This window comes from Inhella proteolytica, assembly GCF_016093275.1.
Lineage (GTDB): Bacteria > Pseudomonadota > Gammaproteobacteria > Burkholderiales > Burkholderiaceae_C > Inhella > Inhella proteolytica.
The window spans coordinates 221,785-275,152 of the sequence record NZ_JAEDAK010000006.1; the positions used below are offsets into that span (position 1 = coordinate 221,785).

At 69.7% G+C, this 53,368-nt stretch carries 62 protein-coding genes (2 of these 62 running past the window's edge); 53 read left to right on the plus strand and 9 right to left on the minus strand.

Going from position 1 to position 53,368, the window contains the following annotated elements; translation table 11 throughout:
• A protein-coding gene (locus I7X39_RS10875; RefSeq protein WP_198111171.1) for a tetratricopeptide repeat protein crosses the window boundary here: on the minus strand, positions 1 to 21 show its beginning. It extends 507 nt beyond the left edge of the window; only the first 21 of its 528 coding nucleotides appear in the window; the start codon lies at positions 19 to 21; its stop codon lies beyond the left edge, outside the window.
• Positions 22 to 44: 23 nt separating this feature from the next.
• Between I7X39_RS10875 and lipB the strand changes: the two genes are divergently transcribed.
• Positions 45 to 707, plus strand: a complete 663-nt coding sequence (gene lipB, locus I7X39_RS10880) for a lipoyl(octanoyl) transferase LipB (protein ID WP_198111172.1) — start codon at positions 45 to 47, stop codon at positions 705 to 707.
• Positions 704 to 1,666: a lipoyl synthase gene (gene lipA, locus I7X39_RS10885; protein ID WP_198111173.1), complete on the plus strand. Its 963-nt coding sequence runs from the start codon at positions 704 to 706 to the stop codon at positions 1,664 to 1,666. The genes lipB and lipA overlap by 4 nt, the downstream gene beginning before the upstream one ends.
• A gap of 3 nt (positions 1,667 to 1,669) precedes the next feature.
• Here lipA and I7X39_RS10890 read toward each other — a convergent pair whose 3' ends face one another.
• The 3 genes from I7X39_RS10890 to I7X39_RS10900 form a co-directional block, all read right to left on the minus strand.
• Complete coding sequence (locus I7X39_RS10890; RefSeq protein ID WP_198111174.1) at positions 1,670 to 2,176, minus strand: TlpA family protein disulfide reductase; 507 nt, start codon at positions 2,174 to 2,176, stop codon at positions 1,670 to 1,672.
• A gap of 43 nt (positions 2,177 to 2,219) precedes the next feature.
• Entirely contained in the window at positions 2,220 to 3,350 is a 1,131-nt protein-coding gene (locus I7X39_RS10895; RefSeq protein ID WP_198111175.1) for an ATP-binding protein, read from the minus strand.
• Between the two features lie 93 nt (positions 3,351 to 3,443).
• Positions 3,444 to 4,679, minus strand: coding sequence for a CaiB/BaiF CoA transferase family protein (locus tag I7X39_RS10900; RefSeq protein ID WP_198111176.1), 1,236 nt, complete (start codon positions 4,677 to 4,679; stop codon positions 3,444 to 3,446).
• 38 nt (positions 4,680 to 4,717) lie between these two features.
• On the opposite strand from I7X39_RS10900, the gene I7X39_RS10905 reads away from it, so the two are divergent.
• The 5 genes from I7X39_RS10905 to I7X39_RS10925 are packed head-to-tail and all read left to right on the plus strand — an operon-like array spanning position 4,718 to position 9,573.
• Positions 4,718 to 5,206 (plus strand): hypothetical protein, encoded by a 489-nt coding sequence (locus I7X39_RS10905; protein ID WP_198111177.1) that lies wholly within the window; start codon positions 4,718 to 4,720, stop codon positions 5,204 to 5,206.
• A gap of 8 nt (positions 5,207 to 5,214) precedes the next feature.
• Positions 5,215 to 5,601, plus strand: coding sequence for a PTS sugar transporter subunit IIA (locus I7X39_RS10910; RefSeq protein WP_198111178.1), 387 nt, complete (start codon positions 5,215 to 5,217; stop codon positions 5,599 to 5,601).
• Positions 5,602 to 5,625: 24 nt separating this feature from the next.
• Positions 5,626 to 5,895: an HPr family phosphocarrier protein gene (locus I7X39_RS10915; protein ID WP_198111179.1), complete on the plus strand. Its 270-nt coding sequence runs from the start codon at positions 5,626 to 5,628 to the stop codon at positions 5,893 to 5,895.
• 11 nt (positions 5,896 to 5,906) lie between these two features.
• On the plus strand, positions 5,907 to 7,655 hold the full coding sequence (gene ptsP / locus I7X39_RS10920) for a phosphoenolpyruvate--protein phosphotransferase (protein WP_198111180.1): 1,749 nt from the start codon (positions 5,907 to 5,909) through the stop codon (positions 7,653 to 7,655).
• A 43-nt stretch (positions 7,656 to 7,698) separates the two neighbouring features.
• Positions 7,699 to 9,573 (plus strand): ATP-binding cassette domain-containing protein, encoded by a 1,875-nt coding sequence (locus I7X39_RS10925; RefSeq protein WP_198111181.1) that lies wholly within the window; start codon positions 7,699 to 7,701, stop codon positions 9,571 to 9,573.
• Here I7X39_RS10925 and I7X39_RS10930 read toward each other — a convergent pair.
• Positions 9,563 to 10,192 (minus strand): response regulator, encoded by a 630-nt coding sequence (locus I7X39_RS10930; protein WP_198111182.1) that lies wholly within the window; start codon positions 10,190 to 10,192, stop codon positions 9,563 to 9,565. The two genes, I7X39_RS10925 and I7X39_RS10930, sit on opposite strands and share 11 nt — an antisense overlap.
• 91 nt (positions 10,193 to 10,283) lie before the next feature.
• Positions 10,284 to 11,675 (minus strand): aminotransferase-like domain-containing protein, encoded by a 1,392-nt coding sequence (locus tag I7X39_RS10935; protein WP_198111183.1) that lies wholly within the window; start codon positions 11,673 to 11,675, stop codon positions 10,284 to 10,286.
• A 114-nt stretch (positions 11,676 to 11,789) separates the two neighbouring features.
• On the opposite strand from I7X39_RS10935, the gene I7X39_RS10940 reads away from it, so the two are divergent.
• From I7X39_RS10940 to I7X39_RS11130, 39 genes are all read left to right on the plus strand, one after another.
• On the plus strand, positions 11,790 to 12,401 hold the full coding sequence (locus tag I7X39_RS10940; RefSeq protein WP_198111184.1) for a LysE family translocator: 612 nt from the start codon (positions 11,790 to 11,792) through the stop codon (positions 12,399 to 12,401).
• The gene (locus I7X39_RS10945) at positions 12,398 to 13,186 is read left to right on the plus strand and encodes an aspartate/glutamate racemase family protein (RefSeq protein ID WP_198111185.1); all 789 of its coding nucleotides are present in this window, start codon (positions 12,398 to 12,400) and stop codon (positions 13,184 to 13,186) included. Before I7X39_RS10940 ends, I7X39_RS10945 begins: the two co-directional genes overlap by 4 nt.
• On the plus strand, positions 13,183 to 14,397 hold the full coding sequence (locus tag I7X39_RS10950) for an aminotransferase-like domain-containing protein (RefSeq protein ID WP_198111186.1): 1,215 nt from the start codon (positions 13,183 to 13,185) through the stop codon (positions 14,395 to 14,397). Before I7X39_RS10945 ends, I7X39_RS10950 begins: the two co-directional genes overlap by 4 nt.
• Positions 14,397 to 14,855 (plus strand): GNAT family N-acetyltransferase, encoded by a 459-nt coding sequence (locus I7X39_RS10955; RefSeq protein ID WP_198111187.1) that lies wholly within the window; start codon positions 14,397 to 14,399, stop codon positions 14,853 to 14,855. The genes I7X39_RS10950 and I7X39_RS10955 overlap by 1 nt, the downstream gene beginning before the upstream one ends.
• On the plus strand, positions 14,852 to 15,709 hold the full coding sequence (locus I7X39_RS10960) for a PhzF family protein (RefSeq protein ID WP_198111188.1): 858 nt from the start codon (positions 14,852 to 14,854) through the stop codon (positions 15,707 to 15,709). Before I7X39_RS10955 ends, I7X39_RS10960 begins: the two co-directional genes overlap by 4 nt.
• Entirely contained in the window at positions 15,706 to 16,416 is a 711-nt protein-coding gene (locus I7X39_RS10965; RefSeq protein WP_198111189.1) for an alanyl-tRNA editing protein, read from the plus strand. The genes I7X39_RS10960 and I7X39_RS10965 overlap by 4 nt, the downstream gene beginning before the upstream one ends.
• Positions 16,400 to 16,906: an RNA 2',3'-cyclic phosphodiesterase gene (gene thpR / locus I7X39_RS10970; protein WP_198111190.1), complete on the plus strand. Its 507-nt coding sequence runs from the start codon at positions 16,400 to 16,402 to the stop codon at positions 16,904 to 16,906. Before I7X39_RS10965 ends, thpR begins: the two co-directional genes overlap by 17 nt.
• 18 nt (positions 16,907 to 16,924) lie before the next feature.
• Positions 16,925 to 17,440, plus strand: coding sequence for a GNAT family N-acetyltransferase (locus I7X39_RS10975; RefSeq protein WP_198111191.1), 516 nt, complete (start codon positions 16,925 to 16,927; stop codon positions 17,438 to 17,440).
• 21 nt (positions 17,441 to 17,461) lie between these two features.
• A complete protein-coding gene (locus I7X39_RS10980) occupies positions 17,462 to 18,361 on the plus strand; it encodes an SMP-30/gluconolactonase/LRE family protein (RefSeq protein WP_198111192.1) in 900 nt (299 codons plus the stop codon).
• Positions 18,362 to 18,503: 142 nt separating this feature from the next.
• Positions 18,504 to 18,977: an ATP synthase subunit I gene (locus tag I7X39_RS10985; protein WP_198111193.1), complete on the plus strand. Its 474-nt coding sequence runs from the start codon at positions 18,504 to 18,506 to the stop codon at positions 18,975 to 18,977.
• Between the two features lie 18 nt (positions 18,978 to 18,995).
• Positions 18,996 to 19,865, plus strand: a complete 870-nt coding sequence (atpB, locus tag I7X39_RS10990; protein WP_198111194.1) for a F0F1 ATP synthase subunit A — start codon at positions 18,996 to 18,998, stop codon at positions 19,863 to 19,865.
• A gap of 53 nt (positions 19,866 to 19,918) precedes the next feature.
• The gene (gene atpE, locus I7X39_RS10995) at positions 19,919 to 20,167 is read left to right on the plus strand and encodes a F0F1 ATP synthase subunit C (RefSeq protein ID WP_138855267.1); all 249 of its coding nucleotides are present in this window, start codon (positions 19,919 to 19,921) and stop codon (positions 20,165 to 20,167) included.
• 36 nt (positions 20,168 to 20,203) lie between these two features.
• Positions 20,204 to 20,674, plus strand: coding sequence for a F0F1 ATP synthase subunit B (locus I7X39_RS11000; RefSeq protein WP_198111195.1), 471 nt, complete (start codon positions 20,204 to 20,206; stop codon positions 20,672 to 20,674).
• A gap of 2 nt (positions 20,675 to 20,676) precedes the next feature.
• Positions 20,677 to 21,210, plus strand: a complete 534-nt coding sequence (locus I7X39_RS11005) for a F0F1 ATP synthase subunit delta (RefSeq protein WP_198111196.1) — start codon at positions 20,677 to 20,679, stop codon at positions 21,208 to 21,210.
• 52 nt (positions 21,211 to 21,262) lie between these two features.
• Complete coding sequence (atpA, locus tag I7X39_RS11010; RefSeq protein WP_198111197.1) at positions 21,263 to 22,816, plus strand: F0F1 ATP synthase subunit alpha; 1,554 nt, start codon at positions 21,263 to 21,265, stop codon at positions 22,814 to 22,816.
• Positions 22,817 to 22,869: 53 nt separating this feature from the next.
• Positions 22,870 to 23,748 carry a F0F1 ATP synthase subunit gamma gene (atpG, locus tag I7X39_RS11015; RefSeq protein WP_198111198.1) on the plus strand — a complete coding sequence of 293 codons (879 nt, stop codon included), beginning with the start codon at positions 22,870 to 22,872 and terminating at the stop codon, positions 23,746 to 23,748.
• A 32-nt stretch (positions 23,749 to 23,780) separates the two neighbouring features.
• Complete coding sequence (atpD, locus tag I7X39_RS11020; protein ID WP_198111199.1) at positions 23,781 to 25,187, plus strand: F0F1 ATP synthase subunit beta; 1,407 nt, start codon at positions 23,781 to 23,783, stop codon at positions 25,185 to 25,187.
• Positions 25,188 to 25,316: 129 nt separating this feature from the next.
• Positions 25,317 to 25,739, plus strand: coding sequence for a F0F1 ATP synthase subunit epsilon (locus tag I7X39_RS11025; protein WP_198111200.1), 423 nt, complete (start codon positions 25,317 to 25,319; stop codon positions 25,737 to 25,739).
• 94 nt (positions 25,740 to 25,833) lie between these two features.
• Positions 25,834 to 26,571 carry a beta-ketoacyl synthase chain length factor gene (locus I7X39_RS11030; protein ID WP_198111201.1) on the plus strand — a complete coding sequence of 246 codons (738 nt, stop codon included), beginning with the start codon at positions 25,834 to 25,836 and terminating at the stop codon, positions 26,569 to 26,571.
• Entirely contained in the window at positions 26,565 to 27,335 is a 771-nt protein-coding gene (locus I7X39_RS11035) for a lysophospholipid acyltransferase family protein (RefSeq protein WP_310739909.1), read from the plus strand. The genes I7X39_RS11030 and I7X39_RS11035 overlap by 7 nt, the downstream gene beginning before the upstream one ends.
• Positions 27,332 to 27,595 (plus strand): phosphopantetheine-binding protein, encoded by a 264-nt coding sequence (locus I7X39_RS11040; RefSeq protein ID WP_198111203.1) that lies wholly within the window; start codon positions 27,332 to 27,334, stop codon positions 27,593 to 27,595. Before I7X39_RS11035 ends, I7X39_RS11040 begins: the two co-directional genes overlap by 4 nt.
• 30 nt (positions 27,596 to 27,625) lie before the next feature.
• Entirely contained in the window at positions 27,626 to 27,910 is a 285-nt protein-coding gene (locus tag I7X39_RS11045; RefSeq protein ID WP_198111204.1) for an acyl carrier protein, read from the plus strand.
• A 4-nt stretch (positions 27,911 to 27,914) separates the two neighbouring features.
• Complete coding sequence (locus I7X39_RS11050; protein ID WP_198111205.1) at positions 27,915 to 28,460, plus strand: COG4648 family protein; 546 nt, start codon at positions 27,915 to 27,917, stop codon at positions 28,458 to 28,460.
• Positions 28,461 to 28,463: 3 nt separating this feature from the next.
• The gene (locus I7X39_RS11055; RefSeq protein WP_198111206.1) at positions 28,464 to 30,173 is read left to right on the plus strand and encodes an ApeI family dehydratase; all 1,710 of its coding nucleotides are present in this window, start codon (positions 28,464 to 28,466) and stop codon (positions 30,171 to 30,173) included.
• The gene (locus I7X39_RS11060) at positions 30,170 to 30,898 is read left to right on the plus strand and encodes a glycosyltransferase family 2 protein (protein WP_198111207.1); all 729 of its coding nucleotides are present in this window, start codon (positions 30,170 to 30,172) and stop codon (positions 30,896 to 30,898) included. The genes I7X39_RS11055 and I7X39_RS11060 overlap by 4 nt, the downstream gene beginning before the upstream one ends.
• Positions 30,880 to 31,851, plus strand: a complete 972-nt coding sequence (locus tag I7X39_RS11065; RefSeq protein ID WP_198111208.1) for a lysophospholipid acyltransferase family protein — start codon at positions 30,880 to 30,882, stop codon at positions 31,849 to 31,851. Before I7X39_RS11060 ends, I7X39_RS11065 begins: the two co-directional genes overlap by 19 nt.
• Positions 31,832 to 33,379 carry an HAL/PAL/TAL family ammonia-lyase gene (locus tag I7X39_RS11070; RefSeq protein ID WP_198111209.1) on the plus strand — a complete coding sequence of 516 codons (1,548 nt, stop codon included), beginning with the start codon at positions 31,832 to 31,834 and terminating at the stop codon, positions 33,377 to 33,379. The genes I7X39_RS11065 and I7X39_RS11070 overlap by 20 nt, the downstream gene beginning before the upstream one ends.
• Positions 33,366 to 33,806, plus strand: a complete 441-nt coding sequence (locus I7X39_RS11075) for an acyl-CoA thioesterase (protein WP_198111210.1) — start codon at positions 33,366 to 33,368, stop codon at positions 33,804 to 33,806. The genes I7X39_RS11070 and I7X39_RS11075 overlap by 14 nt, the downstream gene beginning before the upstream one ends.
• Positions 33,803 to 34,387, plus strand: a complete 585-nt coding sequence (locus tag I7X39_RS11080; RefSeq protein ID WP_198111211.1) for a LolA family protein — start codon at positions 33,803 to 33,805, stop codon at positions 34,385 to 34,387. Before I7X39_RS11075 ends, I7X39_RS11080 begins: the two co-directional genes overlap by 4 nt.
• Positions 34,380 to 36,671, plus strand: coding sequence for an MMPL family transporter (locus I7X39_RS11085; RefSeq protein ID WP_198111212.1), 2,292 nt, complete (start codon positions 34,380 to 34,382; stop codon positions 36,669 to 36,671). Before I7X39_RS11080 ends, I7X39_RS11085 begins: the two co-directional genes overlap by 8 nt.
• The gene (locus tag I7X39_RS11090) at positions 36,661 to 37,893 is read left to right on the plus strand and encodes an NAD(P)/FAD-dependent oxidoreductase (RefSeq protein ID WP_198111213.1); all 1,233 of its coding nucleotides are present in this window, start codon (positions 36,661 to 36,663) and stop codon (positions 37,891 to 37,893) included. Before I7X39_RS11085 ends, I7X39_RS11090 begins: the two co-directional genes overlap by 11 nt.
• The gene (locus tag I7X39_RS11095) at positions 37,881 to 38,444 is read left to right on the plus strand and encodes a DUF3261 domain-containing protein (RefSeq protein ID WP_198111214.1); all 564 of its coding nucleotides are present in this window, start codon (positions 37,881 to 37,883) and stop codon (positions 38,442 to 38,444) included. Before I7X39_RS11090 ends, I7X39_RS11095 begins: the two co-directional genes overlap by 13 nt.
• Positions 38,444 to 39,613: a beta-ketoacyl-ACP synthase gene (locus I7X39_RS11100; protein ID WP_198111215.1), complete on the plus strand. Its 1,170-nt coding sequence runs from the start codon at positions 38,444 to 38,446 to the stop codon at positions 39,611 to 39,613. Before I7X39_RS11095 ends, I7X39_RS11100 begins: the two co-directional genes overlap by 1 nt.
• Positions 39,606 to 40,058 (plus strand): hotdog family protein, encoded by a 453-nt coding sequence (locus I7X39_RS11105; RefSeq protein WP_198111216.1) that lies wholly within the window; start codon positions 39,606 to 39,608, stop codon positions 40,056 to 40,058. The genes I7X39_RS11100 and I7X39_RS11105 overlap by 8 nt, the downstream gene beginning before the upstream one ends.
• A 324-nt stretch (positions 40,059 to 40,382) precedes the next feature.
• Positions 40,383 to 41,117 (plus strand): 3-oxoacyl-ACP reductase FabG, encoded by a 735-nt coding sequence (gene fabG / locus I7X39_RS11110; protein ID WP_198111217.1) that lies wholly within the window; start codon positions 40,383 to 40,385, stop codon positions 41,115 to 41,117.
• Positions 41,114 to 42,352: a beta-ketoacyl-ACP synthase gene (locus tag I7X39_RS11115; protein WP_198111218.1), complete on the plus strand. Its 1,239-nt coding sequence runs from the start codon at positions 41,114 to 41,116 to the stop codon at positions 42,350 to 42,352. The genes fabG and I7X39_RS11115 overlap by 4 nt, the downstream gene beginning before the upstream one ends.
• A 68-nt stretch (positions 42,353 to 42,420) precedes the next feature.
• A complete protein-coding gene (locus I7X39_RS11120; RefSeq protein WP_198111219.1) occupies positions 42,421 to 42,870 on the plus strand; it encodes an excinuclease ATPase subunit in 450 nt (149 codons plus the stop codon).
• A gap of 1 nt (position 42,871) precedes the next feature.
• Positions 42,872 to 43,549 carry a 4'-phosphopantetheinyl transferase family protein gene (locus tag I7X39_RS11125; RefSeq protein WP_198111220.1) on the plus strand — a complete coding sequence of 226 codons (678 nt, stop codon included), beginning with the start codon at positions 42,872 to 42,874 and terminating at the stop codon, positions 43,547 to 43,549.
• Positions 43,546 to 44,385, plus strand: coding sequence for a D-hexose-6-phosphate mutarotase (locus I7X39_RS11130; protein ID WP_198111221.1), 840 nt, complete (start codon positions 43,546 to 43,548; stop codon positions 44,383 to 44,385). Before I7X39_RS11125 ends, I7X39_RS11130 begins: the two co-directional genes overlap by 4 nt.
• Here the strand turns inward: I7X39_RS11130 and I7X39_RS11135 are convergent.
• The 3 genes from I7X39_RS11135 to I7X39_RS11145 form a co-directional block, all read right to left on the minus strand.
• Positions 44,372 to 44,917, minus strand: coding sequence for a DUF3617 domain-containing protein (locus I7X39_RS11135; RefSeq protein WP_198111222.1), 546 nt, complete (start codon positions 44,915 to 44,917; stop codon positions 44,372 to 44,374). The two genes, I7X39_RS11130 and I7X39_RS11135, sit on opposite strands and share 14 nt — an antisense overlap.
• Positions 44,918 to 45,053: 136 nt before the next feature.
• Positions 45,054 to 45,350: a PsiF family protein gene (locus I7X39_RS11140; protein WP_198111223.1), complete on the minus strand. Its 297-nt coding sequence runs from the start codon at positions 45,348 to 45,350 to the stop codon at positions 45,054 to 45,056.
• Positions 45,351 to 45,418: 68 nt separating this feature from the next.
• Entirely contained in the window at positions 45,419 to 46,831 is a 1,413-nt protein-coding gene (locus tag I7X39_RS11145; protein WP_198111224.1) for a protein kinase domain-containing protein, read from the minus strand.
• Positions 46,832 to 46,914: 83 nt separating this feature from the next.
• Between I7X39_RS11145 and argS the strand changes: the two genes are divergently transcribed.
• From argS to I7X39_RS11180, 7 genes are all read left to right on the plus strand, one after another.
• Entirely contained in the window at positions 46,915 to 48,639 is a 1,725-nt protein-coding gene (gene argS, locus I7X39_RS11150; RefSeq protein ID WP_198111225.1) for an arginine--tRNA ligase, read from the plus strand.
• Entirely contained in the window at positions 48,636 to 49,274 is a 639-nt protein-coding gene (locus I7X39_RS11155) for an SPOR domain-containing protein (protein WP_198111226.1), read from the plus strand. The genes argS and I7X39_RS11155 overlap by 4 nt, the downstream gene beginning before the upstream one ends.
• Before the next feature lie 18 nt (positions 49,275 to 49,292).
• Positions 49,293 to 49,967 carry a thiol:disulfide interchange protein DsbA/DsbL gene (locus I7X39_RS11160; RefSeq protein ID WP_198111227.1) on the plus strand — a complete coding sequence of 225 codons (675 nt, stop codon included), beginning with the start codon at positions 49,293 to 49,295 and terminating at the stop codon, positions 49,965 to 49,967.
• A gap of 2 nt (positions 49,968 to 49,969) precedes the next feature.
• Positions 49,970 to 50,650, plus strand: a complete 681-nt coding sequence (locus I7X39_RS11165) for a thiol:disulfide interchange protein DsbA/DsbL (protein ID WP_198111228.1) — start codon at positions 49,970 to 49,972, stop codon at positions 50,648 to 50,650.
• Positions 50,651 to 50,747: 97 nt separating this feature from the next.
• The gene (lptA, locus tag I7X39_RS11170; RefSeq protein ID WP_198111229.1) at positions 50,748 to 51,365 is read left to right on the plus strand and encodes a lipopolysaccharide transport periplasmic protein LptA; all 618 of its coding nucleotides are present in this window, start codon (positions 50,748 to 50,750) and stop codon (positions 51,363 to 51,365) included.
• Positions 51,362 to 52,114, plus strand: a complete 753-nt coding sequence (gene lptB / locus I7X39_RS11175) for an LPS export ABC transporter ATP-binding protein (RefSeq protein WP_198111230.1) — start codon at positions 51,362 to 51,364, stop codon at positions 52,112 to 52,114. The genes lptA and lptB overlap by 4 nt, the downstream gene beginning before the upstream one ends.
• On the plus strand, positions 52,114 to 53,368 hold the 5' portion of the coding sequence (locus I7X39_RS11180; protein WP_198111231.1) for an RNA polymerase factor sigma-54. 239 nt of this gene lie beyond the right edge of the window; the window shows 1,255 of its 1,494 coding nt (coding positions 1-1,255); its start codon is at positions 52,114 to 52,116; its stop codon lies off the right edge, out of view. The genes lptB and I7X39_RS11180 overlap by 1 nt, the downstream gene beginning before the upstream one ends.

The following is a 53,368-nucleotide window of genomic DNA, read 5'->3' on the forward strand; positions in this document are numbered from 1 at the left end:
GCACAGCAGAAGGGCGCGCATGGGCCGACGCTAGCATCCCGCGCATGATTCTCAAGACCCTGGGCCGGGTGGACTGGCAAGACACGGCCGCCGCCATGCAGGCCTTCACCGCCGCGCGCGGGCCCGACACCGCTGACGAACTGTGGCTGTGCGAGCACCCGCCCGTCTTCACGCTCGGTCTGGCCGCCAAGCCCGAGCACCTGCTGGCGCCGGGTGACATCCCGGTGGTGCAGAGCAACCGCGGTGGCCAGGTGACGTATCACGGCCCTGGGCAGATCGTGGCCTACCCGTTGGTGGACCTGAGCCGACTGGGCATCTACGTCAAGGAATACGTGTTCCGCCTGGAGGCGGCGCTGATCCAGACCCTGGAGCGCTTTGGACTGACCGGCCTGCGGGTGCCCAGCGCACCGGGCATCTATGTGCGCCTGGCCGACCCACGCGCCCATGCCGCGCCGCAGGGTCCGGCGCTAGATCCCTTCGAGGGACTGGGCAAGGTGGCGGCGCTGGGCATCAAGATCAGCCGGCACTGCAGCTACCACGGCCTGGCACTGAACGTGGCCATGGACCTCGAACCCTTTTCGCGGATCAACCCCTGTGGTTATCCCGGATTGCGAACGGTCGACCTCGTTACACTCGGCGGCCCCAGCGATTGGGCGGCCGTGGCCGCCGTGCTCACCGAGCGGCTGGCGGCGCAACTCCAGCCATGACGACCGAAATCAGCAGCTCCTACGACCCGTCCGAGAAGCAAAAGGGCGACGCCAAGACCAAGCGCATCCCCATCAAGGTGGTGCAGGCCGAGGTGCTGAAGAAGCCCGACTGGATCCGCGTGCGCGCCGGCTCGCCCAATACCCGCTTCTACGAGATCAAGCAGATCCTGCGCGAGCACAAGCTGCACACGGTCTGCGAGGAGGCCAGCTGCCCGAACATCGGCGAGTGCTTCGGTCATGGCACGGCGACCTTCATGATCATGGGCGACAAGTGCACGCGCCGCTGCCCCTTCTGCGACGTGGGCCATGGCCGGCCGGATCCCCTGGACCCGAATGAGCCTGCCAACCTGGCCAAGACGATCGGCGCGCTCAAGCTCAAGTACGTCGTCATCACCAGCGTGGACCGTGACGACCTGATCGACGGCGGCGCCCAGCATTTCGTCGATTGCATCCGCGAAACCCGCGCAGCCTCGCCGGCCACCAAAATCGAAGTGCTGGTGCCCGACTTCCGCGGCCGCGACGACCGCGCGCTGGAGATCCTGAAGGCCGCGCCGCCGGATGTGATGAACCACAACCTCGAGACCGTGCCGCGCCTCTACAAGGAAGCGCGCCCCGGCAGCGACTACGCCTTCAGCCTGAACCTGCTGAAGAAGTTCAAGGCCGCGGTGCCGGGCGTGCCCACCAAGTCCGGCCTGATGGTCGGCCTGGGCGAGACCGACGAGGAGATCCTCGAGGTGATGCGCGACCTGCGCGCCCATGGCGTGGACATGCTGACCATCGGCCAGTACCTGGCCCCCAGCGGCCACCACCTGCCGGTGCGCCGCTACGTGCACCCGGACACCTTCAAGATGTTCGAGCGCGCGGCGGAGCAGATGGGCTTCAGCCACGCGGCGGTGGGTGCGCTGGTGCGTTCCAGCTACCACGCCGACCGCCAGGCGGCCGAGGCCGGCGCGATCTGAGCTTCAGGCCGCGATCAGCTTCTCGATCAGCTGGTGCAGGGCCGGGAAGTCTGGCTCGCCCAGGATCTGCTTGACGATGCGGCCCTGCTTGTCGATCAGGAAGGTCGTGGGCGTCATGCGCACCGGGCCGAAGGCATTGGCGATCGCGCCGGTGTTGTCGATCGCCACGCCGAAGGGCAGCTTGCGGGTCTGGGCAAACTGCGCCACGTAGTCGGGCGGGTCGTACTGCATGGCCACGGCCAGGGTGTCGAAGCCCTTGCCCTGGAACTTGCGGTGCGTGGCGATGATCTCGGGCATCTCCTTCACGCAGGTGGCGCAGCTGGTGGCCCAGAAGTTCACCAGCATGACGCGACCGCCCCACTGGGCGCTGCTGTAAGTCTTGCCATCGAGCAGGGTGTAGTCCACCCGGGGAGCCGGGGTGCCGGCCTGCCAGTGCCAAGCCACGGCGCCCAGACCGGCGGCAGCCACGCCGGCCAGGCCGAGCAGGAGGTATCGACGATTCGTAGCCATGGCGCGATTCTCGCGCCTGGGCCAAGGCCCCACGGCTCGGGGGTCAGAGCCGGAAGGTCAGTTCCTGGCTGGCGGGCGCGAGTGCGCGGCGCAGCAGGATGGGCAGCTGGTTGGCCAGCTGGTCCTCGCGGCAGGGCGTGATGCCGGCGATGGCCGGCAAGGGACCGCCGCCTGTGGGCAGGAGCTCGATGAAGGCGAAGCGCGGCGCATCGGCGCGCACATGGCAGCAGAACTGCTCCAGGTCGGGGCCATGCAGGCGTCCGTCGACGACGATGGCCTGCGGCAGGCGCTCCAGGCATTGCTGGAAGGCGACGTCGACCGAGGACAGCACCTCCAGCGACCAGCCCAGCGGCTCCAGCGCGGCGCGCGCCGCCTGCACCAGCTCGGGCCGAGCGCTCACCAGCAGCACCTGCCAGCCCGCGAAGGGTCGCGTGTTGTGCCCGCTCTCGGTGTGGGCGGCCCCGAGGTCCAGGGTCTCCAGCACCTCGTGCAGGCGCGGCACCGGGAAGTCGAGTTGGGCGACACAGACCCCGGCCTCATCCTCGCGCTTGACTTCGGCGCCCAGCAGCGCGGCCGTGTGCTCCACCAGCAGCCAGTTCAGGCCGCGGTGCGCCTCCGGCGCCGGGCCGCGGCTCAGCTGGTCCAGGTCACGTACCGCGAAGCGACAGCGCAGGCGGGCCCGTACCGGCCAGGGCGTGAGTTGCAGGTCCAGATCGATGGAGCTGCGCGTGTGCGACAGCGCCCAATCCAGCAGGCTGTTGAGCAGGCTGGTCACCAGGGTCGGGTCGCCCTGGATCTCGGCCAAATGCAGGTGCACGCGCAACTGCAGCCCGCGCACGGCAGCTTCGCGCCGCCGCGTGGCACAGACCTGCTCCAGGCATTCGTTCAGGGCCAGGCGGTCCTGCGCCGGCCGCACCCGGCCACTGGCCAGGCGCCCGAGCTGGTGCGCCATGACGGCGCCGTCGCGTGCGCGCCGCAGCGGTTCGCGCAGACTGGCCAGGGCCGCGGCCAGCTCGCTGTTGCCATTGGCTTGCAGGGTTTGCAGGCGCTCCAGCGCCACCTGCAGCGGCTGCACCACCTCCGGCCCAAGCTGCGCCAGCACGGCACCCAGCTCGGTGGGCGCAGTGGCGGCCGCTTCGGCCGCGCTGGGGCGCGGCTGGGGAGGGTGGGACATGGGGATGGAGGACGCCACTGGGCTCAGGAGGCCTGAAGTGTGTGAATTACGGCCCGCTCCGTCCATCCCGGATGCGGGGGGCCTGGACGGGCGTCAGCCGAGCGCGCCCGAGTGGCGCCAGAACTGCAACTTTTCGTCATCCGCCCCCAGCCACTCGCTCAGGATGGCGGCGCCATGCTCGCCGAGGCGCGGTGGCGGCCGGCGGTACTGCACCGGCGTGGCGCTGAACCGGATGGGATTGCCGACGGCCTGGAGCTGCGGCGCCAGCGCATGGGGCAGGGAAACCACCATGCCGCGCGCCGCCACCTGGGGCAGGGCGAGGGCCTCGTCCACGCCGTTCACGGGGGCGCAGGGCACGCCGGCAGCTTCCAGGCGCTCCAGCCAGTGGGAGCGCGGCTGCCCCGCCAGCACGGGGGCCAGGCAGGCCTCCAGCGCCGGGCGGTGCCGCACCCGCTCGGCATTGCTGGCAAAGCGGGCGTCCTGCGCCCATTCGGCGTGGCTCAGGGCCTGGCAGAGGCGCTCGAACTGTCGGTCATTGCCCACGGCGATGACGATGTGGCCGTCCGCCGCCGCAAAGGCCTGGTAGGGCGCGATGCTGGGGTGGGCGTTGCCCTGGCGGCGCGGCGGCTGGCCACTGCACAGGGTCTGGCTGGCCAGGTTGGCCAGCATGGCGAGTTGGCAGTCCAGCAAGGCCAGATCGATGTGCTGGCCCTGGCCGGTGGCGTCGCGGTGGCGCAGCGCGGCCAGAATGGCGACGCTGGCATGCAGGCCGGTGAACAGATCGGTGACCGCTACCCCCACTTTCTGCGGGCCGGCGCCGGGCTCGCCCTCGGGCACGCCGGTCACGCTCATCAAGCCACCCAGGGCCTGGGCGACGAAGTCATAGCCGGGCCGCTCGGCCCAGGGCCCGGTCTGGCCGAAGCCGGTGATCGAGCAGATCACCAGGCGCGGATGCTGCTGCATCAGCTCGGCCGGCGCCAGGCCGTAGCGCGCCAGGTCGCCGACCTTGAAGTTCTCCACCAGCACATCGGCCTGGGCGGCCAACTCGCGCACCAGCGCGGCGCCTTCGGGGTGGGCCAGGTCGATCGTGATGGAGCGCTTGTTGCGGTTGGCGCACAGGTAGTAGGCGGACTCGGCCGAGTCCGAGCCAGCGGCTGCTGGCAGGAAGGGCGGGCCCCAGGCGCGCGTGTCATCACCCTTGCCCGGCCGCTCGACCTTGACCACGTCGGCGCCCAGGTCGGCCAGCATCTGCGTGGCCCAGGGGCCGGCGAGCACGCGGCTGAGGTCAAGGACACGGAGGCCGGCAAGGCTTTGGGCGGGGCGGGTCATGGGGCGCTCGGGAAGGGTGGGGCCTGAATAATGCCCGCATGCGTCATTTCACGATTCTTGCCCTGGCCCTGGGGCTGATGGCCTGCAGCCCGCGCTGGGATTGGCGCGAGCTGGAGCTGGCGGACGCCGAGTTGCGCGCCCGCTTCCCCTGCAAGCCCGCCATCCAGACCCGCGACGGCGCCGGCTTGGCGCATTGCGAGCAACAGGGGCTGCGCTTTTCGGTGGCCTGGGAGCGATTGGAGCGCCCCGAGCATCTGCAGCCGGCGCTGGCGCAGAGCGCGCCGCGCCTGGCCGGCCGCCTGGGCCTGGCGGTGCAGGGGCGCGACGAGGCCGCCAGCGCGCCGGCCGGGGCGCTCGCCTTTCCGGAGAGCGGCGCCTACCGCCTGCAGGGGCCTCAGGGCCAGGCGCAGCTGCTGACCTGGGTGCGCGGCATGCGCATCTACCAGGCCTTGGTGCAAGGCAAGACCCTGGATGCCGAGGCGGCTCACGAGTTCCTGCAGGGCCTGCAGCACCCGCACTCCGGATAATCCCGGGCATGGTCCAGCTCCTTCTCGTGGCCCACGCTCCGCTGGCCTCCGCGCTGGCGCAGGTGGCCCGGCACACCTACCCGGGCTGCAGCGCCCAGCTGCAAACCCTGGACATTCCGCCTGAATGGGACCTGCAGGCCGCAGAAGCCGCCATTCGCGCGCTGTTGCCGACTGATCAGCCCGTGTTGCTGCTGGTGGATACGCCCGGCGCCACGCCCTGCAATGCCGCCCAGGCCGCGCTGGCCGGCCGCACCGATGCCGCCCTGGTGCACGGCGTGAACGTGCCCATGCTCTGGCGCAGCCTGTGCTACGGCAGCCTGGGCCTGGCCGAGCTGGCGCAGCGCGCCGTCGAGGGCGGTTTGCGCGGTGTCGGGCAAGCCCCGGGCGGCGCCTGATTTGCAGCGGCTAATCTCGGGGGCATGCAGAAGTCGACCCTGAAGATCATCAACAAGCTGGGCCTGCACGCGCGTGCCTCCGCCAAGCTCACCAAACTGGCCGGCAGCTTCCGCTGCGAGGTCTTCCTGAGCCGCAATGGCCGGCGCGTGAATGCCAAAAGCATCATGGGCGTGATGATGCTGGCGGCAGGCATGGGCAGCGAGGTGGAGCTGGAGACCGAGGGCGAAGACGAGGCCCAGGCCCATGAGGCCATCGCCGCCCTGGTGGCCGACCGCTTCGGCGAAGGCGAGTAAGGACCGCGGCGATGAGCTTTCAGGTCTTCGGCACGGCGGTTTCGCGCGGGGTGGCCATCGGGCGCGCCGTGCTGGTGGCCTCCAGCCGCCTGGATGTCGCGCACTACTTCGTCGATGAGGCGCAGGTGCCCGTTGAGGTGGCGCGCTGCCATGCCGCGCGCGATCAGGTGGCCGAGGAGCTCACCCTGCTGCGCGACCAGCTGCCCCCCGACGCCCCGGCCGAGCTGGCCGCGCTGCTGGACGTGCACCTGATGCTGGTGCGCGACGAAGCGCTGGTGGACGCGGCCGTCGATTGGGTGCGCGAGCGCCACTACAACGCCGAATGGGCGCTCTCGGCCCAGCTCGAAGTGCTGGCGCGCCAGTTCGACGAGATGGAGGACGAGTACCTGCGCGAGCGCAAGGCTGACCTCGAACAGGTGGTGGAGCGCATGCTCTCGGTGCTGGCCCGCCAGGCCGACCCGACCTTGGGCCTGGCGCCGCGCGACTTCGCCGGCGAGGACCCGCTGCTGCTGGTGGCGGCCGACATTTCGCCCGCCGACCTGCTGGGCTTTCGCGACGGCGTGTTCAAGGGCTTCATCACCGACATCGGCGGCAAGACCTCGCACACCGCCATCGTGGCGCGCAGCATGGACATCCCGGCCGTGGTGGGCACGCGCGAGGCCTCGCGCCTGATCCGCCAGGACGACTGGGTGGTGATCGACGGCGACGCCGGAGCCGTCATCGTCAACCCCTCGCCCATCGTGCTGGAGGAGTACCGCTTCCGCCAGCGCCAGAGCGAGCTGGAGCGCGCCCGGCTGGCCCGGCTGCGTCACACCCCGGCCGTCACGCTGGATGGCGAGGCGGTGCAGATGCACGCCAACATCGAGCTGCCGGGCGACGCCAAGGCCGCACTCGCCGCCGGCGCCGAGGGCGTGGGCCTGTTCCGCTCCGAATTCCTCTTCATGGGCCGCGGCGGCCAGCTGCCCAGCGAGGAGGAGCAGTACGAGGCCTATCGCGAGGCCGTCGAGGCCATGCAGGGCCGGCCCGTCACCATCCGCACGGTGGACATCGGCGCCGACAAGCCGCTCGACCGCGCGCCGGCCGGCGATGGCCGCTACGACCATGTGCTGAACCCGGCCCTGGGCCTGCGCGCCATCCGCTGGAGCCTGTCCGAGCCGGCGATGTTCCGCCAGCAGCTGCGCGCCATCTACCGCGCCAGCGCCCACGGCCCGGTGCGCCTGCTGCTGCCCATGGTGGCGCACATGAAAGAGCTGCGCCAGGTGCGCGACTGCATCACCCGCGTGCGTCAGCAGCTGGTGGACAACCAGCAGCCCACCGGCCAGGTGGAGCTGGGCGTGATGATCGAGATCCCGGCCGCGGCCCTGATCCTCGACGCGCTGCTGCCGTTGGTGGACTTCGTCTCCATCGGCACCAACGATCTGATCCAGTACACGCTGGCCATCGACCGCGCCGACGAATCCGTCGCCCACCTCTACGACCCCTGGCACCCCGCCGTGATGCAGCTGCTTGCCACGGTCATCGGCGCCTGCCGCGCGCGCGGCAAGGGGGTGAGCGTGTGCGGCGAGATGGCCGGCGACGTCGCCTTCACCGACGCCCTGCTCGCCATGGGCCTGCGCAGCTTCTCCATGCACCCCTCGCAGATCGCCTTCGTCAAGCAGCGCATCCTGCGCGCCGACGCCAGCAAGCTGGCGGCCCAGCTGCCGCAGCTGCTGGGCGACGAAGACCCGGAGCGCGTGGCGAAGCGTTTGGGCTGGGCCTGAGACCCTGGGGGGCTGAAGGCCGGGGCGGGGACAATCTCGTCCCATGGCCCTCTTGTCTCTTACGAATGCCCATCTCGCCTTCGGGCATTGGCCGCTGCTGGACGCGGCGGAGTTCTCCCTCGAAACCGGCGAGCGCGTCGGTCTGATCGGCCGCAACGGCAGCGGCAAGAGCTCGCTGCTGAAGATCCTGGCCGGGCTGGAAAAGCTCGACGACGGGCTCTTGCAGCGCTCGCTCGAAACCCGCGTCGTCTATGTGCCGCAGGAGCCCGAGTTTGCGCCCGGCGCCACGGTCTTTGAAGCTGTCAGCGAGGGTGTGGCCGAGGCGCGTGACCTGCGCGCCCGTTTCGAGGCCCATGCCGAGGGTGAGGACCTGGACGCGCTGCAGACGCGGCTCGAAGCCCTGGGCGGCTGGACCTGGGAGCAGCGCGTGGCCGAGAGCCTGCAGCGCCTCGGGCTGGAGGGTGAGCGCCGCGTTGAGGAGCTTTCCGGTGGCCTGAAGAAGCGCGTGGCGCTGGCGCGGGCCCTGGTGGCCCAGCCCGATGTGCTGCTGCTGGACGAGCCCACCAACCACCTGGACCTGGATGCCATCCTCTGGCTCGAAGGGTTGCTGCGCGAGTTCCCCGGCAGCCTGCTCGTCATCACGCACGACCGCGCCTTCCTGGACGCCGTGTGCACCCGCATCGTCGAGTTGGACCGCGGCCAGCTGCGCGGCTACCCGGGCAACTTTGCCGCCTTCGAGGCCGCCAAGCAGCGCGAGCTGGAGGCCGAGGCCCTGGCCAACGCCCGCTTCGACAAGCTGCTGGCCCAGGAAGAGGTGTGGATCCGCAAGGGCGTGGAGGCGCGCCGCACCCGCTCGGTGGCGCGCGTGGCGCGCCTGGTCAAGTTGCGTGAGGAGCATGCGCAGCGCCGCAATGTGCAGGGCAAGGCCCAGCTCAAGGTGGATGCCGGCGAAAGCAGCGGCAAGCTGGTGGCCGAGCTGGTGGAGGTGACCAAGGGCTTTGCCGGTGCGCCGCCGGTGGTCAAGAACCTCTCGGCCGTGTTCATGCGGGGCGACAAGGTCGGCCTGGTGGGCCCGAACGGCGCCGGCAAGACCACCCTGCTGAAGCTGATCCTGGGCGAGCTGCAGCCCGACAGCGGCAGCGTGCGCACCGGCACCAAGATCCAGGTCGCGCACTTCGACCAGATGCGCGCCGGCCTGAACCTGGACGCCACGCTGGCCGACACCATCAGCCCCGGCTCGGAATGGATCGAGATCGGCGAGCAGCGCCAGCATGTGATGACCTACCTGCAGAACTTCCTGTTCGCGCCGCAGCGCGCCAACAGCCCGGTGCGCACGCTGTCGGGGGGCGAGCGCAACCGCCTGCTGCTGGCGCGCCTGTTCGCCCGGCCCGCCAATGTGCTGGTGCTGGACGAGCCGACCAACGACCTGGATGTCGAGACGCTGGACTTGCTGGAGGAGCTGCTGATCGACTACGCCGGCACGGTCTTCCTCGTCAGCCACGACCGCCGCTTCCTCGACCGCGTCGTCACCAGCACCCTGGTGGCCGAAGGGCAGGGCGTGTGGCGCGAGTACGAGGGCGGGGTGGAGGACTGGCTGGCGCAGAGCCAGCGTGCCCGCGCCGCGGCCCAGGCCGCGGCCGCCCCCAAGGCGGAAGCCGCCAAGCCCGCCCCGGCGCCGCGCAGCGAGGGCCCGGCACTGAAGCGCAAGCTCAGCTACAAGGAACAGCGCGAGCTGGAGGCGCTGCCGGCGCAGATCGAGGCCCTGGAAAAGGAACAGGCCGAACTGAACGCCCTGATGAACGGCAGCGAGCTCTACACCCAGGGGGCCGAGCGCATCAGCCAGGTGACGGCGCGGGCGGCGGCCATTGATGAGGAATTGATGGCGCTGCTGGAGCGCTGGACCGCGCTCAGCGACTGACCTTGTCCGCCGGCACGAAGCCGGCCACGCCCTCCAGCTGCAGCAGCTGCTCGCCGTGGCGGATCACCACCGCGGCGATCTTGCGCCGCTGCCCGCCGTGCTGGACCCACTCGCCGGGCTTGAAGGGCTTGGGCAGGGGCATGGGGGGCAGTTCGATGCGCCGGCCGGCGCGCGCATCCAGCCGGCCCTGGCTTTGCTGGGCCAGGCGGGCCGCCAGCTCGGGGCGTTCGCGGGCCATCCAGTCCAGGCTGGCCTGCAGGGTGTCGCGCAGCTGCTCGGGGCTGAAGGGTTTGGCCAGCACGAACTGGGCGTTCAGGGCCTGGGCGCGGGCCTTCAGTTCGGGGCTGAGCTCAAAGCCCGTCAGGCCCAGGCGGCAGTGCGGGTGGCGGGCACGCAGCTGGGCGTAGAGCTCCAGCCCGTCCGGGGTCTGCTTGGCGAAGGCGTCGGTGCAGAGGAAGTCGGGCGCCCAGCCCTCGGCCTGCTGCAGAGCCTCGGCCGGTGTGGCCGCAAAGCGCAGCTGCTCGGGGGCAAAACCAAAGCCGCCGAGCAGGCGCTGCGCAAACTGGCGCACGCCTTGGAGCGGATCGACGACGAGGAAGCGCAGGGCGGGGGCGGCCATGGTGGGAACTCCGATCGAGTTCCATTATTCGGAGCGCGGTTGGGCTCCGCCTTGCGTTGGGCCAAGCCCGGGTGGTCTGCCGGGGTATCGCTCAGGCCAGCGACGCACGCGTGCGCGCCAGGGCGGCCCAGAACTTGGCGTCCTGCGAGCAGGCGAAGTTCACGCGGATGTGCGGGCCGCTGCGCCGGCTGGGGCTGAAAAGCAGTTCGGGCGCGCAAGCAAAGCCTTCCAGCAGCATGCGCTGGGTCAGGCGCTCGCTGTCCACGCCGGTGTCCAGCCAGCCGAACAGGCCCTGGGGTGGGGCGGCGAAGGCAAAGCCATGCTGGCCGGCCAGGCGGGCGCAGCGGGCGCGCGCCGCTTCCAGGCGCTGCTGCACGCGCTCCACCTGGCGGCGCAGCGCGCCGCGCGCCAGCACGCCGGCCAGCGCGCGCTCCAGCAGCGCCGAGGTGCAGAGCTCGTGCACCAGCTTGCGTTCGCCCAGGCGGGCGATCAGATCCGGCCGGCCGGTGACGTAGCCGACGCGCAGGCCCGCGCCCAGCACCTTGGCAAAGCCGCTCACGTACAGGGTGCGGCGCAGGCCATCCAGTGCGGCCAGGCGCGGGCTGTGGGCGGGCGCGAAGGCGGCGTAGGTGTCGTCCTCGACGATCAGCACCTCGCCCCCCTCGCACAGGCGCAGCACCTCGTAGGCCTGGGCCAGGTTCAGGCAATGCCCGGTGGGGTTGTGCAGCACCGAGACGGTGACGTAGAGCCGCGGCCGGTGCTCGCGGATCAGCTGCGCCATCTGCTCCAGGTCTGGCCCCTGCGCGCCGCGCCGCACGGGCAGCAGACGCAGGCCGGCCAGCACCAGGCGGGCGTACTCGATCGGCCAGCCGGGCTCGTCCACCAGCACCGCATCGCCCGGCTGGGTCAGCTCGTGGGCGATCAGGTCGAGCGCCTGGGTCGCGCCCACCGTGGTGAGGATCTGCTCGGCATCGCTGGCGATGCCGATCTCGGCCAGGCGCTGCGCCAGCACCTGCCGCAGCTCGGGGTCGCCCGCCGGGTCGGCATAGCGCAGCAGCAGGCCTTCCTGGCCGGGGGCCAGCGCGGCGCGCAGCGCCTGGCGCAGCGGCGCGGCGTCCAGCCAGCTCTGCGGCAGGGTGCCGTGGGCGGGCGAGTCCTGGTGCTCGGAGCGCAGCAGGTTGCGGATCAGCGTCATGGCGTCAAACGGCGCCGGGCCGCTGGCGGCGCGGGCCGTGCCGGTCGGCGCGGGCCGGGGCGCGGGTTTGGCGTCGCGCACGTAGAAGCCGCGCTGGCGGCGCGCCTCCACCAGCCCTTGGGCCTGCAGGCGGTCGTAGGCGGCCACCACGGTGTAGGGGCTGAGCCCGTGCAGGCGCGCGGCCTCGCGCACCGAGGGCAGGCGGGCGCCGGGCAGCAGCAGGCGTTGGTCGATGCGCTGCGCCAGGTCCGCCGCCAGGCCTTCGGCCAGGCCCACTGTGTTGGTCATGATCCCGATACAGATTGGCTGTGTGTGGCGCAAAGTGTATTGGTGCTGTGCTGGATTGTCCGCCCAGAATCAGGCCTCACACCGCTTCCGCCCTGGCGCAGAAAGCACGACGCGATGACGATGGAAATCCTGCTGGCCTTTGCCCTGTTTGCCGGGGTGTCCTCGATCACCCCGGGGCCGAACAACCTGATGCTGCTGAGCTCGGGCCTGAACTTCGGCTTCCGGGCCTCGATTCCCCATGTGCTGGGCATCTCCATCGGCTTCGCCTTCATGCTGGTGGCGGTGGGCCTGGGCCTGGCACTGGCGTTCGAGCGCTGGCCCCTGCTGTACCAGTTGCTGAAGATTGCCGGCGTGGCCTATCTGCTGTGGCTGGCCTGGGGGCTGGCGAGCGCGGGCAGCCTTTCGCTGGACCGGCGCGCGGGGGCGCCCAAGCCCATGGGCTTCTGGGCCGCCGCGGCCTTTCAATGGGTCAATCCCAAGGCCTGGGTGATGGGCGTCTCGGCCTTTGCCACCTACATGCCGGCGCAGGGCCTGTCCTCGGTGCTGTTGACGGCCACCTTGTTCGCGCTCATCAACCTGCCCTCGGTGGCCGCTTGGGCGCTGTGCGGCAGCCAGCTGCGCCATTGGCTGGCCGAGCCGGCGCGGCAGCGGATGTTCAACCGGGTGATGGCGGCCCTGCTGGTGCTCAGCCTGCTGCCGCTGCTGCTCGAAGGGAAGGGCGCATGAGTTCGAGACTGCTGGGCTTGCTGGGCGGCATGAGCTGGGTCTCCAGCGCCCAGCTCTATACGCAGATCAATCAGGGCGTGGCCGCGCGCCGGGGCGGCCTGCACAGCGCGGCCCTGCTGCTGCACAGCGTGGACTTCGCGCCGCTTGCGGTGGCGCAGGCGGCCGGCGATTGGGCGGCGATTGCCCGCCAGCTGGGCGAGGCCGGCGCCGGCCTGCGCCGCGCCGGTGCGCAGGCCCTGCTGCTGGCTACCAACACCATGCACGCGGTGGCGGACGAGATCGAGCAGCGCGCCGAGCTGCCGCTGCTGCACCTGGTGGACATCACCGCCGCCGCCCTGCGCCAGCACGGCGTGCGCAGCGTCGGCCTGCTCGGCACGCGTTTCACCATGGAGCTGCCCTTCTACGCCGAGCGCCTGGCGCGCCATGGCATTGCGCTGCGGGTGCCGGATGACGCCGGCCGCGCCGCCGTGCACCGCTGCATCTATGAGGAGCTCTGCCAGGACCGCGTGACGCCGGCCGCCACGGCGCTGCTGCGCGAGCAGGTGCAGGCCCTGGCGGCCGCCGGCGCCCAGGCCGTGGTGCTGGGCTGCACCGAACTGAGCCTGGCCCTGCCCGCCAGCGCCCCCGTGGCCCTGCCCTTGTTCGACAGCACGGCGCTGCAGGCCGCCGCGGCCGTGGACTGGCTGTGCGGGGTGGCCCCCACGCATCACCCGACCGAGCGGTCGGCCGCCGCCGGCGCCATCGCACAATCCACCCCTTGCCTTACCAACCGGCCCCTGACATGAGCAACCCCTGGACCCTGGCGCACCGCGCGGCGCGCATGAACCCCTCGATCATTCGCGAGATCCTCAAGGTCACCGAGAAGCCCGGCATCCTGTCGATGGCCGGTGGTCTGCCGAGCAGCGACACCTTCCCGGTCGAGGAGATCAAGGCCGCTTGCGCCAAGGTGCTGACGGACAACCCGCGCGAATCCCTGCAGTACGCCGCCAGCGAGGGCTTTGCCCCTTTGCGTGAATGGGCCGCCGCGCGTGTGAACGCCGAGCTGGGCATGGACGTCTCGCCCGATCAGGTACTCGTCACCAGCGGTTCGCAGCAGGGCCTGGACCTGGTGGGCAAGATCCTGTGCGACCAGGGCGCTCCGGTGGCGGTGGAAACGCCCACCTACCTGGGCGCCCTGCAGGCCTTCACGCCCTACGAGCCGCTGTTCCACAGCCTGGCCAGTGACATCAATGGCCCGCTGCCCGAGGCGATTGCCGAGCTGCCGCGCACGGCGCCGGGCACGCGCTTCATGTACCTGCTGCCGAACTTCCAGAACCCGACCGGCCGCGTGATGCCGGCCGAGCGCCGCGATGCCGTGATGGCCGCCGCTCAAGGAGCAGGCGTGCCCGTGGTGGAAGACAACCCCTACGGCGATCTGTGGTTCGACGAGCACCCCGGTGCCTCGCTCTCCAGCCGCTGGGCCGAGGGCAGCATCTACCTGGGCAGCTTCTCGAAGATCCTCACCCCCGGCTTCCGCCTCGGCTACGCCATCGCCCCCAAGGCGCTGTACCCCAAGCTGCTGCAGGCCAAGCAGGCGGCCGACCTGCACACCCCGGGCTTCAACCAGCGCGTGGTCTATGAAGTCATCAAGGACGGTTTCCTGGATCGCCACATCCCCAGCATCCGTGCCCGCTACAAGGCGAACCGCGATGCCATGGCCAAGGCCATCAAGGAACACCTGCCGGCCGGCTGCGAGTACGCCGAACCCAAGGGCGGCATGTTCTTCTGGATCCGCCTGCCCGAGGGCCTGAACGCCATCGAGTTGCTCTCGCTGGCCGTGGACGCCGGCATCGCCTTCGTGCCCGGTGCGGCCTTCTATGCCGCCAACCCCGACCCGCGCGCGCTGCGCCTGAGTTTCGTCACGCTCACGCCCGACCAGATCGAGAAGGGCGTGGCCATCCTGGGCAAGGTGCTGCACGACGCGCTCAACAGCACCCACGCGATTCCGACTCCTTGATGCAGCAGATCGAGCGCGGCGGCCGCCGCTACACCCTGAGCAGCGACCCGGCCGCGCTCGATGTTGACGCGGTGCACGCGATGCTCAGCCGCGCCTACTGGTGCGAGGGCATCCCGCGCGAGGTCGTGGCCAAGGCGATGGCGCACTCGCTCGCCTTCAGCCTCTGGTGCGAGGAAGCGCCGCGTCGCCAGGTCGGCATCGCCCGCTGGGTGACCGACCGCGCCACCTTCGCCTACCTCTGCGATGTGTTTCTGCATGAAGACCACCGTGGCCTGGGACTGGGCGATTGGCTGGTGGGCCAGGGGCTCCAGCACCCCGATCTGCAGGGCCTGCGCCGCCAGGTGCTGTTCACCGCCGACATGCACGCCCTCTACGCCCGCCACGGCTTCACGCCGCTGAAGACGCCCGAGCGCGGCATGGAGATCGTGCGCCCCAACCTCTACAAGGCCAAGGCATGAAGAGCCGCCGCTACACCGTCGTCGATGTCTTCACCGCCACGCCGCTGAAGGGCAATCCGCTGGCCGTGGTGGTCGATGCCGAAGGCCTGAGCGACGCGCAGATGCAGGCCTTCGCGCGCTGGACGAACCTGAGCGAAACCAGCTTTCTGCTGCCGCCCACGCAGGCCGGTGCCGACTACCGCGTGCGCATCTTCACGCCGCAGCGCGAGCTGCCCTTTGCCGGCCACCCCACGCTGGGCAGCTGCCAGGCCTGGTTGAGCCAGGGTGGCGAGCCGCAGGGCGACGCCGTGGTGCAGGAATGCGCCGTGGGTCTGGTGCGGGTCCGTCGGGAGCAAGGCCGGCTGGCCTTCGCCGCGCCGCCGCTCTTGCGCAGCGGGCCGCTGGAAGAGGGCGTGCTGGCGCAGATCCAGACGGCCCTGCATCTGCAGCCCGAGGACGTCGTGGCCCACCAGTGGGTGGACAACGGCCCCGGTTGGTGTGCGGTGATGCTGCGCTCGGCCGAGCAGGTGCTGGCCTTGAAGCCGGACTTCGCCGCCCTGCAGCCCCTGGAGCTGGGGGTCGTCGGCCCGCATCTGCAGAAGGTGGGTGTGGTGGCGCCGCAGCAAGGCGAGGCCCAGTTCGAGGTGCGCGCCTTCATCTCGACGATGGGGGTGCCCGAAGATCCGGTGACCGGCAGCCTGAACGCCGGCTTGGCGCAATGGCTGATCGGCAGTGGCCTGGCGCCCGATCACTACGTGGCCGCGCAGGGCACCGCCCTGGGCCGCGCGGGCCGCGTGCATGTGCAGCGCGAGGGCGCAACGATCTGGGTCGGCGGCGCCGTGCAGACCCTGGTGCAAGGGATGGTGACGCTGTGAACCCGACCGAAGAACTGTTCCGCGAGGACGCGCACCTGCTGCGCTGCGAGGCCCTGGTGCTGGGCCTGGAGGAGGGCGGCGGCCTGATTCTCGACCGCACCGTGGCCTACCCGCTCGGCGGTGGCCAGGCGGGCGACAGCGGCTGCATCCGCGCCGGCGACCAGAGCTGGCGCTTTGCCGACGCGCGCAAAAGCAAGCAGCATCCCGGCGCCATCCTGCACCTGATCGAAGGCGAGGGGCCACCGCCCGGCACGCCGGTGGTGGTGGAGATCGACGCGGCGCGGCGCGACAAGCACCGCCGTTTTCACACCAGCACCCATCTGCTCTGTGCCCTGCTGCCCTACCCGGTGGACGGCTGCTCGATCACCGAGGCCTACGCGCGCCTGGACTTCCACACCGACGAGGCCTTCGACAAGGAGGCCCTTCAGGCCGGCCTGGACCGACTGGTGGCCGAGGCCCGCGCCGTGCGCCACCGCTGGATCAGCGAAGAGGAGCTGGACGCCAACCCCAGCCTGGTGCGCAGCATGAGCGTGCAGCCGCCGCGCGGCTTGGGGCGCATCCGCGTCATCGAGGTGGAGGGCGTGGACTTGCAGCCCTGCGGCGGCACGCATGTGGCGAACACGGCAGAGATCGGAGAGGTGCGCGTGACCAAGATTGAAAAGAAGGCGGCCAAGACCCGGAGGGTCGTGCTTGGTTTCGACGCCTGAACCGCTGCGACTGTTCATTGCGCTCTGGCCCGATGCGGCCACGGCGCAAGCGCTCCACGCCTGGTCCGATGGCCTGCACTGGCCGCCCGGCGCGCGCCGCCATCCGGCCGCTCATCTTCATCTGACACTGCACTTCCTCGGCGCCACCGCGCCAGACCGCGTGCCCGAGATCGCGGCGCTGCTGCCCGCGCGCATCGAACCCATTGAGCTGCATTGGGGCGAGCACCAGGATTGGGGCCACGGCTTGCAGGTGCTGTGCCCACTGGATCCGCCTGCGGCCCTGTTCGAGTTGCAGCAGCAGCTGGGTCAGCGCTTGCAGGCGCACGGATTGCCGGTGGAGACGCGCCCTTACCGCCCGCATCTCACGCTCGCGCGCAAGGCGTCGGGCGTGCGGGCGGCGCAGGAGTTGGACCTGCGTTGGCGCGCCACCCGCCTGGTGCTGGCGCAGTCACTGCGCGGCTACCACGCGCTCTGGAGCAGTGCTGACTAAACTCCGTCGCTCATCATCATGAGTGCCCCTAACCTGAGTCTGATCGCGCCGGCCGACGCCGCGCTCTGGGATGCCGCCCGGCACATTGCGCGCGAGTACGCCGAGCAGCTGGGTGTGGATCTCTGCTTCCAGCAGTTCGATGCCGAGCTCGCGGCCATGCCCGAGCACTACGGCGAGCCCCAGGGCCTGTTCCTGCTGGCCATGGTCGACGGCGAGGTGGCCGGCTGCGGTGGCTTTCGCCCGCTGCCCGATGTCGACTACCCGAATGCCTGCGAGATGAAGCGCCTGTTCGTGCGCCCGGCCTTCCGGCGTTTCGGGCTCGGGCGTCTGATCGCGCAAGGCCTGATCGATCGCGCGCTCGAAGCCGGCTACTCGACCATGCTGCTCGACACCCTGGACGACATGGAGGCCGCGCGCGGGCTCTACGAGACCCTGGGCTTCGAAGAGGTGCCGCCGTACTACTACAACCCGATTCCGGGCGCGCACTACCTCAAGGTCGATCTGACCGCACCGCGCAGTTCGTATTTCGGCTAGTTACAGGCCTAGAGTGCCTGGATGACTGAACCCCGCATCCAAGCCCTCGGCAGCCACCGCTGCGAACTCGGCGAATCGCCGCTCTGGCACCCGGCCGAACAGGCGCTGTACGCGGTGGACATTCCGCGCCGCCAGATCCTGCGCTGGCGCAGTGGCCAGACCGAGCCCGAGATTTGGAGCCAGGACGCCGAGCCCAGTTGCCTGGCCCTGCGCGCGCAGGGTGGCCTGTTGGTGGCGCGGCGTGATGGCCTGTTTGCCTTCGGCCCCGAGCGCGGCAGCAGCGAGCGCCTGCAGCCGTCGCCCTTCGACCCGGCGCGGCAGCGCTACAACGATGGCAAGGTCGATGCGGCCGGGCGCTTGTGGGTCGGCACCATCGACGACGCGCGGGCCCCCGAGGCCGCGCTGTACCGCCTGGATCGCGACGGCGCGCAACGCATGGCTGGCGGCATCACCACCTCCAACGGTCTGGCCTGGAGCCCGGACGGGCGCTGGATGTACTGGGCCGACACCAAGGCGCACACCGTCTTTCGGCTGGGCTTTGATGCCGAGCAAGGCGAGCTGGGTGAGGCCGAAGCCTGGCTGCGCTTTGCGCCACGGGCACCGGAGCAGCCCTTGGAAAGCTATGGCGGCCGGCCCGATGGGGCGGCCGTGGATGCCGAAGGCTGCTACTGGGTGGCGATGTTCGAAGGGCAGCGCCTGCTGCGTTTGGCTCCTGATGGCCAGCTGCTGCAGGCCGTGGAACTGCCGGTGCGCTGCCCCACCATGCCCTGCTTCGGCGGCTCCGATCTGCGCACGCTCTACCTCACCACCGCGCGCGAGAAGCGCCCGGCAGAGGAGCTGGCGGCCCAGCCGCTGGCTGGCGCCGTGCTCACCCTGCGTGTGGCCGTGCCGGGCCTGCCCGCAGTGGCCTGCACCCTGTAACTGAACCCAGGCTTGCAAAGGCTTGCGAAGCTAGGAAGGGCTCTCGGGCAAAAGTCATAGGCAGCCACCAAAGGTTTCCACCTATACTCCCGTGGTTTTGCCGACCGGTGTGAGCCGGTCGCGCCGTTTCTGGAAGGCCTGCATGTCAGAACCACAACCCTCTGCCGCAGACCGCTGGGACGACGCGATCGAGTCCGTGCCCGTCGCTCCCTGGACCGCAGAGCAGGTGCGCGCGCTGGAACAACAGCAGCCGTCCCTGTCGATGTGGCGGGTGGTGGCGGTGCAGGCGCTGGTGGGCGCGGTGCTGGCGGGTTTGTGGGCGTTTTTTGGCTCGCAACCGCGCGCGCAGGCGGTTTCCGCCCTGTGCGGTGCCGCGGCGGTGGTGCTGCCTTCGGCCGCTATGGCCTGGGGGCTGCGTCGTCGCAGCGAGCAGCCGGCCGCCGCACTCCTGGGCTTTCTGGTCTGGGAGCTGGTGAAGATTGGTTTGACGATCGCCATCCTGGTGGCGGTGGTCAAGACGCTGCCCGAATTGAGCTGGCCAGCCCTGCTGGTGAGCCTGATCGGGTGTCTGAAGGTGCATGTGTGGGGCCTCTGGGCCTTGCGCAGAACTAACTAACGAACAGAGCGAACGACGATGAGCAGCGAACAGCACGCGCCCAGCGCCGGTGAGTACATCCAGCACCACCTGCAGCACCTCCAGAAGGATTTCTCCTTCAATAGCGTCAAGCAGACGGACATCGTCGATTTCAGCCTGTTCAATTTCGACTCGCTGTTCTTCTCCGTCACGCTCGGCATGCTGGTGCTGTTCCTGATGTGGCGCGGTGCCCGCAAGGCCAGCTCGGGGGTGCCGGGCCGTGGCCAGGCCTTCGTCGAGATGCTGGTCGAGCTGGTTGACGGCCAGGCCAAGGGCGTAATCCACAACGAAACCAGCCGTCGCTTCGTCGGCCCGGTCGCCCTGACCGTGTTCGTCTGGATCTTTGCCATGAACTTCATGGACATGCTGCCGGTCGACTTCCTGCCGCTGATCTGGCACAGCGCCGGCCCGGCCCTGGGCTTCAAGGACTACCTGCGCGTCGTGCCCTCGGCCGACCTGAGCACCACGCTCGGCATGTCGACCATGGTGCTGCTGCTCTGCATCTACTACAACATCAAGATCAAGGGTCTGGGTGGCTGGGGCCATGAGCTGATCTCGGCGCCCTTCGGCTCGCACCCGGTGCTGTGGCCCTTCAACTTCCTCATGCAGATGATCGAGTTCGTCGCCAAGACGGTCTCTCATGGCATGCGACTGTTCGGCAACATGTTTGCCGGCGAACTGGTGTTCATGCTGATCGCCCTGATGGGCGGCGCGTGGGCGCTCAATGCCACCGGCATCAGCCTGGCATTGGGTCATGTGGTGGCTGGCACGATCTGGACGCTGTTCCACATCCTCGTGATCGTGCTGCAGGCCTTCATCTTCATGATGCTGACGCTGATCTACATCGGCCAGGCTCACGACGCCCACTGAGCGTCTTCTCTTTCCCGTCCCTTTCTTTCCCTTACCCCTCTAGGAGCTCTCAAATGGAAAACATCCTCGGCCTCGTTGCTCTGGCTTGCGGCATCATCGTTGGTCTGGGCGCTATCGGTGCCTCGATCGGTATCGCGCTGATGGGTGGCAAGTTCCTGGAGTCGTCGGCTCGCCAGCCCGAGCTGATGAACCAACTGCAGACCAAGATGTTCATCTTGGCCGGTCTGATCGACGCCGCCTTCCTGATCGGTGTCGCCATCGCCCTGCTGTTTGCCTTCGCGAACCCGTTCGTCCTGAAGTAATCACCGCTCCCTTTCACGCTTGAAAGGAGTTAAGCCGTGAACATCAACGCAACCCTGTTCATTCAGTGGATTCCGTTCCTCGTTCTGGCTTGGTTTACGGCGCGCTTCATTTGGCCGCCGATCACCAAGGCCCTGGACGAACGAGCGGCCAAGATCGCTGACGGACTGGCGGCTGCCGACAAGGCCAAGGCCGCGCAGGCGGACGCCAACAAGGCGGCCGACGCCCTGCTCGCGCAGACCCGCGTCGAGACGACCAAGCAGATCGGCGACGCCGAGAAGCGCGCTGCCGCGCTGATCGAAGACGCCAAGCGCCGTGCCGAAGAGGAAGGCGCCAAGATCCTGGCCCAGGCCAAGGCGGACGCCGACCAGCAGGTCATCCGTGCCCGCGAAGCCCTGCGTGACCAGGTCGCCGTGCTGGCCGTCAAGGGCGCCGAGCAGATCCTGCAGCGCGAGGTCAACGCCGGCGTGCATGCCGAGCTGCTGAACCGCCTGAAGACGGAGCTCTAAGCATGGCCGAACTCGCCACCATCGCCCGTCCGTACGCGGAGGCGCTGTTTCAGGTCGCCGTCAAAGGCGACCTGAACGGCTGGCAGACGCAGCTCGACGCTCTTGCCCTGGTGGCGGGGGACGAAGGCCTGCGCCAGTTCGCCGCGCATCCGAAGACTTCGGCTGGCCAGGTCTTTGACCTCGTGGTCGAGGCCGCCAAGCTGCCCCTGGCCGATGGCATGCGCAACTTCCTGCGCACCGTCATCGAGAACGGCCGTCTGGACGCGCTGCCCGCCGTGGCCGCGCAGTTCCACGCGCTGGCCAGTCAGGCGCAGGGCGTGGCCGATGCGGTGGTCGAGAGCGCCTTCCCGATGGACGCCGCCCAGCTCGCCGAGCTGAGCGCCGTGCTGGAAAAGCGCTTCGGCCGCAAGCTCAAGCCCGAAGTCAAGGTCGAGCCCAGCCTGATCGGGGGCGTGCGCGTCACCGTCGGCGACGAAGTGCTCGACACCTCGGTGCGTGCCCGCCTTGAGCGCATGAAGACCCAGCTGACCGCCTAAAGCAGCCTCAACATCCAACGCCCGGGGCTGGCCCCCGGGCGGGAGAAGCAAGATGCAACTGAACCCTGCAGAAATTTCCGAACTGATCAAGAGCCGCATCGAGGGCCTGGCCCCGAGCGCGGATGTGCGCAATCAGGGCACCGTCGTCTCGGTGTCCGACGGCATCGTCCGCATTCACGGCCTGTCGGATGTGATGCAGGGCGAAATGCTGGAGTTCGCCGCGGACGCCAGCGGCCAGCCCAGCTTCGGCCTGGCCCTGAACCTCGAGCGCGACTCCGTCGGCGCCGTGGTGCTGGGTGCCTACGAGCACATCTCCGAAGGCCAGACCGTCAAGTGCACCGGCCGCATCCTGGAAGTGCCGGTGGGCCCCGAGCTGGTGGGCCGCGTGGTCAACGCCCTCGGTCAGCCGATCGACGGCAAGGGCCCGATCAACGCCAAGATGACGGACGTGATCGAGAAGGTCGCTCCGGGCGTGATCGCGCGCAAGTCGGTGGACCAACCCGTCCAGACCGGTCTGAAATGTATTGACACCATGGTGCCCGTCGGTCGTGGCCAGCGCGAGCTGATCATTGGCGACCGCCAGACTGGTAAGACCGCTGTCGCCATCGACACGATCATCAACCAGAAGGGCCAGAACATGGTCTGCGTCTACGTCGCCATCGGTCAGAAGGCGTCGTCGATCAAGAACGTGGTGCGTGCCCTGGAAGCCAACGGCGCGATGGAATACACCATCGTCGTCGCGGCCTCGGCCTCCGAATCGGCCGCTATGCAGTACGTGTCGGCCTACTCGGGCTGCACGATGGGCGAGTACTTCCGCGACCGCGGCCAAGACGCCCTGATCATTTACGACGATCTGTCCAAGCAGGCCGTGGCCTACCGTCAGGTGTCGCTGCTGTTGCGCCGCCCGCCGGGCCGCGAAGCCTTCCCCGGCGACGTGTTCTATCTCCACAGCCGTCTGCTGGAGCGTGCCGCCCGTGTGAACGCCGACTACGTCGAGGCCTTCACCAAGGGTGAGGTCAAGGGCAAGACCGGTTCGCTGACGGCCCTGCCGATCATCGAAACCCAAGCCGGTGACGTCTCGGCCTTCGTGCCGACCAACGTGATCTCGATCACCGACGGCCAGATCTTCCTGGAAACCAATCTGTTCAACGCCGGCATCCGTCCCGCGATCAACGCCGGTATCTCGGTGTCGCGCGTCGGTGGCGCTGCCCAGACCAAGCTGATCAAGAACCTGTCCGGCGGTATCCGTACCGACCTGGCGCAGTACCGTGAGCTGGCCGCCTTCGCGCAGTTTGCCTCGGACCTGGACGCCGCCACCCGCAAGCAGCTGGACCGCGGTGCCCGCGTGACCGAGCTGCTGAAGCAGGCGCAGTACCAGCCGCTGTCGATCAGCCTGATGGCCGCGTCCATCTACGCCGCCAACAAGGGCTATCTGGATGATCTGGACGTCAAGAAGGTGCTGTCCTTCGAGCACGGCCTGCACCAGTTCCTGAAGACCAGCCACGCCGCCCTGCTGGCCAAGCTGGAGCAGGACAAGGCCATGGACAAGGACGCGGAAGGCCAGCTGAACGACGCGATCGCGACGTTCAAGAAGTCCTTCGCTTGAACTGACCACCAGACGCGGGGCTGAGCAGCCCCGCGCTCCAACGAGGAGAAGACATGGCGGCAGGCAAGGAAATCCGCAACAAGATCAAGTCGGTCGAGAACACCAAGAAGATCACCAAGGCCATGGAGATGGTCGCGGCGGCCAAGATGCGCAAGGCGCAGGACCGCATGCGCACCGCCCGTCCCTACAGTGAGAAGGTGGCGACGATCGCCGGGCATCTGTCGATGGCCAACCCCGAGTACGTGCATCCCTTCATGGTGTCCAACGACGCCAAGAAGCCGGTCGGCATCGTGCTGGTGACCACCGACAAGGGCCTGTGCGGCGGCTTGAACACCAACATGCTGCGTGCGGTGACGCAGAAGCTGCGTGAAGTCGATGCAGCCGGCGGCAAGGCTGAGGTGGTGGCGATCGGCAACAAGGGCTTCGGCTTCATGAACCGCATCGGCGCCAATGTGGTGGCCCATGCCACTCAGCTCGGCGACACGCCGCATCTGGACAAGCTGATCGGTCCCGTCAAGGTGCTGCTGGACAAGTACGCGGCCGGCGAGCTGAGCGCCGTCTATCTGTGCTTCACCCGCTTCATCAACACGATGAAGCAGGAGCCGGTGCTGCAGCAGTTGCTGCCGCTCTCGGCCGAAAGCCTGAAGGACAAGGCCCGCGCCTCGCACGCCTGGGACTACCTGTACGAGCCCGACGCGCCCACCGTCATCGACGAGCTGCTGCTGCGCTACACCGAGTCGCTGGTGTACCAGGCCGTGGCCGAGAACATGGCTTCGGAGCAGAGCGCCCGCATGGTGGCCATGAAGGCCGCCACCGACAACGCCGGCACCCTGATCAAGGAGCTGAAGCTGGTCTACAACAAGACCCGCCAGGCCGCGATCACGAAGGAACTGTCGGAAATCGTCTCGGGTGCCGCCGCCATCGGTGGCTGATGAACTGAATACAGCAAGACAAGGAAATGAACATGGCTAACGCTCAAGGCAAGATCGTTCAGTGCATCGGCGCCGTGGTGGACGTGGAGTTCCCGCGCGACCAGATGCCCAAGGTGTACGACGCCCTCAAGATGGAAGGCTCGGCCCTGACTCTGGAAGTCCAGCAGCAGCTGGGCGACGGCGTGGTGCGCACCATTGCACTGGGCTCCAGCGACGGCCTGCGCCGTGGCTCGATGGTCTACAACACCGGCGACACCATCAAGGTGCCGGTGGGCAAGGCCACCCTGGGTCGCATCATGGACGTGCTGGGCAACCCGATCGACGAGCGCGGCCCCGTCTCCGGCGAGCTGACCGCCTCGATCCACCGCGCCGCTCCGGCTTACGACGAGCTGAGCCCGTCGCAAGAGCTGCTCGAAACCGGCATCAAGGTGATCGACTTGATCTGCCCGTTCGCCAAGGGCGGCAAGGTGGGTCTGTTCGGTGGCGCCGGTGTGGGCAAGACCGTGAACATGATGGAGCTCATCAACAACATCGCCAAGGCGCACAGCGGTCTGTCCGTGTTCGCCGGCGTGGGTGAGCGCACCCGTGAGGGCAACGACTTCTATCACGAGATGTCGGACTCGAACGTCGTGGTGCAGGAGAACCTGAGCGAGTCCAAGGTCGCGATGGTTTACGGCCAGATGAACGAGCCCCCGGGCAACCGTCTGCGCGTGGCGCTGACCGGTCTGACCATGGCCGAAGCCTTCCGCGACGAAGGCCGCGACGTGCTGTTCTTCGTGGACAACATCTACCGCTACACCCTGGCCGGTACCGAAGTGTCCGCCCTGCTGGGCCGCATGCCTTCCGCCGTGGGCTACCAGCCGACGCTGGCCGAGGAAATGGGCCGTCTGCAGGAGCGCATCACCTCGACCAAGGTCGGCTCGATCACCTCGATCCAGGCCGTGTACGTCCCTGCGGATGACTTGACCGACCCCTCGCCCGCCACGACCTTCGCCCACTTGGACGCCACCGTCGTGTTGAGCCGTGACATCGCCGCGCTGGGTATCTACCCCGCCGTGGACCCGCTCGATTCGACCTCGCGTCAGATCGACCCGAACGTCGTCGGCGAAGAGCACTACAAGACGACCCGCGACGTGCAGGCCGTGCTGCAGCGCTACAAGGAACTGCGCGACATCATCGCGATTCTGGGCATGGACGAACTGAGCCCGGAAGACAAGCTGGCCGTGGCCCGTGCCCGCAAGATCCAGCGCTTCCTGTCGCAGCCCTTCCACGTCGCCGAAGTGTTCACCGGCTCGCCGGGCAAGTACGTGCCGTTGAAGGAAACCATCCGCGGCTTCAAGATGATCGTCGCCGGCGAGTGCGATCACCTGCCCGAGCAGGCGTTCTACATGGTCGGCACCATCGACGACGCTTTCGAGAAGGCGAAGAAGATCCAGTAAGGCTGCGCATTCGGGCCGGGGGCGTTGTTGCCGTGCTCGCTGGACTCAGAGTCCAGCTCCGCGCGGCCCCTAGCCCGCAGCCCGACTGCTTGCTTACTGAACCTTCTTGCACGCTAAGAGGAATTTGAGATGGCAACGATTCACGTCGATGTGGTGAGCGCCGAAGAGAGCATCTTCTCGGGTGAGGCCAAGTTCGTCGCGCTGCCGGGCGAGAACGGCGAGCTGGGCATCCTGCCCCAGCACACGCCGCTGATCACCCGCATCAAGCCCGGCGCGGTGCGCATCCAGCGCGCCGACAACGGCCAGGAAGAGTTCGTGTTCGTGGCCGGCGGCATCCTCGAGGTGCAGCCCAATGCCGTGACCGTGCTGGCCGACACCGCCATCCGCGGCAAGGACCTGGACGAAGCCAAGGCGAACGAAGCCAAGGCCCTGGCCGAGGAAGCGCTGAAGAACGCCAGCAGCGACCTCGACCTCGCCAAGGCGCAGAGCGAACTGGCCATCCTGGCTGCCCAGATTGCCGCGATGCGCAAGCTGCGTGGCATGAAGCACTGAGAGTGACCTGAAGGACCCCGCCAGCGGGGTCCGGACCGCGAGAACCCCAAGCCCGCCCTCCGGCGGGCTTTTCAGCTTCTGAAACCCGTCCCCCATGACTGTCGTCAATGCCCTCCAGATCGTGCGCTGGGCCGCCTGGGCCCCCGGCCTGGATGCGGCTGCGGACTGGGCGCAGTGGCTGGCGGCGCCGACCCCGCTGCGGGGGGGCGAGGTGGCCGCACCACCGCTCACCGAAGTGCCTGCGATGGCGCGCCGGCGCATCGACCCCCTGGGCCGCATGGCCCTGCAGGTGGCCTACCGAGCGCAGGACGACCTGACGCCTGAGACGGTGCAGGCCATGCCGCTGGTGTTCGCCTCGCGCTGGGGTGAACTGGACCGTTCGGTGGCGCTGCTGCAGGACCTCGCGCGCCAGGAGCCGCTGTCGCCCACCGCCTTCAGCCACTCGGTGCACAACGCCATCGGGGCGCTGTACTCCATCCAGCGCGGCGTGCGGGCGAATCTGTCGGCGGTGGCCGCCGGCGCCTACAGCCTGGAGGCCGGATGGGTCGAAGCCCTGGGCCTGCTGCGCGAGGGCGCAAGCGAGGTGCTGCTGGTGGCCTTCGACGCCCCGCTGCCGGCCCCCTATGCGGGCAGCGGGCTGGACGCCGCGCTGATGCGTCCACATGCACTGGCCTTGCGCTTGCGTCTGGGGGGCGGCTTGCAGCTGCAGGCTGAGTCACAGACGACCGAGCCCGATGACGGCTTCCCGCCGGCGCTGCGTGCCCTGCGCTTTTTCACCGGTGGCGAAGCCGAACTGCGCCAGGGGCCCTGGCGTTGGAGTCGCGCGTGCTGACTTGGTGGCGCCGTGCCTGGCGGGCGCCCGTCACGGGCCTGCTGTTTGCCTGCTTCGGCCTCGGTGGGGTGCTGCTAGGCCTGACCGCCTTCCCGCTGCTGCAGCTGCTGGTGCGGGACCCGCAGCGCCGCGTGCGCTGGGCGCGCCGGCTGGTGCAGCGCAGCTTCGCCGCCTTCGTGTGGATGATGCGCGCCGGCGGCATCGTGGACACCCGCATCGTGGGCGCCGAGCGCCTGCAGCGCCGTGGCCAGCTGATCCTGGCCAGCCACCCGACCCTGGTGGATGTGGTGGCCCTGATCGCCGCCACGCCGAACGCCGACTGCGTGGTCAAGGCCAGCCTGGCCGACAACCCCTTCACGCGCTGGCCGGTGCGCGCCTGCAACTTCATCCGCAACAACGGCGGCCCCGAGCTGCTGGACGATTGCAAGGCCAGCCTCGCGGCCGGTGGCAATCTGGTGATCTTCCCGGAGGGCACGCGCAGCGTGCCGGGCCAACCCCTGCAACTGCAGCGCGGCGCGGCGCAGCTCGCCCTGCGCGCGGGCGTGCCGGTGACCCCGGTGCGCATCTTGTGCGAGCCCATCGGCCTGACCAAGGGACGCCCGTGGTGGCGCACCAACGACCGGCCCATGCGCCTCACCCTCGAAGTGGGGGAGGACTTGCCGATTGCGCCCTTTCTAGAGGCCGCGAACGGCGAAACCCCGCTCGCCGCCAGGCGCCTGACGGGATACTTGAAAGCTTATTTTTCGGAAGGGAGAGCGGCATGAACGATGCCCTGGAGCTGGAGATCAAGAACCTGCTGATCGAGGCCCTGAATCTGGAGGATCTGAGCCCCGAACAGATTGACCCGGAGGCCGCCTTGTTCGTCGAAGGCCTGGGGCTGGATTCGATCGATGCGCTCGAGCTCGGTCTGGCGCTGCAGAAGCGCTACGGCGTCGCCATGTCGGCCGACTCCGAGCAGACCCGCCGCCATTTCCGTTCGATCCGCGCGCTGGCCGAGTTCGTCGCCGGCAGCCGCAAGCAGTGAACCGCCTGAGCAGTTGAGGAGTGCGCCGCCATGAGCGAGCAAGAAATTTTTGAGCGCCTGCGCGCCATCCTGATCGAGACCTTCGACATCGAAGCGGAGCTGATCAAACCCGAGGCGAAGCTGTACGAGGACCTGGACATCGACTCCATCGATGCAGTGGACCTGATCGTCAAGCTCAAGCCCCTGGTGGGCCGCCGCCTGCAGCCCGAGGCCTTCAAGTCCGTGCGCACGCTGCAGGACGTGGTGCGCGCGCTGCAGGGCCTGCTGGCCGAGGCCGCCGCCGACGAGCAGGGACCGCTGGCGAGCGCCGCCTGATCCTTTGCGAAACCTTTTCTGGGTGGCGCTGACCGCCACCTACCCCCTGCTGGTCTACCTGGGCCTGGCGCACGCCGAACCGCGTGCCCTGGCCCTGCTGCTGCTCGGCCTGGCGCTGGCGCGCTTCCTGGCCTCGCGCAGTCAGCAGGCCTTGGGGCTGGCCCTGGCCGGCCTGCTGCTGGCCGCGCTCACCGCCTGGTCCAACCAGCTGCTGCCGCTCAAGCTCTACCCGGTGGCCGTGAGTGCCGCGCTGCTGGTGCTCTTCGGCCTCAGCCTGTGGAAGGGCCCCACCGTGGTTGAGCGCCTGGCGCGCCTGCAGGAGCCGAACTTGGACGCGCACGGCGTGGCGTACACGCGCCGCGTCACCCAGGTGTGGTGCGGCTTCTTCGTGCTCAATGGCAGCCTCGCGCTGGCCACTGCGCTGTGGGGATCGGACGCCACCTGGGCGCTCTACAACGGCCTCATCAGCTACGGCCTGATGGGCCTGCTGATGGGCGGCGAGTGGCTGGTGCGGCGGCGCGTGCGCGCCCACAAGACGGCGGAGAGCTGAACCATGTGGCGTGAATTGGCACTGGGCCTGGCCGGCCCGCTCAGCCCCATGCGCCAGGCGCAGCCGGTGGGCTTTCGGGCCGGCCAAGCGGTGACGCAGCGCGAGTGGCGCGCCGAGGTGGCCGGCTGGGCCGCGCATTTCGCCGCCCAGCCCGGCGCTGACGTGGCCCTGTACTTCGAGGACAGCTTGCGCGCCGCCGCGGCCTTGTTCGGCGCCTGGCATGCCGGCAAGACGGTGTGGTGGCCCGGCGATGCCCTGCCGGCCACGGCCGAGCGCCTGGCGGCCCAGGGGACGCACTTCGCGGGCGACTGGCCGGGGGGGGCTTGCGCACGCGTGGCGCCGCAGCCGGAGCCGGAGCCGGAGCCGGAATGGCAGCCGCTCGATGCCCAGGCCCCTGCGCTGGTGGTGTTCACCTCGGGCAGCACCGGCGAGCCGGTGGCCATCACCAAGCGCCTGCACCAGCTGTTCGATGAAGTGCGCGCGCTGGAAACCTGCTTCGGCAGCCGCCTGGAGGGGGCGCGTGTGGTCGGCACGGTCAGCCACCAGCACATCTACGGCCTGCTGTTTCGCTTGCTCTGGCCGCTGGCGGCCGGCCGGCCTCTGGTGGCCGAGCGCCAGGCCTACCTGGAAGACCTGACCCGACTGGACGCGCGCCTGGCCCTGGTGGCCAGCCCCGCGCACCTGAAGCGCCTGGACCTGCCCGACCTGGCCGGCCTGCCGGTGCGGCTGGCGGCGGTCTTCAGCTCCGGCGGGCCGCTGCCGGACGACGCGCTCGCCCCCTGCGCTGAAGGCCTGGGCCAGACGCCGATCGAGGTCTACGGCAGCAGCGAGACCGGTGGCGTGGCCTGGCGCCAGCGCGCCCCGGGCGCCGATGCCCAGCACCCCTGGCGGGCGTTGCCCGGCGTGGACTGGCGCATCGAAGACGAACAGCTGGCGCTGCGCTCGCCGCAGCTCGGCAGCCTGGACTGGTTCTTGGCCGCCGACCGCGTGCGCGCCGAAGGCCCGGGCTTCGTGCTGCTGGGCCGCGCCGACCGCATCGTCAAGATCGAGGAAAAACGCGTCTCGCTGGCTGCGATTGAACAGGCCTTGCTGGCCCTGGGCGGCGTGCAGGAGCTGCGGCTGCCCTTGCTGCCTGGCCGGCGTCAGGAACTGGGCGTGGTGCTGGTGCCCACGGCCGAGGCCTGGGAGGCCATCGAAACCCAGGGCCGCGCTGCCTGGCTGGCGCCGCGCAAGCGGGCGCTGGAGCCGCTGCTGGAAGCGACGGTGCGCCCGCGCCGCTGGCGCCTGGTCAGCGAGCTGCCGGTGAACGCCCAGGGCAAGACCACCCAGGCCGCGCTGGCGGCCTTGTTCGACCCCATGCGCCCGAGCGCGCGCCTGCTGCAACGTGAGGCACAGCGTGCTTGCTGGGCGATCGAGGTGGAGGCGCGCCATCCGGGCTTCGACGGCCACTTCCCCGGCCACCCGGTGCTGCCGGGCGTGGTGCAGCTGGATTGGGCCGAGCGCTTTGGCCGCGAGGCTTTTGCCCACCTGCAGCCGGCCTTTGCTGGGCTGGATCAGCTGAAGTTCCAGCAAGTGATTCCACCTGGCGCGTGCGTGGAGCTGGAGCTGCAGTGCGACGAGGCCGGGTGCGTGCTGCGTTTCGTGCTGCGCAGTGCGCGTGGACCCCATGCCAGCGGCAAGCTGCGCTTTGCCGCGGCCGGGGAGGGCGCATGAAGCTGGTGGTGGTCATCCCCGTCTACAACCACGGCCAGGCCGTAGGTGGCGTGGTGGCCAAGTTGCGCAGCCAGGGCCTGCCCGTGCTGCTGGTGGACGACGGCTCGAATGCCGACACCGCCCGCGCCCTGGACGCGCTGGCCACGCAGGACGGCGTCCAGCTGCTGCGCCTGGCGCAGAACCAGGGCAAGGGCGGCGCCATGATGGCGGGCTTTCGCGCCGCGGCGGCGCAGGGCTACAGCCACGCGCTGCAGATCGATGCCGACGGCCAGCACGATGCGCTGGATGCACAGCGCTTCGTCGCCGCGGCACAGGCGCGCCCCGAGGCCTTCGTCTGCGGCTGCCCACTGTATGACGCCTCGGTGCCCAAGGGGCGGCTGTACGGGCGCTATGCCACCCATGTCTGGGTCTGGATCAACACACTCTCGTTCGCGGTGCGCGATTCGATGTGCGGCTTCCGGGTCTATCCGCTCGCACCCACGCTGGCGCTGATCGAGCGGGTGCGCATCGGTACGCGCATGGACTTTGACGTCGAGATCGCCGTGCGCCTGGTGTGGGCCGGCGTGCCGGTGGTGAACATGCCCACGCGCGTGCACTACCCCGAGGACGGCATCTCGCACTTCCGCGTCTGGCGCGACAACCTGCGCATCAGCTGGATGCACACGCGCCTGTTCTTCGGCATGTTGCTGCGCTTGCCGCTGCTGCTATGGCGCAAGCTGGCCTGAACCCCGCCCAGCGCCCCGGCACGCATTGGGCGGCGCTGGGCGAGCACACCTTTGTCGGCGGCATCTGGCTGCTCTATGCCGTGCACCGCCTGTTCGGGCGCGCCGCCTTTCGCGTGCTGAGCGCGCCGGTGGTGCTGCTGCACTGGTGCACGCGCCCCGCGCTGCGCGCGGCCTCGCTGGACTACCTGCGCCGGCTGCACGCCGCGCGGCCCGGCGTGTTCGTGCGCGCACCCGGCTGGCGCGAGGGCCTCCGCCATGTCGCCTGCTTTGCCGAAACCATGCTGGACAAGCTGCTGGCCATGGCCGGCCGCTACCCGGCCGCGCGCATCAGGGAGCAAGGCGTGGCCGCGGTGGACGCCGACCTGCGCGCCGGCCGCGGGGGCATCTTCGTCACCGCGCACATGGGCTGTCTGGAGTTGTGCCGCGCCTTTGCGCGCGACAAGTCCATCCTCAAGCTCACCGTGCTGGTGCACACCAAGCATGCTGAGCAGTTCAACCGCTTGCTGCAGCGCCTGGACCCGCAAGCCCGCGTGCGCCTGCTGGAGGTCAGCGAATTCGGCCCGGCCACCGCGGTGCAGCTGCAGGCCATCGTGGCCGAAGGCGGTTGGGTGGCGATTGCGGGCGACCGCGTGCCCATCCACTCCGCGCAGGTGGCCGAAGTGCAGTTCCTCGGCCACACCGCGCCGCTGCCGGTTGGCCCCTATGTGCTGGCCAGCCTGCTGCGCTGCCCGCTGGTGCTTTTGAGCTGCCTGCACCAGGGGGCCGGCTACGAGATCCGTTTCGAGCGCCTGGCCGAACGCGTCGAGCTACCGCGCGGTCAACGCGCGCAGGCCCTGCAGCGCTACGCGCAGGCGTATGCCGATGCGATCGCGGCCCGCTTGGCCGAATCGCCTTACGACTGGTTCAACTTTTATGCCTTCTGGGAACGCCCCGATGCACCGCCCCCCGTCTGATTCCGTGTTGTTCGACGGCCGCCCGCTGGGCCTGGAGGACATCGTGCGCATCGCGCGGGGCCAGGCGCGCGCCGAGCTGTCGCGCGACGAGGCCTTCGTCGCCCGCATCGAGGCCGGGGCCGCCTTCGTGGCGCGCCTGCTGGCCGAGGACGGCGTGGTCTACGGCATCACCACCGGCTATGGCGACAGCTGCACCGTCAGCATCCCGCCCGCCCTGGTGGCGCAGCTGCCCACGCACCTCTACACCTACCACGGCTGCGGCGCCGGGGCCTTGCTCACACCGGAGCAGACGCGCGCCGTGCTGGCCGTGCGCCTGCAGTCGCTGGCGCAGGGCGTCTCGGGCGTCAGCTACGCGCTGCTGCAGCAGCTGGCCGCCCTGCTGGCGCACGACATCCTGCCGCAGATCCCCTCCGAGGGCTCGGTGGGCGCCAGTGGCGACCTGACCCCGCTGAGCTATGTGGCCGCGGTGCTCTGCGGCGAGCGCCAGGTCTGGTTCCGCGGTGAATCCATGCCCGCCGCCCAGGCCCTGGCCGCGGTGGGCCTGCAGCCGCACCGCCTGCGCCCCAAGGAGGCGCTGGCCATCATGAACGGCACGGCGGTGATGACCGCGCTGGCCTGCCTGGCTTATGTGCGCGCCGAGCAGCTCGGCCAGCAGGCCACGCGCTGCACGGCCGCGAACGTCATCGCCAGCAGCGGCAACGCCCACCATTTCGACGCCACCCTGTTCGCCGCCAAGCCCCACCCCGGCCAGCAGCGCGTGGCCGCGCGCCTGCGCGCCGACCTGGCCAGCGACCGCCCCAGCCGAAATGAGCTGCGCCTGCAGGACCGCTACTCGCTGCGCTGTGCGCCGCATGTCATCGGCGTGCTGGAAGACGCGCTGCCCTTCTTGCGTCAGCTGATCGAGAACGAACTCAACAGCGCCAACGACAACCCGCTGATCCACCCCGAGGAAGAGCGCGTGCTGCATGGCGGGCACTTCTACGGTGGCCACATCGCGCTGGCGATGGACACTTTGAAGAACGCCGTCGCCAACCTGGCCGACCTGCTGGACCGCCAGCTGGCCCTGCTGGTGGATACGCGCTTCAACCATGGCCTGCCCTCGAACCTGAGCGGCGCGCTGGGCGAGCGCGCGGCCATCAACCATGGGCTCAAGGCGCTGCAGATCTCGGTCTCGGCCTGGACTGCCGAAGCGCTCAAGCAGACCATGCCGGCCTCGGTGTTCAGCCGCAGCACCGAGTGCCACAACCAGGACAAGGTCAGCATGGGCACCATCGCCGCACGCGATGCGCTGCGCGTCATCGAGCTGACCGAGCAGGTGGTGGCCGCCATGCTGATCACCGCCCGCCAGGCCCTGGCCCTGCGCGAGCGCCTGGGTGCCCTGAACCTGACGCCGGCGCTGGCCGCGTGGCGCGCAGACCTGGAGGCGCGCGTGGCCCTGATCGAGGAAGACCGCGCGCTCGACGCCGACCTGCAGCGCCTGCTCACGGCCCTGCGCGAACCTGCTTGGGATTTGTATGCCGGGACGTGAAGACCCCCGCCTGGTGCACGAGACCGAGCTCAGCCCGGCCTTCCATGACCTGGACCCCATGCACATCGTCTGGCATGGGCGCTATGTGCAGTACCTGGAGATCGCGCGCAGCGCGCTGATGCAGCGCTTCGACTACGACTACCCGCAGATGAAGGCCAGCGGCTACGCCTGGCCCATCGTGGACCTGCACCTCAAGTACGTGCGCCCGGCCGAGTACGGCATGAAGCTGATCGTGCGCGCCGCCATCACCGAGTACGAGAACCGCCTCAAGGTGGATTACCGCATCCGCGACGCCGCCAGCGGCAAGGTGCTGACCAAGGGCCACACCATCCAGGTGGCGGTGCGCTGGGAAACCGGCGAGCTGCAGTTCGTCTGCCCGCCGGTGCTGTGGGAGCGCCTGGGCGTGAAGCCGGAGGACGCCGCATGAAGCGCCGCCACCTGCTGCTGGCCACGCTGCCGCTCAGCGCAACGGCGGCGCCGCTGGCCGAGATCCAGCAGCGCCTGCACCAGCCCGCGCTGGCGCGCGGCCGCTTCGAGCAGGACAAGCGCTTGGCCGGCTTTGCCAAGCCGCTGAAGAGCACGGGCGACTACCTGCTGGTGCGCGGCAAGGGCGTGCTCTGGCGCACGCTCACGCCCTTTGCCTCGCAGCTGGCGCTGACGCGCGATGCCATCCGCGCCGACCACTTCCAGCTCGACGCCGGCAAGGAGCCCAGCGTGCGCGTCGTCACCGGCCTGATGCTGGCCTTGCTGGACGGCAACCTGGCCGCGCTGCAGTCGCAGTTCGAGCTGAGCGGCAGCCTGCGCGGCGCCCAGGGCTGGCAGGCCGAGCTGAAGCCGCGCGAGGCCGCACTGGCGCGCCTGTTCCAGCGCATCGAGCTGGAGGGCGACCGCCAGGTGCGCCGCATCCAGCTCTTCGAGGCCCAGGGCGACCAGACCCTGATCCGTTTTGACGAGCAGCAGCGCGAGCCCGCCGCGCCGAATGAGGAAGAGGCCCGCCGCCTTGCCTGAAACGACCCGCTGGGCCTGGCTGTGGGCGCTCCTGCTGTTGCTGCTGGCTGCGGGCCTGGGCCTGACGGCCTGGCAGGGCCGCCTGCGCATCAACACCGATGTGCTGGCCATGCTGCCCAAGGACGAGCGCCGCCCCGAGGTCGAGCAGGCGCTGCAGGCCCTGGCCAAGGCGGGGGACGGCCGGCTCATCGTGCTGGTACAGAACGCGGCGGCGGCCGATCGGTTCGCCGAGGTTTTCGCCGCCCAAGCCCCGGGTGTGAGCCTGCGCCACAAGGTGGACCCGGCCCAGCAGGCCGCCTGGCTGGACTTCTTCAGCCCGCAGCGCGGCGCCCTGCTGACCGATGCGCAGCGCGCCCAGCTGCAGCAGGCCAGCGCCGAGGCCCTGGCCCAGCAGGCCCTGCAGAACCTGCTGCAGCCGGTGGGCGCGCTGCGCGTGGGCCGCTGGGCCGACGACCCCTTCAACAGCCTGGGCCAGTGGTTCGCTGAGCGCGCCCAGGGCAGCCGCGTGCGTGTGCACGAAGGTCGCCTGACCGTGCATGCCCCTGACGGCGACTGGGCCCTGATCCTGATCGACAGCCCCGGCAGCGCCTTCGCGCTGGCGCATAACGAGCGCCTGGCCCAAGCCCTGGCCGCCGCCCGTGCCGCGGTGGCGCCGGTCAAGGTCATCGCCGCCGGCGTGCCCCTGCATGCGCACGCGGCGGCCACGCAGGCGCAGAGCGAGATGCATCTGATCGGCGCCGGCTCGCTGGTCGGCGTGTTCGTGCTCAGCTGGTTCGCCTTTGCGCGCATCCGTCCGCGCCTGCTGGTGCTGCTCTCGGTCGGCAGCGGTCTGCTGGTCGCCGTGGGTCTGACCCTGGCGGTGTTCGGCGAGCTGCACCTCATCACCCTGGTGTTCGGCGCCAGCCTGGTGGGCGTGGCCGAGAACTACGCCAGCAGCTACTACGCCGCGCGCATCGAGCGCGGCGCCGAACAGCGCTTTGCCGTGATGCGCGAGCAGCTGCCCACCATGGGCCTGGCCCTGCTCACCACCTTGGCCGGCTACGCCCTGCTGGCCACCACGCCCTTCCCGGGCCTGCAGCAGGTGGCCCTGTTCTCGGCCGCCGGCCTGGCCGCGGCCTTTGTCACCACCTGGCTGTGGTTCCCGCACCTGGACCAGGGCAGCGTGCCGCTGCGCCCGCTGACCCGCGCGATGGGTCGTGCCTGGGCCGCCTGGCCGGCGCTGCGGCCGCGCGCCGCGGCCCTGCTGCTGGCCGGTCTGGGCGGGTTGACGGCCTGGGGCTTCGTGCGCCTGCAGGCCAACGACGACATCCGCCTGCTGCAGGCCACGCCGCCGGCCTTGCTGCAGGACCAGATCGAACTCGCGCGCCACCTCGACCTGCCCAGCCCGGCGCAGTTCTTCCTGCTCGAAGCGGGCAGCGAGGCCGAGCTGCTGGCCGCCGAGGAAGCGCTCAAAGCCAAGCTCGCGCCGCTGCGCGAACAGAAGCTCATCAGCGGCTGGCAGGCGGTGTCGGACTGGGTGCCTTCGCCCGCGCGCCAGCAGGCCGATGCCGCGCTGCTGCAGCGCCGCTGGGCCGAGGCGGCTCCCTTGGTTCAAAGTCTGCTGGGCCAGACCCTGCCTGCGGGCGGGGCCGTGCAGCCCAAGTTGCTGATGGTCGCCGACTGGCTGGCCGCGCCGGTGTCCGAGGCGGCACGCCATCAATGGCTGGGCGCCAATTCGCAGGGCCGCTGGCATGCGGTGCTGCAGCTGCGCGGCGTGGCCGGCGTGCAGGCCCTGCCGGCCCTGGCCGCGCTGGCCGACGGCAACGCTGTCCGCTGGGTCGACAAGGTGGCCGAGGTCTCCGAACTGCTGGCGCGCCAGCGCGTGCGCATGGCGGGGGTGCTGGCCATCGCCGTCGTCGCCGTGGCCGGTCTGCTGGCCTGGCGCTTTGGCCGGCGCAGCTGGCGCGCGCTCTTCCCCACCGTGCTGGCCGGCGCCCTGAGCCTGGCCCTGCTGGGCCTGAGCGGCCAGCCGCTGCAGCTCTTCCATGTGCTGGCCTTGCTGCTGCTGCTGGGCGTGGGCGTGGACTACGGCATCTTTTTGCTCGCCCAGCCGCAGCGCGCAGACTTGCGGGGTTTTGTCTCCGTCACCCTGGCGGCGGCATCCACCTGGCTGGCCTTCGGCCTGCTGGGTCTTTCCAGCACCCCGGCGCTGCGCGCCTTCGGCATCACCCTGGGCCTTGGCATCGTGCTGGCCTGGGTCTTGACCCCCTTCTTCATTCCAGATGAGTCCCCCCATGCGAGTTGAAACCTGCGACGTTTGCATCATTGGCGCCGGCCCCTCGGGCGCGGTGGCGGCGGCCCTGCTGCGCCAGCAGGGCCTGGCGGTGACGGTGCTGGAGCAGCAGCAGTTCCCGCGCTTCTCGATCGGCGAGAGCCTGCTGCCGCAGTCGATGGAATACATCCAGAAGGCCGGCCTGCTGCAGGACGTGGTCGAGGCCGGCTTCCAGTACAAGAACGGCGCCGCCTTCCGCCGCGGCGAGAAGCGCACCGCCTTCGACTTCCGCGACAAGTTCAGCTGCGGCTGGGGCACCACCTACCAGGTGCAGCGCGCCGCCTTCGACAAGGTGCTGGCCGATGGCGCGGCCAAGGCCGGAGCAGACATCCGCTACCGCCAGCAGGTCACCGCGGTGACGGTGGGTGAGGGGCAGCAGCCGCTGGTCACCGTGCAACCCCTGGAGGGTGGCGATTCGTATCAGGTGCAGGCCCGCCACCTGCTCGACGCCAGTGGCTTCGGCCGCACCCTGCCGCGTTTGCTGGACCTGGAGTTCCCCTCGCAATTCCCGGTGCGCGCGGCCACCTTCACCCATGTGCAGGACGGCATCAAGGATCCGAGCTTCGACCGCAACAAGATCCTCGTCACCGTGCACCCCGAGCATGTGGATGTCTGGTTCTGGACCATCCCCTTCAGCAATGGCCGCTGCTCGCTGGGCGTGGTGGCGCGCGCCGAGTTCTTCGCCAAGTATTCGACCGACGCGACCGAGCGCCTGAAGGCCATCGTGGCCGAGACGCCCACGCTTTCCACTTTGCTCGAGAACGCCGTGTGGGACACGCCGGCCAACGAGCTCAAGGGCTATGCGGCGAACGTCAAGTCGCTCTGGGGCCCCGGCTTCGCGCTGCTGGGCAATGCCGGCGAGTTCCTCGATCCGGTGTTCTCCAGCGGCGTGACGATCGCCGTGCGCAGCGCCGATCTGGCCGTGAGCTGCATCCTGCGCGAGCGCGCCGGCGAGACGGTGAACTGGGAGGCCGATTACGCCGTGCCGCTGCGCACCGGCGTCGATGCCTTCCGCGCCTTTGTGGAGAGCTGGTACCGCGGCGGCTTCCAGGACGTGATCTTTCACCAGGACCAGAACCCCGAGGTGCGCCGCATGATCAGCTCCATCCTGGCCGGCTACGCCTGGGACAAGAGCAACCCCTACGTCGCCAAGCCCGAGCGCATGGCCACGCTGGAAGCCCTGTGCGCCGCCTGATCCTGTCCTTGCTTGTGAGCCTGCTGGCCGCCTGCGCCAGCACGCCGCCGGCCCCGCCGCCGCGCCTGCCCGCCTTCCGTGTGGCGCCGGCCGACTTCGGCGCGCCGCTGCAGCTGGTGCAGCGCCTGCAGGTGCTGCGCGTCAGCGAAGACCCGCGCGCGCCCAAGGAGCGCCAGCTCGACACCCTGCTGCAGCTGGACGGCGAGGCCCTGCGCCTGGCCGCGCTGGCGCTGAACCAGCGCGTGCTGACCCTGGTGTGGGACGGCCGCGAGCTGCAGGTGCAGCGCCACACGATGCTGCCGGCCGAGGTGGACCCCGAGCGCGTGCTGCGTGACATCGCGCTCGTGTTCGCGCCCTTGCAGGCCTTGCGCCAGGGCCTGGGCCCGGAGTGGGAACTGAGCGAACTGGCGCAGCGCCGTGAGTTGCGCCTGAACGGCGAGCTGCTGCTGGTGGTGCTGTACCTGCAGGGCCGCGAGCAGGTCGAGATCGACAACCGGGTCGAGCGCTACCGGCTGCGCATCGACTCGCGTGCGGCCGAAGGAGCGGTGTGATGCAGTTCCATCTGAATGCCTTGGGTCTGATCTGTGCCGCCGGCGCCGACCCCGCTGAACTGGCCACTGCGCTCTGGGCCGATCAACCCCGCGGTGTGCAGCCCGAACCCTGGCGCGAAGGTCGCGAGCTGCACCTGGGCCGCGTGCGCGCGGCGCTGCCGCCGCTTGACCCGGCCGCAGCCCTGGCCAGCCGCAACAACGCCCTGCTGGCCGCCGCGCTGGCGCAGATCCGCCCGCAGGTGGACGCCGCCATCGCCCGCCACGGTGCGGCGCGGGTGGCGGTGGTGCTGGGCACCAGCACCTCGGGCGTGGGCGAGGCCGAACAGGCCTGGGACGAGCAGGTGCGCAGCGGCACGCTGTCCGCCGGCTTTGATGTGCGCCAGCAGGAGATCGGCTCCCCTGCGCTCTACCTGGCCTGCACCCTGGGCCTGGGTGGCCCTGCTTATGTGGTGTCCACCGCCTGTTCGTCCAGCGCCAAGGCCCTGGCCAGCGCGGCCCGCCTGCTGCGCGCCGGCTTGGCCGATGCCGTGCTCTGTGGCGGTGCCGACAGCCTGTGCGACTTCACGGTCGCCGGCTTTGCCGCGCTCGAAGCCGTGAGCGCGGCGCGCTGCAATCCGATGAGCGCGAATCGGCAAGGCATCAACATCGGCGAGGCCGCCGCGCTGTTCCTGATGGAACGCGAAGGGGCCGGCCCGCGCCTGGCCGGCTGGGGCGAGAGCAGTGATGCCCACCACATCTCCGCCCCCGAACCCAGCGGCCGCGGTGCCGAAGCGGCCATGCGCGCCGCGATCGCTTGTGCCGGCCTGCAGCCGGCCGACATCGGCTACCTGAACCTGCATGGCACGGCCACGCCGCACAACGACGCGATGGAGTCACAGGCCGTGGCACGGGTGTTCGGCCTGGAGCTGCCCTGCAGCTCCACCAAGCCGCTGACCGGCCACACCCTGGGCGCGGCCGGCGCGCTGGAAGCGGCGGTGGCCTGGCTGACGCTGCAGGGCGAGGGCCGGCTGCCGGTGCACCATTTCGACGGCGCCCGCGACCCCGCGCTGCCGGCCATTCGCTTGGTGCGCCCGGGCGAACGCCTGGCCAGCGCACCGCGCGCCGTGCTGTCCAATTCTTTTGCTTTTGGCGGCAGCAATGCCGCGTTGGTGCTCTGCCGTGATGACTGAAGTCGCCATCGACGAACTGGTGCCGCACCGCGGCACGATGAGCTGGCTGGGCCGTGTGCTTGAAGCCGGCGAGGAACATCTGGTGGCCGAGGCCACCATCGGCCCCGACCACCTGCTGCTGCGCGACGGCCAATTGAGTGCCGCCGCCGGCATCGAGTACATGGCCCAGACCGTGGCCGCCTGGGCCGGCGCCGGCCGCCGCGCCGCGGGCGGTGCGCCCAAGATCGGCTTCCTGCTCGGTACGCGGCGCTACACCTGCTCCCGTTCCAGCTTCCGGGTGGGCGAAGTGCTGCGCATCCGCGTCGAGCATCGCTTCCAGGCGGACAACGGGCTGGGGCAGTTCGAGGCCTCGATCGAGATTAACGGCGCCGAGGTGGCGCGGGCGAGCCTGAACGTGTTCGGGCCCGAAGAGCCTGAGGCCTTCTTGAATGGGCAGGGCTTGTGACTGAATGCATTTGGTCATCGGTAGAGCCCGCAGGGGTCTTCAACCCTTGCACCCCGACCCGCATTTCTTTGCTGCGCCAAAGAAACGCGGGGCAAAGAAAGGCGCTGAATGCACGCAGCCGACCTAGGGTCGGCCGCGACTGCACGGCTGGTTCACATGGCTCCCACACCCCTCCTGGGACTGCGAAAACCTGCCCGCTAAGCTGGCCGGAGTACCGGCCGACTAGACCACTGCAAACCATCGCGGGCTTTCTGCGATGAATGGATCCCCAACCAGCTTCTTGTTGCCGCGTTCGCGGCCCCGCAAAGCGCTGTGGTGCAAACCATGAACCCCGACCAAACCATCCTCATCACCGGCTCCAGCCGCGGCATCGGCAAGGCCATTGCCCTGCGCCTGGCGCGCGATGGCTTCGACACCGTCATCCACTGCCGCAGCCGCCGCGACGAAGCCGAGCAGGTGGCGCAGCAGGTGCGCGAACTGGGCCGCCGGGCCCGCGTGCTGCAGTTCGACGTGGCCGACCGCGCCGCCACGGCTGCGGCGCTTGAAGCCGATCTTGAACAGCACGGCTGCCCCTATGGCGTGGTGGCCAATGCCGGCATCGCGCGCGACAACGCCTTTCCGGCCATGCCGGCCGAGGATTGGGACGCGGTGATCCATACCAACCTCGACGCCTTCTACAACGTGCTGCACCCGCTCACAATGCCGCTGGTGCGGCGCCGCAAGCCCGGGCGCATCGTCACCCTGGCTTCGGTGTCGGGGTTGATGGGCAACCGCGGGCAGGTGAACTACAGCGCCGCCAAGGCCGGCATCATCGGCGCCACCAAGGCGCTGGCGGTGGAGCTGGCCAGCCGCGCCATCACCGTGAACTGTGTGGCACCGGGGTTGATCGAGACCGACATGGTCGAGCCCGAGTTGCTCGCCGAAGCGCTGAAGATCATCCCGGCCAAGCGGGTGGGCCAACCCGAGGAGGTGGCGGCCCTGGTGAGCTTCTTGATGGGACCGGATGCGGCCTACATCACGCGCCAGGTGATTTCGGTGAACGGGGGGATGGTGGGATGAAGAGCTTGAAGCGTGTGGTGTGCACCGGCGTCGGTGCCCTCAGCCCCCTGGGTCATGACTGGGCCAGCGTGCAGCAGCAGCTGCGCCAGCGCCGCAGTGCAGTGCAGCGCATCGCCGGCTGGGCCGAGATCGAAGGCCTCAACACCCAAGTCGGCGCGCCCGCCGCACCCTTCGAGCTGCCCAAGGAGCGCTACAACCGCAAGACCATGCGCAGCATGGGCCGCGTCTCGGTGCTGGCCTGCCGTGCCACCGAGCTGGCGCTGGAGCAGGCCGGTCTGCTGGGGGATCCGCTCGTCACCAGCGGCCAGATGGGCATTAGCTACGGCAGTTGCTCGGGCGAGCCCGCCGCTTTCGGCGACTTCGCCTGCATGATGCGCGACAAGACCACCGAGGGCATCAACGCCAACACCTACATCAAGATGATGTCGCACACCGCGCCGGTGAATATCGGCGTGTTCTTCGGCATCACCGGGCGCATCGTCACCACCAGCAGCGCCTGCACTTCGGGCTCGCAGGGCGTCGGCTACGCCTTCGAGGCCATCCAGAGCGGCAAGCAGATTGCCATGGTGGCTGGCGGCTCGGAAGAGCTCGATGCCAGCCAGGCCGCGGTGTTCGACACCCTGTTCGCCACCTCCACGCGCCACAACGACACGCCCACCCAGACCCCCAGCCCTTACGACGCGAACCGCGATGGCCTGGTGCTGGGCGAGGGCGGCTGCAGCCTGATCCTGGAAGAGCGTGAGCACGCGCTGGCGCGCGGCGCCAAGCCGCTGTTCGAGATCGTCGGCTACGGCACCAACAGCGATGGCGCGCATGTCACGCAACCCAAGGCCGAGACCATGGCCATGGCCATGCGCCTGGCCCTGGCCGATGCCGGTCTGCCCCCCGAGGCCATCCCCTACGTGAACGGCCACGGCACCGCCACCGAGCATGGCGACATCGCCGAGAGCCAGGCCACCCAGGCCGTGTTCGGCTCGCGCGTGGCCATATCCTCGCTGAAGAGCTACATGGGCCACACCCTGGGCGCCTGCGGCGCGCTCGAGGCCTGGATGACCGCCGAGATGATGAAGAGCGGCTGGTTCGCGCCCACGCTGAACCTCAGCCAGGTAGATCCGCGCTGCGCCGAGCTGGACTACCTGATGGACGGCGGCCGCGCGCTCGACACCGAGTACGTGATGAGCAACAACTTCGCGTTCGGCGGCATCAACACCTCGTTGATCCTGCGCCGTTGCTAACGATTCGACACCAGCGCGTCGGCACAATCGCCGCGCTTGCCACCCACCAACCCCGAGGAGGAGAACCCATGCGTCAAACCCTGAAGAGCCTGGCCGCCGTGCTGGCCCTGTCCGCCCTGCTGGCTCCGGCCGCCCAGGCCCGCGACACCGTGTTGCACATCAAGCTGTCCGACGTGCTGGAAATGCCCGACGCCAAGGGCAAGCTCGACGGCGACGTCAAGTTCTACCTGGCCGGCGCCAAGACGCCCAAGGTGCTGAAGGAGCTGGGCAGCGACACCACCAACCAGAAGACCAATGGCGTGGGCAAGTCCGACGAGTTCGGCTGCAAGTGGGCCATCCTCTCGGGCCTGATCGCGCTGGAGAAGAAGGCCAAGCAGAACGGCGCCAACGCGGTGGTGGACATCGTCAGCTACTACAAGAAGAACGAGGTCAAGGACGCCGAGACCATCGAATGCCATGCCGGCAGCATCGTCATCGGCGCGGCGCTGAAGGGCACCTACGCCAAGGTGGCCCCCTAAGGTGAACCCGCAGATCTGCGTGGCGCCGCTGGCGGCGCTGCAGGCCGATCTGCCCGAATGCCCCGAAGCCTGGTTGGCGCGCAGCGAAGCGGCGCGGCTCCAGGCTTTTTCCTTGCCGGCGCGCCGGCAGCGCTACCTGGCCGGGCGCTGGCTGCTGCGCCGCCTGCTGGGCGCTGCCAGCGGCCAGGCCCTGCCGCAGCTGGAGCAGGACGCCGAGGGCCGCAGCCTTTGCCCGACGCTGCCCCCGTGGCGGCTCTCGCTCAGCCACAGCGGCGACTGGTTTGCCGCCGCCGTGGCGGAAGAGGCCCTGGGCATCGACATCGAACAGCCGCGCCCCGGGCGCGATCTGGCCGCCCTGGCATCCGGCCTGGGCCTGCCGGACGCGCAGGCGCCGGCCTTCTACCGCCACTGGACGCTGGGTGAAGCCTGGCTCAAGCAGGGCCCGGGGCCGGGCCTGCTGGCGGCGCAGCGCCAGCTGCGCTGGGTGCCCGACCCCCAAGGGGCGGGGCGCTGCTGGCACCAGCCGGCGCACGACCTGCATCTGGCCCTGTGGGCGCCGCCCCAGGCCGTGCCGCGCTTCTGGCCCTACCCCGGCACGGCGCCCCTGGCATGGGCCGACCAGGGCCGCTGGGGGCCGGCCAGCGATGATCCCGCCCTGAACCGGAGTTTTTCCCCATGAGTGCCCCAGCCGAACAAGCCCAGATCACCCTGCAATCTCCCGACGGCGCGCGTGCCACCTTGCTGCTTCATGGCGGCCAACTCGTCAGCTGGGTGCCGGCGGGCGGGGCCGAGCAGCTCTACCTGTCGCCCACCAGCCGCTACGGCGCGGGTGTGGCGGTGCGTGGGGGCGTGCCGGTGATCTTTCCGCAGTTCGCCGCGCAGGGTGACGGGCCGCGGCATGGCGTGGCGCGCACGCGCGCCTGGGAGCTGGTGCAGCAGGAAACCGGTGACCGCGATGCCCTGGCCGTGCTGCGCCTGCAGGACGACGCCGACACCCTGCGCGCCTGGCCGCAGGCCTTCGCTCTGGAGCTGACGGTGCGCATTGCCGGGCGCACGCTGGAGATGGAGCTGGCGGTGGAGAACCGCGGCGAGGCGCGCTTCGCCTTTCAGGCCGCCTTGCACAGCTACTGGGCGGTCGAAGACGCCGCTCGCGTCGTCATCGAAGGCCTGCAGGACCGCCGCTACCTGGACAGCCTGCGCGGCGAAGAGGGCGTGCAGCACAGCCACCGGCTGGAGCTGCTGCAGGGCCAGCCCATCGACCGCATCGTCTACGGCCCGGCCGCGCCGCTGCGCCTGGTGGGGCTGGGTGAAAGCAGCACGCGCCGGCTGCTGATCGAGACCGAAGGCTTTGACGACGCGGTGGTCTGGAACCCCGGCGCGAACCATGGCCTGGCGGACCTGCCCGCCGAGGATTGGCGCCGCTTCGTCTGCCTGGAACTCGCCCAGATCGAGCACCGGCCGGTGCTGGACCCGGGCGAGGAATGGGTCGCGCGTCAGACCCTCACTTGCCTTTAGTCGGCGCGGGCGGCTGGATGGGCTTGAGCCCGCCGCAGTCCGCCCCCAGCCAGCGCGCCTGGACCTGGGTCTTCATGGTCTGCGCCTGGCCCTTGCCGGTGCTGGTGAACTGCATGTCGCTGCGATAGCCCTCGCCGCCGCTGAAGGTGGTGCGGCCCTCGCCGTGGCCCTCCTTGCACTGCACCTTCCAGCGCCAGGTGCTGCCGCCGCGCTCGACGACCTCGGTCTTGCAGTCGTTCTGCCCTTGCGGGCTGCCCCAGGCGCTTTCTTTCATCGACTCGGCGCTGAAGCACATGCGGATGCCGCCGCTGGCCAGGTCGATGCCCTGGGCCTTCATGCGCTCCTGCATCATCTTGCGCACCTCGGGGGGCATTTGTGCCATCTCGGGCGGCATCTGGCCGGGGGTGGGCATGGGCTTGCCGTCCACCTCCAGGCTCAGGGTCTTCATCTCCCACAGACCGGGCTTGGAGGGCGGGCTTTGGGCCAGCGCCGTGCCGGCCAGCAGGATCAGCAGTAGGGGATCAAGGCGCATCTCATGGCTCCTGTGGGGTTCTTGAGACCTGCCGCGCATGATTCAGCACAACCAAGTGCCACCGTGGAGCCGGCTCCGCCGGGCCACTGGTGGCGCCCCCTCCGGGGGAGGCGCCGCAGGCGCTTCGGGGGGAGGCTTACTTGCCCTTCAGGCACTCGGACATGAACTTCTTGCGCTCGTCGCCGGCCAGGTTCTTGGTTTTGGCGTCGGCATTGCAGGTCTTCATCTTGTCCTGCTGGGTGGCGGGGGCTGCAGGTGCTTCTGGCTTGGCCTTCAGGCAGTTGCTCATGAAGCTCTTGCGCTCCTCGCCGGCCAGGTTCTTGGTCTTGGCCTCGGCATTGCAGTGCTTCATCCTTTCCTGTTGCGGGCCGGCCCAGGCGCCACCGGCGGCCAAGGCGAACACAAGCATCAGGGGCAGGGCTTTGATCTTCATCGCGTTTCCTCTCTGGGTGGATGCCAAGACGGCGGGGGGATCTTCCGTGAAGCGGCGCTCGCGTGGGGCTACAAGATGCGACGCGGGTGCGCCAGCTGCTCGTGCGCTGCATGCAGGCGGCGTACCAGCACCTTGATGAAGGCGCGATCGAAGCGGTGCTGGCACTCGCCCGAGAGCGAGCCGATCAGCTGCGGCGTGAAGCTCACCGTGGTGCAGACCTGGGTGACGCGCACATCGGTGCTGTGGGTGCGCATCTCGGGGTTGGGCGCCAGGTAGGCCATCTCGCCCACCGAGGTGCCCACGCCCAGCTGGGCGGCCACGCGGCCCTCGCGCACCACCTCCACCGCCCCCAGGGCAATGATGTGCACGCTGTTGCCCTCCTGGCCCCGCTTGAACAGATGGTGGCCGACGGGGTAGCGCCGCCAGCGCGCGCGCCGCACCACCTCCCACAGCTCCACGTCGCCGAACTCGGCAAAGAACTCCAGCTCGCGCAGCAGGTTGAAGCGCTCGGAGTCCTTCACCTCGGTGAAGCGGGCCAGCGGGATCAGCTGCTTGGCCACCAGGTCGGAGAGCGCGCGGGCGAACTCGTCCCAGTCGCGGTAGCGGTCCTCGGGGCGCTTGGCCAGGGCGCGCAGCACCACCGCGTCCATCTCCGGGCCCACGCCATCGCGCAGCTCCTGCAGGGACTTGGGGGGCTGGTGGTAGATCTGGTGCATCAGCGCCATCTGCGCCGGCGCCTCGAAGGGCGGCTTGCCGGCGATCAGGTGGTAAAGCACGGCGCCGAGCGCGTACATGTCGGCGCGGGCGTCCAGGTCGCCGCCTTCCAGCTGCTCGGGCGCCATGTAGGCGAGCGAGCCGACGCGGTGCACCTGGGTCTGGTCGCTCTCCAGGTGCAGGGCGGAGCCGAAATCGCTGACCTTCACGTCCACCGCCTGGCCCTGCTCGTCGATGACGGCGAGCAGGTTGGCGGGTTTGACATCGCGGTGGATGAGCCCTTGGCGGAAGCAGTAGCCCAGCGCCATCGCGCACTTGAAGCCCAGTTCGACGATCTGGTCGAGTGGCAGCAGGCGGTCGGCGCGGCAGAAATGCTTGAGCGTGACGCCCGGCACGAACTCCATCACCAGATAGGGCTCGGGCGCATCCGTCACGGCGTCGAGGATCTGCACCACGTTCGGGTGCGTCAGCCGCCCGGCGAGCGAGGCCTCGGCAGCGAAGAAATGGTCGCGCATGTTCAGCGCGGCCTCGCCGCTGCGGCTGGCCTCCTTCCAGGCGCGCACCTTCTTGATCGCCACATGGCGGTCCTGGAAGGCGTCGTGGCAGAGGAAGACGTCGGCCGTCGCCCCCTCGCCCAGGCGCCGGATCACCTTGTACTTGCCGATGTGGCTGGGCAGTTCCGCCTGCGAGGGCGGCTCGCTGGCCGGAAAGGTGGAGCTCGGCGGCAGGCTTTCGCCGGTGGCCGAGCTGGCGGGCGGGGTGGACATGGGGCCTGATCCTGCCATCAGTCCTGCGGGGCGGCCATGCGGGCTTGAGAGCAGTTGTTGCTTCGCCTCCTAGAATCCCCAGCATGATTCATGCCACCCAGGCCCTGCTCGATGCCTTGGGCGCCGCCCTGTGCGAGATCGCCCCCGAGAACCCTCCCGCTCCCACCTTCGAGGCCCCCAAGCAGGCCAGCCACGGCGATCTGGCCGTCACCTCGGCCATGCAACTGGCCAAGGCGCTGAAGGCCAACCCGCGTGAACTGGCCACCCGGCTGGTGGCGGCGTTGAACGCCCAGCCCGCGGTGCAGCAGTGGGTGGACGCCATCGAGATCGCCGGCCCCGGCTTCGTGAACCTGCGCCTCAAGCCCGCCGCCAAGCAGGCGGTGGTGGCCGAGGTGCTGCAGGCCGGCGCCGCCTTCGGCTGCCAGCAGGTCAAGGACCCGCGCCGCGTGCTGGTGGAATTCGTCTCCGCCAACCCCACCGGTCCTCTGCATGTGGGCCATGCCCGCCAGGCCGCGCTGGGCGATGCCGTGTGCAGCCTGCTCGCCACCCAGGGCCATGAGGTGACGCGCGAGTTCTATTACAACGACGCCGGGGTGCAGATCGCCACGCTGGCGCGCAGCACGCAGCTGCGCCTGCAGGGCTTCAAACCGGGCGACCCCTGCTGGCCCACCGACCCCGAAAACCCCGAGAGCAAGGGCTTCTACAACGGCGACTACATCCAGGACATCGCCGACGCATTTGCCCGCCAGGAGACCGTCAAGGCCGATGACCGCGAGTTCACCGGCTCGGGCGACCCCGAAGACCTGGACGGCCTCCGTCAGTTCGCCGTCGCCTACCTGCGCCACGAGCAGGACCTGGACCTGCAGGCCTTCGGCCTCAAGTTCGACAACTACTTCCTTGAATCCAGCGTCTACGCCAACGGCCAGCTGGAGGCCGCCGTGCAGCGCATGGTGGACAGCGGCAAGACCTACGAGAAGGACGGCGCGCTCTGGTTCCGCTCGACCGACTACGGCGACGACCAGGACCGCGTGATGCGCAAGCGCGAGGGCGGCTTCACCTACTTCGTGCCCGACGTGGCCTACCACGTCAACAAGTTCAAGCGCGGCTACAGCCAGTGCATCAACATCCAGGGCACCGACCACCACGGCACCATCGCCCGCGTGCGCGGCGGCCTGCAGGCGCAGGGCCTGGGCATCCCGCAAGGTTTCCCGGACTACATGCTGCACAAGATGGTCACCGTGATGCGCGGCGGCCAGGAGGTCAAGATCAGCAAGCGCGCCGGCTCCTACGTGACGCTGCGCGACCTGATCGACTGGACCAGCCGCGACGCGGTGCGCTTCTTCCTGATCAGCCGCAAGGCCGACACCGAGTTCGTGTTCGACATCGACCTCGCGCTCAAGGCCTCGGATGAAAACCCGGTCTTCTACGTGCAGTACGCGCACGCGCGCATCTGCTCGGTGCTGCGCACCTGGGGCGGTGAAGTCGGCGCTGGTGCGGACCTGAGCCTGCTGACGGCCCCGACCGAACTGGCCCTGATGGCCAAGCTGGCCGAGTTCCCCAAGATGCTGAGCCAGGCCGCCAAGGACCTGACGCCGCACGACATCGCGTTCTACCTGCGCGATCTGGCCGGCGCCTTCCACAGCTACTACGCGGCTGAGCGCTTCATCGTCGATGACGCCGCGCTCTGCCGCGCCCGCATGGCCCTGCTGGCGGCCACCCGTCAGGTGCTGGCCAACGCCCTGGCCGTGCTGGGCGTTTCGGCCCCTGAATCCATGGCCCGGGAAGACCGAGAGGAATCTGCTGCATGAGTGAAGCGAAGAAGGCGCCGTCGTCCAAGGGCGGCGCGCAGAAGGGTGGTTTTGGCCTTGGCCTGGTGGTGGGCCTGCTGCTCGGCCTGGCCATCGCCCTGGGCGTGGCGCTCTACGTCACCAAGGTGCCCATCCCCTTTGTGGACAAGACCCCGCAGCGCAATGCCGAGCTGGACGCGGCTGAGGCGGCGGCGAACAAGAACTGGGATCCGAATGCCGGACTGAACGGTGGCAAGAGCCGCGTGGCGGCCAGCGGGGTGGTGGCGGCGGCCTCGGTGCCATCGGCCCCGGCCAGCGCGGCACCCGTGCCCGCGCCGACCCCGACCCCCGTGCCGCAGGCCAGCGCCGTGGCCACCAAGCCCACCGAGCCGGCCGCCAGCAAGCCGGCGGGCGCCGACCCCTACGTCTACTTCGTGCAGGCCGGCGCCTTCACCAAGCCCGAGGAAGCCGAGCAGCAGCGCGCCCGCCTGGGTCTGCAGGGCTTCAATGCCAAGGTCTACGAGCGCGAGGCCAATGGCCGCGTGGTGTACCGCGTGCGCATCGGCCCCTTCGACATGAAGGCCGACGCCGACACCCTGCACGCGCAAGTGCAGGATGCCGGCCTGGAAGCCGCCGTGGTGCGCGCCCAGCGCTGAACAACCGGAACGTCCCCGATGAAGCACTCCACCCGACGCCAGGCCCTGGGCCTGCTGGCTGCCAGCCCCCTAGGCGCCCTGCACGCGACGGCGCAGGCCTCTGACTGGCGCCCCGGCCCCGAGCATTTCCGCCGCCTGCGCCAGCCGCTGCGCCGCCCGGCCGGCAAGCTCGAACTGATCGAGTTCTTCTGGTACGGCTGCCCGCATTGCTTCGAGTTGGAACCGCATCTGCAGGTGTGGCTCAAGCGCCTGCCGCCCACGGTCGAGTTCAAGTCGGTGGCGGTGCCCATCCGCGGCTATTCGGTGCAGCACCAGCGCCTGTTCTTCACCCTGCAGGCCATGGGGGTGGAGCACAAGTTCCGCGCCAGCATCTTCCAGGCCCTGCACCGCCAGGGGCAGGACCTGGGCAACAACGTGGAAATGATCAAGCTGCTGCAGCCGCAGGGCCTGGACGTGGCGCTGTTCGAGCGCACCTGGGCGGCCTTCGACCCCAAGGCCTTCAGCGCCGCCCAGATCCGTGCCGCCAATCAGATGGCCGATGACTATGGTGTCGAGGGCGTGCCCACGCTGGGCCTGGGCGGGCTCTACACCACCTCGCCTTCGCTGGCGGGCGCCGGCCAGCCGCCGGCCGAGGCCGCGCGCCGCACCTTCGCAACCCTGGACTTCCTGATCCAGAACTACGGAAAAGTCTGAGCATGAGCCAAGTCTTCACCCGCCGCACCGGCCTGACCCTGCTGGCCGCTGCCGCCGCCGGCCTGCCGACCCTGGCCGCTGCCCAGGGCGCGCCGCGCGCCGGCCAGCACTACCGCAAGCTCAGCCAGCGGCTGCCCGCCAGCCCGGGCAAGATCGAGGTGGTTGAGTTCTTCTGGTACGGCTGCCCGGCCTGCAATGCTTTCGAGGCCGTGCTGCAGCCCTGGGTCAAGCAGCTGCCGCCCACCATGCAATTCCGCCACAGCCACATCGGCGGGCGTGCGCAGGTCAAGCCGCACCAGCGCCTGTTCTTCGCGCTGCAGACCATGGGCGTGGAGCACCAGTTCCGCAGTGCCATCTTTGCCGCCATCCACCAGCAGCACCAGGCGCTGGACAAGCCCGAGGACATGATCAAGCTGCTGCAGCCCCTGGGCCTGGACGTGGCCAAGTTCAACAGCACCTGGGCCGCATTGGATCCGAAGGGCATGGGCGGCGTGCGCATCACCCAGGCCGACAAGCTGGCCGAGGCCTATGGCCTGGACGGCGTGCCCACGCTGGGCATTGGCGGGCTCTACACCACCTCGCCCAGCAAGGCCTCCACCGGCGAGCAGCTCAACGCCCTGCAGGGCGGCCAGCGCGCGCTGATGGTCACCGAATACCTCGTCAACAACTTCGGCAAGGTATGACCCACCCCCGAAGCGGCTGCGCCGCCTCCCCCTCAAGGGGGCCGCACCAGTGGCCCGGCAGAGCCGGTTCCACGGTGCGACTTGATAAGGACCGAGCATGACGGTATTGAGGGGCAGGTTCGTGGCGGCGACGCTGCTGGCCCTGGGAATGGCCTGCGTCGCCCAGGCCGCCAAGGACGACCGCACCAAGCCGCTGATCATCGAGAGCGACCAGGGCGGCACCATCAACCAGCAGACCGGCCGCACCGAATGGACCGGGCCGGTGCTGCTGGTGCAGGGCAGCCTGCAGGTGCGCGCCAGCCGCCTGGAGGCCGAGCGGCGCGCGGACGACAGCCACTTCGCCGTGGCGGCCGGCAAGCCCAGTGAGCCGGTGCGCTTCAGCCAGGCGCTGAACACGCCGGGCGAGACGCTGGAGGGCAGTGCCGAGCGCATCGAGTACGACACCCGGGCCGAGACCGTGCGCTTTGCCGGCGGTGCCCTGGTGCGCCGCATGAAGGGCAACCAGGTGCTGGACGAGCTGACCGGCGCCACCATCGTCTACAACAGCCGCTCCGAGATCCTCAGCGTTGAGCCTGGCCAGACCTCGCCGCAGCCGCAGGGCAAGGTGCGGGTGGTGATGATGCCCCGGCCCGCGCCGGCGGCCTCGGCGCCGGCCGCACCCGCCAGCAGCGTGCCCCTGCAGACGACGCCGGCCTTGCCGCCGCCGAAGAAATGACGCAGGCTCCCAGCCGCCTGGAGGCCCAGGGCCTGCAGAAGAGTTATGGCGTGCGCAAGGTCGTCAAGGACGTGCACGTCTCGGTGTCCGGTGGCGAGGTGGTGGGCCTGCTCGGCCCCAATGGGGCGGGCAAGACGACGAGCTTCTACATGATCGTCGGCCTGGTGCGCGCCGATGCCGGCGTGATCCGCATCGACGGCCAGGAGGTGCAGCACCAGCCCATCCACCGCCGCTCGCGCCTGGGCCTGAGCTACCTGCCGCAGGAAGCCTCGATCTTCCGCAAGCTCAACGTCGAGCAGAACATCCGCGCCGTGCTGGAGCTGCAGCTCGACGAGAAGGGCAAGCCCTGGGCGACGGCGCGCATCGACGCTGCGCTCGAAGGCCTGCTGAAGGATCTGTCGATCGAGAAGCTGCGCGACACCCCGGCTCCCGCGCTCTCGGGCGGCGAGCGCCGCCGCGTGGAGATCGCCCGTGCCCTGGCCACGCAGCCGCGCTTCATCCTGCTGGACGAGCCCTTCGCCGGTGTGGACCCGATTGCGGTGCTGGAGATCCAGCGCATCATCCACTTCCTCAAGGAACGCGGCATCGGGGTCTTGATCACCGACCACAACGTGCGCGAGACCCTGGGCATTTGCGACCGCGCCTACATCATCAGCGACGGCCGCGTGCTGGCCGAAGGGGAGCCCGAGGCCATCGTGGCCAACCCCGACGTGCGCAAGGTCTATCTCGGCGAGCACTTCCGCATGTGATGAAGCCGAGCCTCCAGCTCCGCCAGAGTCAGCATCTGGCCCTGACCCCGCAACTGCAACAGTCGATCCGGCTGCTGCAGCTGTCGACGCTGGAGCTGCAGCAGGAAGTGCAGCAGATGCTGGACAGCAATCCGCTGCTGGAACTGGAGGCCGAGGACTTTGAGCCGCGCCCCGGGGCCGAGGCGGTGTCGCTCGCCCCCTCCAGCAGCGCCGCCGACGAAGGAAGCGGCGGCGGCGAGGAGGGCGGCGAGCGCGAGCTGGTGGCCGATGACTTCGGCGCCACCGAGCGCGAGGACTGGGCCAACGGCACCGAGGGCGACGACTTCGACGGCATCCAGGAGCTGCCGCCCAACCGCTCAGAGGGCGCTGACGACGACGACGAGCGCCGCAGCGGCGAGCAGGACAGCGTGGGCATCGACTTGGTGGCGCATCTCCGCCAGCAGCTGGCCGGCCGGCGCCTGAGTGCCACCGATCTGGCCGCGGTGGAGCTGCTGATGGGCAGCCTGGATGAATCGGGCTACCTGGTGGACACCCTGGATGAGCTGGTGGAACAGCTCGCCGGCCCCGACCCCGAGGAACGCGAGGAGCTGCAGGAGCGCCTGCAGGTGGCTCTGGCCCTGCTGCAAAGCCTGGATCCGGCCGGCGTGGGCGCGCGTTCATTGAGCGAGTGCCTGCTGCTGCAGCTGCGCGTGCACCCGCCGCACCCGCGTCTGGCGCTGGCGCGGCGCGTGTGCGAGCCCAAGCACCTGGAGCTGCTGGGCAAGCGCGACTGGCGCCGCCTCGGCCTGCTGACGCACAGCGAGGAGACCGAGCTGCGCGAAGCACATGCGCTGATCGCCCGCCTGGAGCCCAAGCCCGGCCGCCGCTTTGCGCGCGACCACAACAGCCCCGTGGTGCCCGACGTGCTGGTGCAGAAGGCCGGCCGCGGCTGGCGCGCCGTCATCAACCCCGAGGTCTGCCCCAAGCTCTGCGTCAACGAGCTCTATGCCCGCTTGCTCAAGCAGAACAAGGGCACGGCGCTGAGCGGCCAGCTGCAGGAGGCGCGCTGGTTCATCAAGAACATCCAGCAGCGCTTCGAAACCATCGCGCGCGTCTCGCAGGCCATCGTCGAGCGCCAGAGCGGCTTCTTCACGCATGGCGAGCTGGCCATGCGCCCGCTGGTGCTGCGCGAGATCGCCGACGAGCTCGGCCTGCACGAATCGACGATCTCGCGCGTCACCACCGCCAAATACATGGCCACGCCGCACGGCACTT

Bases quoted from the DNA above. Each gene is read 5' to 3' on its own strand.
- I7X39_RS11045 (WP_198111204.1), top strand. From the start codon at position 27,626: ATGAGCGAGCAAGAAATTTTTGAGCGCCTGCGCGCCATCCTGATCGAG.
- I7X39_RS10985 (WP_198111193.1), top strand. From the start codon at position 18,504: ATGTCAGAACCACAACCCTCTGCCGCAGACCGCTGGGACGACGCGATC.
- I7X39_RS11055 (WP_198111206.1), top strand. From the start codon at position 28,464: ATGTGGCGTGAATTGGCACTGGGCCTGGCCGGCCCGCTCAGCCCCATG.
- I7X39_RS10940 (WP_198111184.1), top strand. From the start codon at position 11,790: ATGACGATGGAAATCCTGCTGGCCTTTGCCCTGTTTGCCGGGGTGTCC.
- lipA (WP_198111173.1), top strand. From the start codon at position 704: ATGACGACCGAAATCAGCAGCTCCTACGACCCGTCCGAGAAGCAAAAG.
- I7X39_RS11165 (WP_198111228.1), top strand. From the start codon at position 49,970: ATGAGCCAAGTCTTCACCCGCCGCACCGGCCTGACCCTGCTGGCCGCT.
- I7X39_RS11065 (WP_198111208.1), top strand. From the start codon at position 30,880: ATGGCGCAAGCTGGCCTGAACCCCGCCCAGCGCCCCGGCACGCATTGG.
- atpE (WP_138855267.1), top strand. From the start codon at position 19,919: ATGGAAAACATCCTCGGCCTCGTTGCTCTGGCTTGCGGCATCATCGTT.
- I7X39_RS10955 (WP_198111187.1), top strand. From the start codon at position 14,397: ATGCAGCAGATCGAGCGCGGCGGCCGCCGCTACACCCTGAGCAGCGAC.
- argS (WP_198111225.1), top strand. From the start codon at position 46,915: ATGATTCATGCCACCCAGGCCCTGCTCGATGCCTTGGGCGCCGCCCTG.
- I7X39_RS10895 (WP_198111175.1), bottom strand. From the start codon at position 3,350: ATGTCCCACCCTCCCCAGCCGCGCCCCAGCGCGGCCGAAGCGGCCGCC.
- I7X39_RS11100 (WP_198111215.1), top strand. From the start codon at position 38,444: ATGCAGTTCCATCTGAATGCCTTGGGTCTGATCTGTGCCGCCGGCGCC.
- I7X39_RS10960 (WP_198111188.1), top strand. From the start codon at position 14,852: ATGAAGAGCCGCCGCTACACCGTCGTCGATGTCTTCACCGCCACGCCG.
- I7X39_RS11075 (WP_198111210.1), top strand. From the start codon at position 33,366: ATGCCGGGACGTGAAGACCCCCGCCTGGTGCACGAGACCGAGCTCAGC.
- I7X39_RS11160 (WP_198111227.1), top strand. From the start codon at position 49,293: ATGAAGCACTCCACCCGACGCCAGGCCCTGGGCCTGCTGGCTGCCAGC.
- fabG (WP_198111217.1), top strand. From the start codon at position 40,383: ATGAACCCCGACCAAACCATCCTCATCACCGGCTCCAGCCGCGGCATC.
- I7X39_RS11135 (WP_198111222.1), bottom strand. From the start codon at position 44,917: ATGCGCCTTGATCCCCTACTGCTGATCCTGCTGGCCGGCACGGCGCTG.
- ptsP (WP_198111180.1), top strand. From the start codon at position 5,907: ATGAGCTTTCAGGTCTTCGGCACGGCGGTTTCGCGCGGGGTGGCCATC.
- I7X39_RS10950 (WP_198111186.1), top strand. From the start codon at position 13,183: ATGAGCAACCCCTGGACCCTGGCGCACCGCGCGGCGCGCATGAACCCC.
- lipB (WP_198111172.1), top strand. From the start codon at position 45: ATGATTCTCAAGACCCTGGGCCGGGTGGACTGGCAAGACACGGCCGCC.
- I7X39_RS10980 (WP_198111192.1), top strand. From the start codon at position 17,462: ATGACTGAACCCCGCATCCAAGCCCTCGGCAGCCACCGCTGCGAACTC.
- I7X39_RS11090 (WP_198111213.1), top strand. From the start codon at position 36,661: ATGCGAGTTGAAACCTGCGACGTTTGCATCATTGGCGCCGGCCCCTCG.
- I7X39_RS11030 (WP_198111201.1), top strand. From the start codon at position 25,834: ATGACTGTCGTCAATGCCCTCCAGATCGTGCGCTGGGCCGCCTGGGCC.
- I7X39_RS11140 (WP_198111223.1), bottom strand. From the start codon at position 45,350: ATGAAGATCAAAGCCCTGCCCCTGATGCTTGTGTTCGCCTTGGCCGCC.
- I7X39_RS11115 (WP_198111218.1), top strand. From the start codon at position 41,114: ATGAAGAGCTTGAAGCGTGTGGTGTGCACCGGCGTCGGTGCCCTCAGC.
- I7X39_RS11145 (WP_198111224.1), bottom strand. From the start codon at position 46,831: ATGTCCACCCCGCCCGCCAGCTCGGCCACCGGCGAAAGCCTGCCGCCG.
- lptB (WP_198111230.1), top strand. From the start codon at position 51,362: ATGACGCAGGCTCCCAGCCGCCTGGAGGCCCAGGGCCTGCAGAAGAGT.
- I7X39_RS11040 (WP_198111203.1), top strand. From the start codon at position 27,332: ATGAACGATGCCCTGGAGCTGGAGATCAAGAACCTGCTGATCGAGGCC.
- I7X39_RS10905 (WP_198111177.1), top strand. From the start codon at position 4,718: ATGCGTCATTTCACGATTCTTGCCCTGGCCCTGGGGCTGATGGCCTGC.
- I7X39_RS10935 (WP_198111183.1), bottom strand. From the start codon at position 11,675: ATGACCAACACAGTGGGCCTGGCCGAAGGCCTGGCGGCGGACCTGGCG.
- I7X39_RS11155 (WP_198111226.1), top strand. From the start codon at position 48,636: ATGAGTGAAGCGAAGAAGGCGCCGTCGTCCAAGGGCGGCGCGCAGAAG.
- I7X39_RS11060 (WP_198111207.1), top strand. From the start codon at position 30,170: ATGAAGCTGGTGGTGGTCATCCCCGTCTACAACCACGGCCAGGCCGTA.
- atpD (WP_198111199.1), top strand. From the start codon at position 23,781: ATGGCTAACGCTCAAGGCAAGATCGTTCAGTGCATCGGCGCCGTGGTG.
- I7X39_RS10915 (WP_198111179.1), top strand. From the start codon at position 5,626: ATGCAGAAGTCGACCCTGAAGATCATCAACAAGCTGGGCCTGCACGCG.
- lptA (WP_198111229.1), top strand. From the start codon at position 50,748: ATGACGGTATTGAGGGGCAGGTTCGTGGCGGCGACGCTGCTGGCCCTG.
- I7X39_RS10930 (WP_198111182.1), bottom strand. From the start codon at position 10,192: ATGGCCGCCCCCGCCCTGCGCTTCCTCGTCGTCGATCCGCTCCAAGGC.
- I7X39_RS10925 (WP_198111181.1), top strand. From the start codon at position 7,699: ATGGCCCTCTTGTCTCTTACGAATGCCCATCTCGCCTTCGGGCATTGG.
- I7X39_RS10910 (WP_198111178.1), top strand. From the start codon at position 5,215: ATGGTCCAGCTCCTTCTCGTGGCCCACGCTCCGCTGGCCTCCGCGCTG.
- I7X39_RS11130 (WP_198111221.1), top strand. From the start codon at position 43,546: ATGAGTGCCCCAGCCGAACAAGCCCAGATCACCCTGCAATCTCCCGAC.
- I7X39_RS11120 (WP_198111219.1), top strand. From the start codon at position 42,421: ATGCGTCAAACCCTGAAGAGCCTGGCCGCCGTGCTGGCCCTGTCCGCC.
- atpA (WP_198111197.1), top strand. From the start codon at position 21,263: ATGCAACTGAACCCTGCAGAAATTTCCGAACTGATCAAGAGCCGCATC.
- I7X39_RS11105 (WP_198111216.1), top strand. From the start codon at position 39,606: ATGACTGAAGTCGCCATCGACGAACTGGTGCCGCACCGCGGCACGATG.
- I7X39_RS11025 (WP_198111200.1), top strand. From the start codon at position 25,317: ATGGCAACGATTCACGTCGATGTGGTGAGCGCCGAAGAGAGCATCTTC.
- I7X39_RS10900 (WP_198111176.1), bottom strand. From the start codon at position 4,679: ATGACCCGCCCCGCCCAAAGCCTTGCCGGCCTCCGTGTCCTTGACCTC.
- I7X39_RS10890 (WP_198111174.1), bottom strand. From the start codon at position 2,176: ATGGCTACGAATCGTCGATACCTCCTGCTCGGCCTGGCCGGCGTGGCT.
- I7X39_RS11005 (WP_198111196.1), top strand. From the start codon at position 20,677: ATGGCCGAACTCGCCACCATCGCCCGTCCGTACGCGGAGGCGCTGTTT.
- I7X39_RS10975 (WP_198111191.1), top strand. From the start codon at position 16,925: ATGAGTGCCCCTAACCTGAGTCTGATCGCGCCGGCCGACGCCGCGCTC.
- I7X39_RS11080 (WP_198111211.1), top strand. From the start codon at position 33,803: ATGAAGCGCCGCCACCTGCTGCTGGCCACGCTGCCGCTCAGCGCAACG.
- I7X39_RS11070 (WP_198111209.1), top strand. From the start codon at position 31,832: ATGCACCGCCCCCCGTCTGATTCCGTGTTGTTCGACGGCCGCCCGCTG.
- atpG (WP_198111198.1), top strand. From the start codon at position 22,870: ATGGCGGCAGGCAAGGAAATCCGCAACAAGATCAAGTCGGTCGAGAAC.
- atpB (WP_198111194.1), top strand. From the start codon at position 18,996: ATGAGCAGCGAACAGCACGCGCCCAGCGCCGGTGAGTACATCCAGCAC.
- I7X39_RS10945 (WP_198111185.1), top strand. From the start codon at position 12,398: ATGAGTTCGAGACTGCTGGGCTTGCTGGGCGGCATGAGCTGGGTCTCC.